Raw genomic sequence first — 57,036 nt, 5'->3', positions numbered from 1 at the left:
TCCCCAGCGAACACCCGGCTGTACCGTAATCAACTGCCGAGGTGCGTCGACCTCGATCGCGCGCATTCGCGAGGTACAGAGCACGAGCGCATCGTCGGGGATCGATCTGGCCGCCACATCATGACCCGTGCCCATGACGGCGAGTGGCGCGCGTGTGGTGCGCGCATATTCGAGCACCCGGCGAACATCGGATACATCCTGGCAGCACGCAATCAACGCCGGACGCCGATCCACACCTTTCCAGGCTGTGCGCATGCGATCGTAGTCATCGTGCTCCGGGGCGATGAGCGCGCCCCGGAAGCCAAGGCGCGCTAGCGAAGTGGCAGGCATCGATCGTCGCCTCATGAAACGTTCGGCATCCGAACAGGGCTCAGATGAAAGAATGCGACCTTCCAGCATGCCGGCTGTCGAACCCAAACGGTCGAGCAATAAATGCGGTTCGATGATCGAGGCCCCGCGGGGCGATCAAGCGCGTGGCTGACGATCACGAGATGCTTGGCGCGGCGGATCATATGAAATCCGCTCAAAGTGGGATCGCCGGCAACGCCAGCGGCTGGCTCGAAGCGCAGGCCCGCATCGATGTGGGGTGTCCCGGACAAGAGCAGCGTCTCGAGCGTGCCGCGATCGTCGTTGAGTAACGCGCAGATGAAGCGATGCTGTTGTGCGTACAACGCCGCTTCGGTCGTGCTGTCGGCCATCGTCTGTTCGGCAAACCTGGACGCGGCTTCCGGCGTCGCGATGCAATCCCACATGTATGTCGGATCAGCGAAGTTATTCGCGAAAGCATCGGCGATCGGCTGGTGCTGCTGAGCGCGCTCCATGAGCCGCTGCACGTGCGGCTCGGGCCCAGCGAGGAATGAATTGGTCCATTCCGTGGTGTTTGCCGTCAATACCGCGGCACGCGCCTCCCATCGATTTGCGAAGGTCTCATCGAAATGCTCCGCTTCGAGAATCAACCGCCCAAGCTCAAATGCACAGCATGACGCAAGGTTCGCACCCTGCCCGGTTAGTGGATCGTTGACGACGAGCGCGTCGCCGACGGCGACGACGACCGCACCCGACTGCAAGCGTGCCCATGCGCGACGCACGCAAGGGACGATCGCTCCTTGCAACAGATCGAGCGGGCGCACCAGTTCGAAATGCGCGGCATCGATTCGCGCGGCGATCTCAGGGGAGTAATCGCGAACCAGCGCCAGTATCGGCTCGATCACGCGGCCCGGATCGCCGTTCGTATAATCGGCGCGCACGACGCTATCCCATGGACCGTTCGGAATCGCTTCGAACGTCAAGCCCGTCACCGGGCCCGAGAACGTCAGCACGGGCGTCTGAAAGATCTCGCCGCAGCCCGCCACGACCTCGAAATGCAGGCCGATCGGATCGGGCTGCGCAACGCCGTTGAAATACCCGGCGAGAATGCGACGCTGCGGCTCGTGATAAGGCGATCGCTCAACGATGCGCTCGAAGACATTGGAGAGCCCGGCGCGCCCCGTGCTGACGACTACGAGGTCATGCCGCGCGGCGATCGCGTCGAGCGCAGTCGCATCCACCGCACCGATTTTGACCGTGGCGCCACGACGCTCCACTTCTTCGAGCAGCCGCGGCAGATAGAGACGAAAATCGACGAACGTGGCCGGCTCGAACAGATCACCGCGAAAAGCAACCGGATCGCGATCCCCATCCCGCACGCGCACATGCGCGCAATGCATCGCATAATCCTGCGCAGGCCAGAATGCTACACCGAGTTCCGCTTCGCGACGCTGTGTGGGTCCAAACCGGGCGACGTTATTCGGCAAACGGGCACTGCGCTGCTCATCGGGCGTGGCAGCCGCATAGACTGTCACGTCGAACCCTTCGCGCTGCAGCAGCAACGCGAGGTGCAGCCCCGCGATACCCGCTCCGACAACACCAATAGAAGCCATTGTGCTCATCTCCTGACCAAACACCGATATGCGTCGCTCAGCCGCTCGCAGAGGCGCTTATCCGCGGGCAGCGTGGCATCGTCGATCTGACGAACGGGCAATACCTCCATTGCCGTACCCGTCAAAAAGACCTCTTGCGACGCGAGCAAGTCGCGCACCGTCATCGGCTGTTCGCGAACGGCGATGCCTTCCCCGCGCGCCAATCCAATGATCGTGCGCCGCGTGATGCCGTCGAGGCAGTGGACCGCAGGCGGTGTTACAAGCACACCGTCGCATACAGCGAACAGATTGGCACCGGTCGCTTCTGCAACGCAGCCCTCATGATCGAGGAACAACGCATCATCGAACCCTGCGCGCCGCGCGGCATGCAGACCGAGCGTAGCAACCGCATAGTGGCAAGCCGCTTTCGCGTTGAGCGGGGCTGCCGCCGGCGAAGGTTTTCGCCATTTACTCACCGTGATCCGAATGCCTTCGGTACGCTGTTCAGGCGTGATGACATCGGTCCAAGGAATGACGGCGATCGCGAGATGCACGGTTGTCGCGGCCGCCGAGATGCCGATTTGCTCTGCGCCTCGCCAGGCGACAGTACGGATATAGGCTTCTTCCAGACGCGAGGTACTGACGAGCTCGCGTGTGGCCGCGTCGATCGCCTCGGCCGGAAACGGCAACGCCATTTCGAACACGGTTGCCGAGCGCTCGAGGCGGGCAATGTGCTCGGCGAGGGCATAGACGCGCCCTCCATAAGCGCGCGCGCCCTCAAAAACGCAGCTTGCGTTGTTCAATCCATGACTGAGCACATGCAGTGTGCCGTCACTGTAGTCGCATTGCCGACCATCGACCCATACTGAAATCGACGCCGGATCGAGAACGAGTGCGCTCATCTTCCATTTCCTGTTTGCAGCAGCGACGCCATGGTCGCTTGCATTGCCGCTTCGGCGAGCGCGCGCAATTGGAGCAACTGCGGGGTCCACTGCGGCTGGTGCGGAAAAACATAGTTCGCCAGCGGACGAAATACGTTTGCACCGAGGCTCGCTTTTACGTTCGGTGCGCCGCGCCCGAGGCTGAATACGCGCACGCCGCGCTCCGCGCCCCAACAATAGACGTCATAGATCGTGCTCGCGTAAAGATTCTGATCGCGCGGCACCCGATCATGATCGATGCCGTGCACGATGAGGCTGATCATTCGCGCGTGATCGTCATGCGCAAGCAGGCACGCTTGCACCGCCTCACCCGTGGCACGCACGGTCTGCAGCGCGATGCCGACCCGCGCCCCGAGCGGCGAGTCGAACAGCATTTCGACGAGAGACGGCGCGAAATGATTTGAACGATGTCCATACTTTGCGAGGTTCTGACGGTGCAGGCGATCGAAGGTCGGAATCCAGGCCTTTGCCGATTCACCCCAGTGGATCGAAAAAGCGTACTCCGCATCCGCCTTGCGAGCCTGCTTGCGCAATCGCCGATAGCGGTCGCCGCCGAGTTGCGCGCGCAGGCTCGCATGCACGTCGCCTTCGGAAATAAAGCGCGACTCCACAAACCAGGGCAACTCGATGAACTTCGCGTCCCTGAGCGTCGCCGCCTTAGCCCGATCGACGACAGGAATCAATGTCACGTCCGCGCGCGCATCGCCCCCTTGCTCGATGAGCGATGGCACCTGATCAGGCACGGGCGCAGCCGTCTGCGGCGCGTAGAAATACCCGCTTGGTACATGCGCCACGCAATCGTCGAGCGCAGTTGTCGATGCACTCAGTCCGTGCGCAACGTTTGCCCAATGAATAATGCGTCCGAGCGCGACATTGGGTTCAGCGCTGCCATAGAGCGCGCAAAAGAGGCGCCGGAATACGATGTCGGCGTCGGCCGCCTCGAACAGCGGGACGCTCGCGCACGAGATCATTCGCATTCCTCAACGATCGGCATGGCTCTCCTGATGCATGAGCGCCTGCCAACCGGTCTGCGCACGCCACCAGACCGTACTGCACGCCATGTGTTCGGGCAACTGCTCGCCACGGTACGCCCCCTTCTGAGAAAGCTCGTAGGCAATAACGTAAGCGTCGGACGTGAGCCACGACACCTGGAAGTTCGATGCGCCCCAGTGCTCGATCTCAGCTGTGGTGATGTTCTCGATCAAATCAGGATGACGCTTGTGGCCGAAGTCGGGATCGACACCAAAACCGTCGGGCGCCATCAGCGCGGTCATGACAGCCTGATCACGTCGATAGATCGCGCTGAGGATCATCAGCTCGCGCTCGACAAGCTCGCGATGCGCCACGCTGGCCGTCATGTGTGCTCCTCGCCCGATGACGCGAGCACGGCGATGCGGGAACAAAGCATCTCGATCATCTGCCATCCCATCTCGAGCTCGTTGGTCAGTTGCGCCAGGTCAACGGAACGATCTTGCGCGAGCAGTTCTCTGCCCATTTGCAAATGGTGCTCATCGAACGCGGCATGGACAGCGAAGTACTTCGAATCGGGAAAAAGCGCCTTCGCTCGGCTGTGGAAGACGAGCGAGCTGCTTTCCAGCACGAAGTGCATAAGTACCGTGCGCGCAGCGGACGTCGAAGCAACCATGCGGTCGACAAACCAAGACGACACGGCGTCGATAATCGGGTCCCAGCGCCGCTTGGCGGTGTCACCGCGTGTGCGCGCGAGTTCCGCGTTGTGCCCGATCTCTTCGGCCAGATGACGCTGAGCGACCGTACACGCGCGTGGATCGGACTCGGCATAGACGCGTGCGCAGGCAATGCGCTGGAACGCATCGGACCATGGCTGCAGAAAGTCGAGCATCCGCGCGCGGACCTCTGCATTTACGTGCGCTGTGCCATCGACGAGATCGAACAGCGGATTGTTCGCGAATCGCTCCATGTGCTCTTGCGCGAGCGCTTCGAACGCTTGCAGTTTGTTGTCCGGTTGAGCGAACTCGACCTGCGGACGCGCGGCGTCATCGTAAAGTGCCGATTCCTCGAACTGGATCGAGAGCGCCCAAAAGCCATCTGGCGACCCGCCGATAAAACCATGGCGAGCGCCAGGCGGAACGGCGACGATGTCACCAGCCCTGATGCCTTGGCTGCCTTGGTCGATATCACCGATCACCGTGCCACATCCTTCGGCAATCACGATCATCGATTTCGTCTCGTGCGTGTGCGTGTCGAGTGCCTCGCCCGATGCGAGCCGAACCCAACTCAGCGAAAGCGGAGCAACGAGCGGCAAAAAGGCCGCGAGCTCGGCATCGCTGCGAAACGATCGCACTTCGCCGAGGGTATGGCGCTGGCCGGCGACCACGACGGAACTCAGGCATGACAATGCGTGTCTGCCAATCACACGCACGGCAGCCGCGCCGGTCAGCGCGCGATCCATCGAATCCGCCGCAGACATTTGCCGCGCCGCAACTGCACTATTCTCAGACAACGCTCTCTCCACAAAACGAACGGCTTGACGCCAATAGCCGACCAAATCGAGGCACGCGAATGCCTGATCCGGAACGCATGGTTTGGAAGAACAATAGCAACGGCGCATGGGGCGGCGGATCACGAATTCGCGTAGCCTGCTGTGCGTAACGGCGTTATCCCTACTGAATGCGTGAGTGAACCCCTACGAACGGGTGAGCAGTCAGCGGTCTTGGTAGATTGGTGAGGGGCACAAATACTATGGGCGGTCTTTTCAGATGGCGTGCGTTACCAGTACGCCTACGCGAGAACTGGCAAAGAGAACGTTGAACGTATGAAGCGGCTCGCCATGGACGGACGTGGATTTAGCAGCTTCATCGCGAGAAATCCTGGTGTCAGAAATGGGTACGAGGAACAGTGACCATAGCGGATGTTGGGGATATCGCGTTCTTGCGTTCGCGGTCACCTTTCGATTCGGTGATACCCTACTGCCGCACAAATTTGACAATAGTCAGTCGCGCGACAGCCGACAAAAACTGAGAGAGAATATGGGCCAAACCTCGCAGCCGGGTTCTATCCGGTATTCAAACAGAATATGGAAGCGATCGGGCTAACGGCGCCGACGAATTTATTCTCGTCGCAAACGAGCGCGCTTCAAACAATCGGTCAACTGGCTGGACTGGTCAAGACGTTCGGCATGAAGGTCACCATTCGCGAACTGATCGGCGCGGGCGATTTAGCCGACAAGCTCGCATATGCAGAGGCGTTGTATGCCGCCTATTACCTGGGCGGGTCCATCGAGAGCCTCGCAGTCGCGGCGGACGCGTTCTACGCCTGCAAAGCAGGCCCGCTCGCAGCGGCGCGTATGCATCAGGCACTATTCGCGCAGGGCATTGCGTTGATTCAACCGATGCACGTTTTCCTTGCGCAACACCCCGAAGTTTTTGACGTATCGTCTCCTCAACGCGCGTTTTACGGAATGCATGCAAGGACGGGGATGGGAGTGAAGTAATGAAAGCAAGGCTCATCGATCGCGGCTTGCTTCTGTTGACCTCACTAGCATTCGTCGGCGGGGTAATGCTTATGTCGCGTTGGCTCGGAAACGAAAACGTTTACTCGCTCATCACGGCGGTAACGATATGTGCGCTTTGGTTCAAGGTCGCGCGTTTGACGAAACTGTTGCGCGAGCATGGCATCGACCCGCGGCAAAAGCCAGCGAAGGACGTCGACGGCGCGGGAAACCATAGTGAATGAAATGAAGGGCCACGTTGTATAAATCAGCTACCGCAGCATCGTCCGCGACAACCTGCTCGCGAAACCCGAGGACCGGCTATGATCAATTCGATGCTGCTCGAAGAAGTCGAATCGTTCGCGCGTCGCGAGCGCGGGTTGTCAAAGAGCAAGGTCATCACGCAGACCACGACGCTTGAAGACGATCTCGGCATTACTGGCATCGAGGGCGAAATGTTCATGGAAGCCTTCTTCGCCCACTTCAAGGTTGAAGAAGGCGACTTCTCGTCGGGGCGCTACTTCATGGACGAGGGTTCCGGTCTGCTGCTCATGCTCGTGACGGCACTGTCCAGGAAGCGGCGCAAGGCGCTCGATCGCACTCCTATCACGGTCAGCATGCTCGTCACCGCTGCCGGCCTTGGCAGGTGGGATTCAGAGAAAGTGGAGAAGGCCCCCACTGACAAATAGACAACGACGACCGAAGCAAGGCTCCGAATTCCGGCATGCCTTCTTAAAGCGTGATGTCTCCGTAAGAGAGGGGATGTGTCCGCCGGAAATGGAAAAGGAGTTACAGACTCACATCTGTAACTCCTTGACATTCCTGGTCGGGGCGAGAGGATTTGAACCTCCGACCACCTGCACCCCATGCAGGTACGCTACCAGGCTGCGCTACGCCCCGAAAGCGTTCGAGTATAACAGACGTTTTGACCGATTAGAACCACTCACATACGTTAACGACGCAACAACTCGATCACACTGCGCAGCTCGTTACGAAGCCTTTCAACGTCGACCATTGATGCATTCGACGCAGCAGCGACAGAAGCACTCGCCGCCCCCTGCTGCCCCTCATCCTGCTCATCTTCGATCACCGCACCGCGCGCATCGAGCCGGTTACGCGCGCCATTGATCGTGAAGCCTTGTTCGTAAAGCAATTCGCGAATGCGGCGAATCAACAATACTTCGTGATGTTGATAATAGCGGCGGTTGCCGCGCCGCTTCACCGGACGCAACTGCGTGAACTCCTGCTCCCAATAACGAAGCACATGGGGCTTGACGCCGCATAGTTCGCTGACTTCACCGATCGTGAAGTAGCGCTTCGCCGGAATCGGAGGCAAGACGACTTTCTCGACCGTCGTTGTCATCGTCAGTTAACCGTCGTGGTAAAGGGACGCAAAGGACGCAAATGCACACGCATTGGAACACGCATTGCGCCGCGCGTTCTTTCAGGCTTTAACGCGGAAAAGTCGGCTCGACACCGTTTTCAACCAGCGCCTTCAATTTCTGACTGGCATGAAACGTCACGACACGGCGCGCGGCAATCGGTATCGCCTCGCCCGTTTTCGGATTCCGGCCGGGCCGCTGCGGCTTGTCCCGCAATTGGAAATTACCGAAGCCCGACAGCTTCACGCTGTCACCGCTTTCCAGTGCATCGCGAATCGCGTCGAAAAACGCCTCAACCATATCCTTGGCCTCGCGCTTGTTGAGCCCGACATTGTCGAACAGCAACTCGGCCAGTTCGGCTTTGGTGAGCGTAGGCGTTTCGGACGAGGCGCTCGCGGGCGGAGTCGGAATTTCGCGAATCATGGCGCCACGCTGCGCCGAAAGAAGGGCTTCGAAATCACTCGAGTTCATTTCATTCATATCTAAAAACAGCGGCCATCCGATGCTGGCGCCATACGCCAGCATCTATCCGAAGCTGTTCGTGCTTATCCCCGCAACCGCGCACCGTAGACTCGAGCCAGACGGTCCACCAAGGCCTTGACGGCCGCGTCGACCGTCTCGTCCTGCAGCGTGCCGCCAGTATCTTGCAGGGTCACGCGGAAGGCAAGGCTTTTCTCGTGCGCAGCCAGGCCGCCGGAAGTATTTGATTTTGCACGAAATTCATCGAAGAGCGCAACCCTTTGAACAAACTTGCATGGCCCCTCGCCGAGCGCCTTTTGCATCTCGTCCAACAGGGCCTGCACTTCGATTTTTTGATCGACCACCACGGCAATATCGCGTCGCACCGGCGGAAATTTCGATACATCGAAAAGCGCCGGCAGCGTACGCGCCATCAACGCCTGGGCGTCGAGCTCGAAGACAATAGGCGCGTGCGGCAAATCGTATTTCTGCATCCAACGCGGATGCAGCTCGCCGATCCAACCCAACTCACGCCCACCGTGCTCGATGCGCGCGCTGCGCCCAGGATGCAGCGCCGGGTGCTCGGCTTTTACGAAGCGCACCGTCAGCGGGGCGAAAAGCGCCTCTACATCCCCCTTCACATCAAAAAAATCGACCATGCGCGTCGGCGCGCCCCATTGCTCTTCCAATGCGGAACCGTATGCGAGCCCGCCGATGCGCGTCGGCTGCGCATAGCCTTCGACCGTGAATTCACCCGCCGCCAACGACGCGTCGCGTACAAACACACGGCCCGCCTCAAAAATGCGGACGCGTTCCGCACGTCGATTGAGGTTGTGACGCAAAACGCTTACGAGCGAGCCCGCAAGCGTCGTGCGCATCACCGACATCTGGCTTGCGATCGGGTTGATCAGCCGCACGGGATTATCGTTGCCGGCGAAATCACGCTCCCAAGCTTCGTCGACAAAGCTGAAGTTGACCGTCTCCGCATAATCGCGTGCAGCAAGCGCGTGACGAATCGCGTGAATCGAGCGCTGCGTCTCGTTCGTCGCGCGCATCTCGTTGGCAGCGATTGGCGGCCGTGCCGGAATCCGCTCGAACCCATAGATGCGCGCGACTTCCTCGATGAGGTCCTCTTCGATTTCGATATCGAAGCGGTACGGCGGCGGTGTCACCGTGAACGCGTCGCCGTCGAATTCGAACGCGAGGCCAAGTCGGGTGAAGATCCGGGCCATCTCGTCCGCATGAACCGGCACGCCGATGATCCGCTGCGCGCGTGCCACGCGCATCGTCACGGCTTCGCGTTTGGGCACGTTGACCGACTGATCGTCGACCGGCCCGGTCTTGCCGCCGCAGATATCGAGGATCAACTGCGTGACGCGCTCGAGATGCTCAGCCGTGGTCGAGTAGTCGACGCCGCGCTCGAAACGATGGGCCGCATCGGTCGAAAAACTATATTTGCGAGCGCGCCCACGAATGCTGTCGGGCCACCAGAACGCGGCCTCCAGATAAATGCTCGTCGTATCGAGCGTCACCGCGGTACTGTCGCCGCCCATGATGCCGGCAAGGCTTTCGACCTGGCGGTCGTCAGCGATCACGCCAACCGTTTCGTCGAGCTCGACCGTATTGCCGTTCAACAACTTGAGCGTTTCGCCGCGGCGGCCCCAGCGCACTTCCATGCCGCCGTGGATCTTGTCGAGGTCGAAGACATGCGTCGGCCGCCCAATCTCGAGCATCACATAGTTCGAAATATCGACGAGCGCGGAAATGCTTCTTTGCCCCGAACGTTCGAGACGCTCGACTATCCACTGCGGCGACTTCGCACGTGCGTTGACGCCGCGAATGACACGCCCCGAAAAACGGCCGCACAGTTCGGGCGCGACAATCTTGACCGGCAATATCTCGTCGAGCGTAACCGCCACGGGTGCAATGGCCAACGGCTTCAATTCAGCACCGGTGATAGCGGCCGTCTCGCGCGCCACGCCGAAGACCGACAAGCAATCGGCTTTGTTCGGCGTCAGCTTGATTTCGAAAATCTTGTCGTCGAGCTTCAGCGTTTGCCGGATATCCTCACCCACCGGCGTGTCCGCCGGCAGAATCAGCAACCCGCTGTGATCTTCCGAAAGCTTGAGCTCGCGCGCCGAGCACAGCATGCCTTCGCTTTGCACGCCACGCAGCTTCGACAGTTTGATCTCGAACGGCGCACCGCCCTCCTCGACCGGCGGCAACTGCGCCCCGACGAGCGCGACGGGCACCTTGATGCCCGGCGCCACGTTCGGCGCGCCGCAGACGATATTGAGCACGGCCCCCGTGCCCGCATCGACCTGACAAACGTTGAGCTTGTCGGCATCCGGATGTTTGACGACCTCGAGCACACGGCCGACGACAATCTTCGATGTCGCAGGCGCGGCCGCGCGCAACGATTCGACTTCGAGACCGGCCATCGTCAGCGCGTGCGCCAGTTCGTCCGTTGTCAGTTGCGGATCGACGAAGGTGCGAAGCCAGGATTCAGGGAATTGCATGAGTGTCTAGGTTCGAATGAGTGAGGTCCAAGTCCGGCGCAATATCAGCGGCAACGGCAACGACAGCGCACGCCTTACGCGAATTGCCGCAAAAAGCGCAGATCGTTCTCGAAAAACAGTCGCAGATCCTGCACGCCGTAGCGCAGCATCGCGAGCCGCTCGAGACCACTGCCGAACGCGAAGCCGATATAGCGCTCCGGGTCGAGCCCCATGTTTCGGACGACGTTCGGATGGACTTGCCCGGAGCCTGATATCTCCAGCCATTTTCCGGCGTTCTTGCCTTCTTCGAACCGCATGTCGATTTCGGCGGAGGGCTCGGTGAACGGGAAATACGATGGACGAAACCGCACCGAGATATCGTCGCGCTCAAAGAACTTCTTCAGGAAATCGGTATAGACGCCCTTTAAATCGGCGAAGCTGATGTGCTCGTCGATCCAGAGCCCTTCGACCTGATTGAACATCGGTGAATGCGTTGCATCGCTGTCGACGCGGTAGGTACGTCCCGGCACGATGACCTTGATGGGCGGCTTGTGATTGCGCGCGTAACGCACCTGCATCGGGCTCGTATGCGTACGCAACAATAATGCGCGACCACTCGCATCGGTGCCGTCGATATAAAACGTGTCTTGCATCGAACGCGCCGGATGATTCTCGGGGCTGTTCAATGCGGTGAAGTTGTACCAGTCCGTTTCGATTTCGGGGCCGTCCGCCACGTCGAAACCGATCGAACCAAAAATCTGTTCCACGCGCTCCCACGTACGCATCACCGGATGCAGACTGCCGCAACCCGTACCGCGCCCCGGCAGCGTGACGTCGACTGCCTCGGCAGCCAGGCGCTGATCGAGCAGCGCTTGCGCCAGTGCCTCGCGACGTGCGGCGAGCGCGGCCTCCACCTGCTGCTTGGCCACGTTGATGCGGGCACCCTCGATTTTGCGAGCCTCGGGATCAAGCTTGCCGAGCCCCTTGAGCAACTCGGTCAATGCGCCCGCCTTGCCAAGAAAGCGCGCCTTCTCGTTTTCGAGCGTGACACTGTCGGCAGCGCCGTCAAACGCTTTTCTCGCTTCGGCAACAATCTGGTCCAGATCCATTGATCCCATCATTTCAATGTCGATGAATATTATGAAAAACGCTCGACCAACAAAAACGGGGGCTCGGTGAGGAGCCCCCGTTTTTGTTGCGGCGACAACCAGCTCACGCCAGTGTCACCGCCACGAACCACGCAGTGCTAATTTCGCAATTAGGCTGCAACGGCGGCTTTCACCTGCTTCACGATCGCGGCAAAAGCGGCCTTGTCGAACACGGCCATATCGGCCAGCACCTTGCGGTCGAGTTCGATCGACGCCTTTTTCAGGCCATTGATGAACACGCTATATGTCATGTCGTGCTGACGCACCGCTGCATTGATACGCGTGATCCAAAGTGCACGGAACACACGCTTCTTGTTGCGGCGGTCGCGATAGGCATACTGACCCGCACGCATAACCGCTTGCTTAGCGATGCGGTAGACGTTATTGCGACGGCCGCGATAGCCCTTCGCAAGGTTGATGATCTTCTTGTGGCGGGCACGTGCTGTAACCCCACGTTTGACTCGAGGCATGTTTCGCTCCTATGAGTTGTCGGTTGAGGGTTAAGCGAACGGCAGCATAGCGCGCACGGAGTCCATATTGGTCTCGTGCACAGCCGTGGAACCACGCAGATGACGCTTGTTCTTCGTCGTCTTTTTGGTGAGGATGTGACGCTTGAAGGCTTGACCGCGCTTGACGGTACCGCCCGGACGCACCACAAAGCGCTTCGCAGCGCTTTTCTTGGTTTTCATCTTAGGCATGACAACTCCATTATTTGATGGCGATGGGTGTGCGGTCGGCCAAAAGCCCAACACCGCCCTTCGAAACCCAGTCCACTTGTTTGCGGCGCAACTCGAAAGCCGCCGCATTTTTCAAGACAAGCGCCCTACCAGCCGTGCGCCTGTCCGAAACCTGCACATCGGCCGAAGCTAAAGCTGCCTCGACCGCGTTACGCGTTACTTCTTCTTTTTCGGTGCGAGCACCATGATCATCTGACGCCCTTCCATCTTCGGCATCTGCTCGACCTGGCCAACCTCGTCGAGGTCGCCGCGCAAGCGCTCGAGCATTCGCATGCCGATTTCCTGGTGCGCCATTTCCCGGCCGCGGAAGCGCAACGTAATTTTCGTCTTGTCGCCGTCATCGAGGAAACGAATGAGGTTGCGCAGTTTGACGTGATAGTCACCGTCATCGGTTCCCGGCCGGAACTTCACTTCCTTGACCTGGATGACCTTCTGCTTGAGCTTGGCCTCATGCTGCTTTTTCGCTTCCTGGTACTTGAACTTGCCGTAGTCCATCAGACGGCAAACGGGCGGGTCCGCCTGTGGGGCGATTTCCACGAGGTCCACGTCCTGCTGTTCCGACATGCGGAAAGCATCAGCCAGTTTTACGATGCCGAGCGGTTCGTTCTCGACTCCAACGAGACGCACCTCGGGTGCATTGATTTCACCGTTGATGCGATGCGACTTATCAGTAGCGATGTTCCGTTTCCTCTAAAAATTAAAAAAACGAGCCGCGCTGCCAAGTGGTTCACTTGAAGGCCTGGACGTCCTGATGCAGGCGCTCAACGAAGGCGTCGACGGGCATCACACCCATATCCACACCGCCACGGGCACGCACGGCTACCGTTTGCGAATCACGCTCTTTATCGCCGACCACCAGCAGATACGGCACTTTTTCGAGCGTATGCTCGCGTATTTTATAGCTAATTTTCTCGTTGCGCAAATCGGCCTCAATTCTAAGCCCTTGTTTTTGCAACGATTGGCATACCGCCTGCGCATACTCGGCCTGGCTTTCGGCGATATTCATGACCACGGCCTGCATCGGCGCAAGCCAGGCGGGCATCGCGCCAGCATGGTGCTCGATCAGAATGCCGATAAAACGCTCCATGGACCCGACGATCGCCCGGTGCAGCATAATCGGCCGGCGGCGGCTGTTATCTTCGGCGACATATTCGGCACCAAGCCGCTCCGGCAACACCATATCGAGCTGGAGCGTGCCGCACTGCCACGAGCGGCCGAGTGCGTCCTTGATGTGATATTCGACCTTCGGCCCGTAAAAGGCGCCCTCGCCGTCAAGCTCTTCCCATTGCACGCCGCACGCCGTCAGTGCCTCGCGCAGGCCGGCTTCGGCGCGGTCCCAGATTTCGTCGGTGCCCGCGCGCTGCTCGGGCCGCAGCGACAACTTGATGTCGATGTGCTCGAACCCGAAGTCGCGATAGACGCTCATCGCCAGCGTGTTGAACTTGATCGATTCCTCGATGAATTGCGCTTCGGTACAGAAAATATGCCCATCGTCTTGCACGAAGCCACGCACGCGCATCAGGCCATGTAGCGCGCCCGACGCCTCGTTGCGATGGCATGACCCGAATTCCGCGTAACGCAGCGGCAAATCGCGATACGAACGCAAGCCGTGCTTGAACACTTGCACGTGACCGGGACAGTTCATCGGCTTGATCGCGTAATCGCGCTTTTCCGATTCGGTCGTGAACATGTTCTCGCGATAATTCTGCCAGTGGCCCGACGCCTCCCAGAGGGACCGGTCCATGATCATCGGCGTCTTGACCTCGAGATAACCGTCGGCATTCACACGTCGACGCATGTACTGCTCGATCTGCTGCCAGAGCGTCCAGCCCAACGGGTGCCAAAACACCATGCCAGGCGATTCGTCCTGGATATGAAAGAGGTCGAGTTGACGGCCGAGCTTGCGGTGGTCGCGCTTTTCCGCCTCTTCCAGCATGTGCAGGTAGGCGTCCTGATCGTCTTTCCTGGCCCATGCCGTGCCGTAGATGCGCTGCAACTGCTCGTTTTTCGAATCGCCGCGCCAATAGGCACCCGCGACCTTCATCAGCTTGAACACCTTGAGCTTGCCCGTCGACGGCACGTGGGGGCCGCGGCACAGGTCCGTGAAACCGCCATGCGAGTAGAGCTTGATTTCATCGCTCGCGGGGATCGATTCGATGATCTCGGCCTTGTACTTTTCGCCAATGTCCTTGAAGTAGGCCACCGCTTCGTCGCGCGACACCACGCGGCGCGAAACGGCCTCGTCTTTTTTCACCAACTCTTGCATGCGCTTTTCGATCTTCTCGAGATCTTCGGGCGTGAAAGGCCGAGAATAAGCGAAGTCGTAGTAAAAGCCGTTGTCGATCACCGGCCCGATCGTCACTTGCGCTTCGGGATAAAGATCCTTCACCGCGTAGGCGAGCAAGTGGGCCGTCGAATGGCGAATGATATCGAGGCCGTCTGCGTCCTTATCGGTGACGATTGCAAGCGACGCGTCGCGCTCGATCAGCGTCGAGGTATCGACGAGTTCGCCGTCGAGCTTGCCGCCGAGCGCCGCCTTCGCAAGCCCCGGGCCGATGGATGCAGCGACTTCGGCCACCGTGACCGGATGATCGTATTGTCGAACCGAACCGTCAGGCAGGCGTATCGAAACCATTTCATTCTCCGATTGCCGCATCGATGGCGACCGACGCGATGACAGCAAGAAAAAGTACCAGCCGGATGCAAGCGATACAGGCAGACCAAGGCAAAAAAAATGCGGCCCCGCTTTCGAGGGGCCGCATTCACTTTCACAAACCGCAGATGCTGAAACAGGCGAAAGAGGTCCTCGACTAGCGTCGTTCCGAAGTGGTTTCGGTCAACGTTCGCGGTGTCATAACCGTATTCGCCTTTGCTTTTGCGTGAAAACCCGGCGGACCGGATTCTCGTATTCGTTGGTAGGCTCGATTGGACTCGAACCAACGACCCCCACCATGTCAAGGTGGTGCTCTAACCAGCTGAGCTACGAGCCTAAGGAAGCAGCGATTGTAGGGTGTCGCCTAACACTTGGCAAGCACTTTTATGCTTTTGCATGGGACTTGCTTATCGCCGCGCGCAACCCGCTACGTTTTACGCGCGGCGCGCACCACGCCGCCCACTTCGCCCAGCAGTGCGCACGCACGCTGCACCTGCGCCGCGTTCGATACTTCCACCGTGAACTGCATGAAGGCCGTCTGCCGATGGCTCGTCGTCTTGACGCCGACAACGTTCACCTTTTCACGCGCGAACACTTCGGAGATATCGCGCAACAGCCCTTGCCGGTCCTGCGCTTCGATCGTCAGATCCACCGGATAGACCGAAGCGCCACGTCCGCCCAACACCTCGGCCGACCACGCCGTTTGCAGCACGCGCTCGGGCGCGCGCGCGGCCATGCGCTGAAACATCAGGCAATCGTTGCGGTGAATCGACACGCCCTTGCCGCGCGTCACGAAACCGCTGATTTCGTCGGGCGGCGCCGGGCGACAGCATCGGGCAAGCTGCGTGAGCAGCGCATCGACGCCTACCACGAGCACGCCCGCCGAGGCCCCGCGCGCCACGCTCGCGCCACTGCCGCGCTTTTCGAACTGCGCAGGGACTTCCGGCTGCGGCTCGGGCGGCGGCGCATCGGATAGCGCCTGCTCGATCGCGCGCACGCTGAGTTCGTCCTTGCCGACGAGCGCGAAGAAATCTTCGGGCGATTTGAAGCCGAGCTTCGCCGCCAGTTGATCGAGGTTGACCGAGGTCTTGCCCTCGCGCTGCAATGTCTTTTCGACGATCGCACGGCCATTCGCCACGATTTCTTGCAGCTCGACCGCATTGAACCAGGCGCGCACCTTCTGGCGCGCGCGGGCGCTGTGCAAATAACCAAGCTGTGGATTGAGCCAGTCGCGCGACGGGCCACCCTCTCTCACCGCGACGATTTCGACCGTCTGGCCGTTCGCCAGCCGCGTGTTCAGCGGCACCATCGCACCGTCCACACGCGCGCCGCGGCAACGATGGCCAAGCTCGCTATGCAGGTGATAGGCGAAATCGACCGGCGTGGCGCCCTGCGGCAACGCAATCACGCGCGCCTGCGGCGTCAGTACGTAGATGTGATCGTCGTCGAGCGTCGCTTGCCGCAATTGCTCCCATGGCTTGCTCGCGCCCTGCTCGCCTTCCACCTCGTCCTTCCACGCAAGCAGCTGGCGCAGCCAAGCGATCTTTTCATCGTATTTCTCGCTCGCGCTGATTTGTCCGCTGTAGGCGCGCGTGCCGGCTTCCTTGTATCGCCAGTGCGCGGCCACACCGTACTCGGCGAAGCGATGCATCTCCTGCGTGCGAATCTGCACTTCGAATGCACGGCCATCGTCACCGATCACCACCGTATGCAGCGACTTGTAACCGTTCGGCTTCGGCCGCGAGATGTAGTCGTCGAATTCCTTCGGCACCGGCTGCCAAAGATTGTGGACGATGCCGAGTACCGTATAGCAATCCTTGATGTCGGGCACGATCACGCGAAACGCTCGCACGTCGTAAAGCTCGGCGAAGTCGAGCGCCTTGCCGCGCATCTTGCGCCAGATACTGTAGATGTGCTTCGGCCGGCCGCTGACCTCGGCGCGGATATGCGCGGCCGCAAGTTCTCGCTGCAGCCGTTCGATCGCCTCGGCGACGTAGCTCTCGCGCTCGATCCGCTTTTCGTCGAGCAGTTTCGCGATGCGCTTGTAGGTGTCCGGGTCTTCGAAGCGAAACGCCAGATCTTCGAGTTCCCACTTGAGCTGCCAGATGCCGAGTCGGTTGGCGAGCGGCGCGTAAATGTCGAGCGTCTCGCGCGCCACGTCGAGGCCCGGCGATGTTTTCGTGGCCGCGTAGTAGCGCAGCGACTGCACCCGCGAAGCGAGGCGGATCAGCACGACGCGGATATCCTGCGCGAACGCGAGCAACATCTTGCGCAGCGCTTCGATCTGCGCGCGACGCTCCGCCTGTGCATCGCGCCCCGTGTCGGGCAGCGCGCTGTGAGCCACGCGCAAGCTCACCGTGCCGAGCCGCAGCAGCTTGCGCACGTCGCCAACCAGATGCGCCACCTCGTCGCCGAAGCGCTCGGTAATGCGACGCTCCGGGTCATCGAGATGCGGAGCTAGCGCGAAAAGCGCGGCTGCGATTACGGCAGGCGGGTCGATATTGAGCGTGCGCATGATCGACGCCGTGCCCTCGGCGTGCTCGACGAGCAACTCGCCCGTCGGCAGGCGCGCGCCGCCCGCGTGCTCGCGCACGAAGTCGAGCGCGCTCTGGTAAGACGGCAACACCGCGGCATCGTTTTCGACCATCATCTTTCAGCGCTTAACCCGCGAGCCTCGAACGTCGGTCAGTCCTTTTGCGCGGCGACGACGACCACTTCGACCAGACATGCGGGGTTGGCAAGCTTCGCCTCGACGGTCGCGCGCGGCGGCGTGGCGCCCGGCGCGACCCATTCGTCCCATACCGCATTCATGCCAGGAAAGTTGGCCATGTCGGACAAGTAGATCTGGACCGACAGCAGGTGCGTCTTGTCGCTGCCCGCCTCGGCGAGCAAGCGGTCGATGTGGCCAAGCACTTCGCGCGTCTGCCCGGCGATGTCCTGCGTCGGGTCTTCCGCGATCTGGCCTGCCAGATAAACGGTGCCGTTATGAATCGCGATTTCGGAAAGGCGCTTGCCGACGTGGTAGCGAGTGACTGCCATTTGAAAAGTCCTGTTCGATGAGGGATGGATCGGGTCGCGGCGCGCGGCGGCGAATACCAGCCGCGTCCGTACCGCTTAGCAAGACCGCTATTATGACGCGTCGTCGTCGCCGACGAAGAAACGGCGTGCAAGTGCAATTTGCGCCGGATCGAGAAAGGCCGGCGCATGGCCGACACCCGCGATCTCGATGCTCGATACGTCGCGCCCGCGCGCCACCATCTGCGCGAGCGTGCCGCGCGAGAGCAAATCGGACAACGCACCGCGCACGACGAGCACCGGGCATGTGATCGCCTCGAAAAGGTGCCAAAGCATCGCCTCCCCAGCGGCGTTTGCCTCGGGGCTCGATGCGCGAAATGGCGTGGCAATCGCTGGGTCGTAGCGAAACTCCCACGCGCCGTCCTCGCGCTGGCGCAAGAGCGGTGCGTTGATCTCGCGCCATTCGTCGAGTGTGAGCGGCCCGAACGAGGCAGCGAGCAACGCGGCCTGATCGATACCTTCTTCGAGCGTGGCAAACCGCGCGGGCTGGCCCACGTAGCCGCCGATACGGCCAAGCGCCTCCGGTTCGAGATGCGGGCCGACGTCGTTGATCAACAGCTTGCGCACCGGCGTTCCCGGCAGCCCGGCCAGCGACATGCCGATGAGCCCGCCCATCGACGTGCCGAACCAATCCACCGTTTCGACGTCGAGCCGCGCGATCAGCGTGACCATATCGGCGATGTATTGCGGCACGACGTAGCGGCTCGCATCCGGCAGCCAGTCGGACAGCCCGCGCCCCGCCACATCGGGACAGACCACGCGATAGACATCGGCCAGCGCGGCGGCCACGCGATCGAAATCGCGCCCCGAACGCGTGAGCCCATGCACACAAACGAGCACGCGGGGATTGTCCGGGTCGCCCCATTCGGTGTAGGCCATGCGATGCAGGCCCGCCGAATTGGCGCATTGCACGTAACGCTGGCGGGCGCCGGCCGGTGCGAATGCGTTTGCGGAGGCGACGATATCGGGCTGCGTGCTCATGAAATGGTCCTCGGATGAAGTGCCGCGTCTCACCATTTGCAAAGAAGCGCGCGTCAACCGAAGACGCGAGACGCGAGGGCAACGTTGCTGATTGTAGCCGTAGCGTCTCGCTGAGGTGCGTCAGCCGTCAGCCGTACGTGGTCAGTGAATGGCGCTGACGTCGAGCGGCGCGCCCGTCTTGGCCTTGATCTCGTCGATGCTGACGCCATCAGCGAGTTCGACGAGCTTGAGTCCTTGCTCGGTGACGTCGATGACGCCCAGGTCTGTAATGATCCGATCGATGACGCCCACACCGGTCAGCGGCAGCGTACAGCTTTCGAGAATCTTGTGCTGATCGCCCTTCGCGACATGCTCCATCAACACGACCACGCGTTTGACGCCCGCGACGAGATCCATCGCGCCGCCCATGCCCTTGATCATCTTGCCCGGAATCATCCAGTTGGCGAGATCGCCATGCTGGCTGACCTGCATCGCGCCGAGAATGGCGAGGTTGATATGCCCGCCACGAATCATCGCAAACGAGTCGGCCGACGAGAAGATCGACGAGCCCGGCAGCGTGGTGATCGTCTGCTTGCCCGCGTTGATCAGATCGGCATCAACTTCGTCCTCGGTCGGCGAGGGCCCGATACCGAGCAAGCCGTTCTCCGATTGGAGCCAGACTTCGATGCCGGCGGGCACGTAGTTCGCGACGAGCGTCGGTAAGCCGATGCCGAGATTCACATAGAAGCCGTCTTGCAGTTCCAGCGCCGCCCGGGCAGCCATCTGTTCACGAGTCCATGCCATGTCAGTCTCCCTTCGCGCGCACGACGCGTTGTTCGATGCGTTTTTCCGGGTGTGCGTTGAGCACGATGCGCTGCACGAAGATGCCCGGCGTATGAATCGCATCGGGATCGAGCGCGCCCACCTCCACGATTTCCTCGACCTCGACTACCGTGATACGGCCGGCCATTGCGCACATCGGATTGAAGTTGCGCGCCGTCCGGCGAAACACGAGATTGCCGGACTTGTCAGCCTTCCATGCCTTGACGAGCGCCACATCAGCCGTCAGCGAATGCTCGAGCACGTAGAAGTTTTCGCCGAACTGACGCGTTTCCTTGCCGTCGGCGATGATCGTGCCGTAGCCGGTATTGGTATAAAACGCCGGAATGCCGGCGCCGCCCGCGCGCAACTTCTCAGCTAGCGTGCCTTGCGGCGTGAATTCGAGTTCGAGCTCGCCCGCCAGATACTGACGCTCGAACTCCTTGTTCTCGCCGACGTACGACGAGATCATTTTTTTGATCTGCCGCGTCTCGAGCAGCAGGCCCAGACCGAAGCCGTCGATACCAGCGTTGTTGCTGATGCAGGTCAGCCCTTTCACGCCCGTGTCGCGCAATGCCGCGATCAGCGCTTCGGGGATGCCGCACAGGCCGAAGCCGCCGACAGCGAATGTCTGCCCGTCCTTCACGATGCCTTCGAGGGCAGCGGACGCGCTTGGATAAACCTTGTTCATCTCATGTCCCTTCCACGATTGGAATTGGCGAAAATCGGATGTGATCGGCGCATGCGTCGCGCGAACAAGCAACGCTCGTTCATTCTAGTTCGTCCCTTTCGCGATCGGCAAAAGGGTAAGATGGCCGGCGCTTGCGGCACAATACGCAAAAATACATAAGTGAAAGGCCGGCCAGCCTTTCGCGGCAGGACTTTCGCCGACTATGTCCCAAATCGACTACCAAACTGCTTTTCAACTCGCACCGATCGGACTCGTGCTTTCGCGCGATCGCATCATGGAGGACTGTAACGAGGCGTTCGCGCGTATTTTTCGCTGCGAGCGCACCGCGATGATCGGCCAATCGTTTCGCGTGCTTTACCCGTCGCCCGACGAGTTCGAGCGAATCGGCGAGCGCATCGCGCCGATCATGACGGCGCACGGCAGCTATGCCGACGAGCGCATCATGAAACGCGCCGACGGCGAGCTCTTCTGGTGCCATGTGACGGGGCGGGCGCTGGAACGCCTCGCACCGCTCGCAGCCGGCGTGTGGACATTCGAGGACTTGAGCGCGACGCGGCGTGTTGCCGTGCAGTTGACGCCGCGCGAACGTGAAGTTGCCGCGCAGTTGGCCACCGGTAAAACGAGCAAGCAGATCGGCCGCGCGCTCGACATCAGCTCGCGCACGGTCGATATCTACCGCGCGCGGCTGATGCGCAAGTACGGCACGGGCAACGCCACCGAATTGCTGCAGCGTCTGCTCGGGCACTGACAGACACGCGCGGGCGAACGCCGTTAGCGCACGTTATCGAGACTCGCCTGTTCGATCAGTTCGCGCAACCGCTCGGGCAACGGCACCGACTTGCCGGCCGCGTAGTCGACCCAAACGCAACGCGCATTGCCGCGCGCATACAGGGTTGTCGGGTCGTCCGCGCGCACGAGTTCAAAGCCGGTGTCGAAACTGCTGCGTCCCGGTTTTCCAACCGACATGCGCCCGATGATCTCGCCCGGGTAATGAAGCTGCCGCAAGAAATCCATCGATGCGTTGACGAGCACGGGGCCCTGCCCGTCATCGACGCGGCCCACGAGGTCGAGTTGCTCGAACCAGCTGATCCGCACCTGCTCCATATAGCGGAAATAAACGGTGTTGTTCACGTGGCCAAAAGCGTCCATGTCGCCCCAACGAATTGGCATGGACATCTCGAACACGGGCCGGTAATCGTTCATCGTCATCGTATTTTCCGTCACGCGAGCGCGAAGCCGTCGTCCGCGGCAATGACCGCGCCGTTCAGGAACTGCGATTCATCAGCGGCGAGCAGCAGCAACAATCCGTCGAGGTCTTCGGGTTGCCCCACGCGCCGCCGCGGCAGCATCGACAGAAGCTTCTGCCCTTGCTCTGTCGACCAGTGGTGATGGTTGATCTCGGTGTCGATATAACCGGGGCAAATCGCATTGACGTTGATGCCGTGGCGCCCCCATTCGAGCGCCATTGCCCGCGTCATCTGCACGACCGCCGCCTTGCTCATCGAATAAAGCCCGATTTGCGGCAACACCCGCAGCCCCGCGATCGACGCGATATTGATGATTCTGAAAGGCGGCTTCGGATTGCCGGAGCCCGAACGCATGATCATCCGTTTCGCAACTTCTTGCGCCACGAAAAATGCGCCGCGCGTATTCGTGTCGAACACATATTCGAAATCGGCCGGCGTGACTTCCGAGAGCTTTTGCGTCGTCGAAACACCCGAATTGTTGACGAGAATGTCGATGGTGCCCGCCTCTGTCTCAGCGTGCGCCACGGCGGATTTGATGCTCTGATAGTCGGTCACGTCGAGCGAAACAACGTGCGCCGCGCCGCCCGAAGCCTCGATTTCCGCACGCAACTCCTTGAGACGCTCAACTCGGCGGCTGGCCAGCACCACTTTTGCGCCCGCCTGCGCCAGTACCTGCGCGAAACGCTTGCCGAGCCCGCTGGACGCACCCGTCACAAGCGCCACTTTGCCTTCCAGATTGATCGAACGGCCCATCGTCGTCCCTTATCGATGAAGTTGTGGGTACGCCGTGATGCGAACGGCAACAGATGCGGCACTCTATCATATAAATAGAACGATCGTGCTAATCTGTGCCCGTGCGGTTGCAGCGCTACCAGCGTTCGCTGACAATACGAACCCGAAAAAGCATTCTAACGGCAGAGGAGCCTCAATGACCCCCGAACGTCTGATCGAGCAATACGGCCCGCGCGAGTCGATGGAATATGACGTCGTGATCGTCGGCGGCGGCCCGGCCGGTCTTTCCGCCGCGATTCGCCTCAAGCAGCTCGCGCAGGAAAAGGGGGTCGAGCTCGGCGTGTGCGTGCTCGAGAAAGGGTCGGAAATCGGTGCGCATATTCTGTCAGGCGCGGTCATGGACCCGCGCGCGCTGACAGAGCTGATCCCAGATTGGAAAGAAAAAGGCGCGCCGCTCACGGTGCCGGTCACCGAAGACCGCTTTCTCTTCTTGTCCGAAAAAGGCGCCGTCAAAACGCCGAACTGGGCGCTGCCCGAGAACTTCAAAAACCACGGTAACTATGTGGTGAGCTTGGCGAATGTGGCTCGCTGGCTGGGTCAGCAGGCCGAAGCGCTCGGCGTCGAAATCTTTCCTGGCTTCGCTGCCGCCGAAGTGCTCTATCGCGACGACGGCTCCGTCAAAGGCGTCGCCACCGGCAACATGGGCATCGGCCGCGACGGCGAGCCCACCGAGAATTTCCAGCTCGGCATGGAACTGCACGCGAAGTACACCCTTTTTTGCGAAGGAGCGCGTGGCAACCTCGGGCGGCAGCTGATGGAAAAATTCCAGCTCGCCAAGAACGCCGATCCGCAGGTCTACGGCATCGGCATCAAGGAGTTGTGGGAAGTCGACCCGGCCAAGCATCAGCCCGGCCTCGTCGTGCATACCGCCGGCTGGCCACTCGACACGCAAACGTACGGCGGCTCGTTCCTGTACCACGCCGACAATAATCAGGTGGTTGTCGGCTTCGTCGTCGGGCTCGGGTACACGAACCCGTATCTGTCACCGTTCGAGGAGTTTCAGCGCTACAAGACCCATCCGTCGATCCGCGCGTTCCTCGAAGGCGGCAAGCGCGTCTCTTACGGCGCTCGCGCCATTACGGCTGGGGGGCTCATGTCGCTGCCGAAGCTGACTTTTGCGGGTGGCGCGCTCGTGGGTGACGACGCGGGCTTTCTCAATGCATCACGCATCAAGGGAAGTCATGCGGCGATCAAAAGCGGCATGCTGGCCGCCGACGCCGCATTCGAGGCGGTGCAGGCGGGGCGCAGCGGTGACGAGCTAAGTGCGTATCCGACGGCATTCAAGCACTCGTGGCTGCACGAGGAACTGCATCGAGCGCGCAACTTCAAGCAGTGGATGAGCAAGGGCCTCTATCTCGGCACGTTGATGGTCGGCATCGAGCAGAAGCTCTTCGGCGGCAAGGTGCCCTGGACGCTCCATCATCAGCACCGCGACCACGAGATGCTCGAACCGGCATCGAAGTGCAAGCCGATTGCCTATCCGAAACCCGACGGCAAACTCACGTTCGATCGGCTTTCGTCAGTTTTTCTGTCGAATACGAATCACGAGGAAAACCAGCCGGCGCACTTGACGCTCAAAGATGCGTCCGTGCCTGTGAACGTCAATCTGAGCACCTATGCGGGCCCCGAAGCCCGCTACTGCCCTGCCGCCGTTTATGAGTTCGTGAAAAACGAGGATGGTACGGACAGGCTCGTGATCAATGCCCAGAACTGCGTGCATTGCAAGACCTGCGACATCAAGGACCCGACGCAAAATATCGTCTGGGTCACGCCCGAAGGCGGCGGCGGGCCGAACTACGCCAATATGTAGATCGAAAGACTGCGGCGCACGGAAGCCATCATTCCGGCGCGCGCGCAGCGATTTTCGGCGTGGTTACGATCACGTCGCCGCACTGCGCGCGATGCCGCATGGCATGGTCGATCAAAACGAGCGCCAGCATCGCTTCGGCGATCGGTGTGGCGCGGATGCCCACACACGGATCATGGCGCCCGAATGTCTCGACAATGACCGGCTGGCCCGCCTGGTCAATCGAGCGGCGCGGTGTACGAATGCTCGACGTCGGCTTAATGGCGATCGACACCGTGATGTCCTGGCCCGTCGAAATGCCGCCGAGTATGCCCCCCGCGTGATTGCCCACGAAGCCCCCCGGCGTCAGCTCGTCGCCATGCTCCGAGCCGCGCTGCGCAACGCTTGCAAAGCCGGCCCCGATTTCGACGCCCTTCACCGCATTGATGCCCATCATCGCATGCGCGATGTCGGCATCGAGACGGTCGAACAGCGGCTCGCCAAGGCCAACGGGGACGCCGCTCGCCACCACATTGATTCGTGCGCCGATCGAATCGCCTTCCTTGCGCAGCGCATCCATATAGCTCTCGAGCTGCGGCACGATATCGGCATTCGGCACGAAAAACGGATTGTCATGCACGTGCGCCCAGTCGACAAACGGAACGTCGATTTCGCCGAGGGCGCTCATGTAACCGCGTACTTCGATGCCAAAACGCTCGCGTAGCCACTTCTTCGCCACAGCACCGGCAGCGACGGTCGCGGCTGTCAGTCGCGCCGACGAGCGCCCGCCGCCGCGATAATCGCGAACACCGAATTTCTGCCAATACGTGTAGTCGGCATGACCGGGGCGAAACGTCGCGGCGATATTGCCGTAGTCCTTGCTGCGCTGGTCGGTGTTGCGGATCAGCAATGCGATTGGCGCGCCCGTCGTCACCCCTTCGAACACACCGGACAGGATCTCCACCTTGTCGTCTTCCTGGCGTTGCGTGACGTGACGCGAAGTGCCCGGCTTGCGGCGATCGAGTTCGATTTGAATGTCGGACTCGACCAGCGCCATACCGGGAGGACAACCGTCGACGACACAACCGATCGCCGGACCGTGCGATTCGCCGAATGTCGTGACGGTGAAGAGCGTACCGAGAGTGTTGCCGGACATGGACGTGGCCTTACGAAAGAAATGCGGGAAGACCGTTATTATGCCCTGCCCGCCGGCTGCCGCCTCAGGCCTTATGCCGTATGCATCGATCGATGCATACGCTTTGTGCCCGCGCTACTTACGCGGGCCCCGCAATTCCGTGACGATGCGCTGCAACGTTTCGGGCGTAGCCTCGGACGGTTGCAACGGTTCGGCCACGGCAAGCGTCAGACGGGTCATCACGCCCTTATGCAATGGACGTGGCCAACGCGCGTCGCTGTGCCGCGAGAAAACGCTGCCCCAAAGCCCCCGCAGCGCCATGGGTATGACCGGCGCCGGCGTGCGTTCGATGATGCGCGCCACCCCGTGACGAAACGCGTTGATTTCGCCCGTTGCCGTCAGCTTTCCCTCGGGGAAAATGCAGACGATTTCGCCGTCGCCAAGCGCACGGGCACAGGCCTCGTACGCTCGCTCCAATATCGCCGGGTCTTCGTGAGCGGGCGCGATCGGAATGGCTTTGGCATGGCGAAAGACCCAGCCTGCAAATGCCGTTTTGAAAATGCGGTGGTCCATCACGAAGCGAATAGGCCGCGGGCTCTCCGCCATGATGACGAGCGCATCGACATAGCTGACGTGGTTGCAAACGAGCACCGCCGCGCCCGCTTCGGGAATGCGCTCCGCATGCACCAGCCGAACCCGATAAAAAGTGTGTACGAGCACCCAGGCGACGAAGCGCAGCAAAAACTCCGGCACGAGCGAGTAGATATAAGCAGCGACGACGATATTGAGCAACGCCGTGGTAAGAAAAATACCGGGGATGCTGACGCCGGCCGAAGTCAATGCCACTGCCATCAGTGCCGACACGATCATGAATAGCGCATTGAGAATATTGTTCGCGGCGATAATGCGCGCGCGATGCGTCGGCTGGCTCCTGCTTTGAATGAGCGCATAAAGCGGCACGCTGTAAAAACCGCCGAACATTGCGAGCAAGAATAAATCGGCCAGAATGCGCCAATGGGCGGGGACCCTGAGGAATTGCGCGACATTCAGCAGAGGTCCGACAGACGGCACTCCATGGCTCGCGAAGTAAAGATCGATCGCAAAGACGCTGATGCCGATGGAACCCAGCGGCACGAGCCCCACTTCGACGCGCCGCTTCGAGAGCCGCTCGCACAGCAGCGAGCCGCCGCCGATGCCGAGCGAAAATGTCGCAAGCAAGACCGTGACGACATCCGCGTTGGCCGACAATACGTCTTTGGCAAAGCTGAAAAACGATGTGAGAAACGTGGCTCCGACGAACCAGAGCCACGAGATACCGAGCAGGCTCAGAAATACCGTGCGGTCTTGGCGCGCGAGCGCGAGATTGCGGATGGTTTCGGTCACCGGATTCCAATTGATCCGCAGCCCCGGCTGAGAGGCGGGCGAAACCGGCACGGCGCTTGATGCGAGGCGGCCGACTAACGCCACCGTCACGCACACACAGGCCAAGATCATCGTTCCGTGCGCTTCGAAACCTGCTGCCGCTCCGCCGATGATCGTACCAATCAAAATTGCGACGAAGGTGCCCATTTCGACCAGGCCATTGCCGCCCACGAGCTCGCGCTCGCCGAGATGCTGCGGCAAATACGCATACTTGACGGGGCCGAACAGCGTGGAATGCATCCCCATCAAAAATGTGCAGAGATAGAGCAACGGCGCGTGGTGCAGCACAAAACCCGCTGCGCCGACGAGCATGACGGCGATCTCGAACGTCTTGACGAAACGCGTAAGCCTCGCTTTATCGTATTTGTCTGCAATCTGCCCGGAAGTTGCTGAAAATAAGACGAACGGCAGAATAAAAAGAGCGGAGATTAGATAGGCAGCCGTTTTTGCGTCGACCCCGGAAAAGCGCGTAATTTCATAGGTCACGAGCGACGTAAAGCCGACTTTAAAAACATTGTCGTTAAGCGCGCCAAGAAACTGCGTCCAAAAAAACGGCGCGAAGCGCCGCTCCCTAAGGAGTCCGAATTGGGAGTGGTCATCACGCCGCGCCCGGCGCGCTTTGGTCGTAATCGGCAACGAGTGGTCGCTCATGTGGACGGGACGACCCCGCGAAACGCGGGCGTCGCCTTGAAAGTGGAAACCGAAACGGCCGCCAAGGAACGGCGGCCGGCTTTTGACAACGCGGCGGGCACAGCGACGCACTGGCACCGCTTACGTATTGCGTGCGGGGGAGGCAGGAAAACGCAATTCGTAGCTATGGCACTCAGCAGCTCGGCGCGACAGCACTAACGTTCAGCGCAGCTCGCGCGATTCGCCTTCTTCGGGCCAATCCCGGATATATGCTTTGAGCATACGATTTTCGAAGCCCTGCTCTTCCACGACCGCTTTCGCCACGTCGTAAAACGAGATGACGCCCATCAACGTGCGTTTTTCCATGACCGGCAGATAGCGGACATGATGTTCGAGCATCATGCGGCGCACCTCGTCGACGTCCGTTTCCGGCGTACAGGTAAGCGGATGATCGTCCATCACTTTGCGGATCGTGGCCTCGCCGACGCTGCCGCCATTAGCCTTGAGCGTCAGGATGATCTCGCGAAACGTGAGCATGCCAACGAGATCGCCATACTCCATCACGACGAGCGAGCCGATGTCGCGCTCGGCCATGGTATTGACCGCTTCGCCAACCAATGTGTCGGGTGTCACCGTATATAACGTGTTGCCCTTGACCTTCAGGATATCGCTGACTCTCATGGCTACCCCCTCCAGTTAATGCTTGACTTGGTCGAACGATCCTAGCGGAAAGCCCCCTAAAAGGAAAGCTGAGCGCCCGTTTTTAGGCCATTCGGACAGTGCGGATGCGTACCGTATTGCGCGCCGAATGATACGATGGCCGGCACGCCAACCCTCGCCGGATCGAATGCGCGTCCGGCCGCCGCCATGCCAATCAACCGCTTCGATACCCTCGCGCTGCACGCCGGCGCTGCCCCCGACCCCACGACAGGCGCACGCGTCACGCCGATCTACCAGAGCGTCGCGTTCGCGTTCCGCGATACCGATCACGCCGCGGCGCTTTTCAATATGGAACGCGCCGGCCATGTGTACTCGCGCATTTCCAACCCGACCGTCGCGGTCTTCGAGGAGCGTGTCGCGGCGCTCGAGAACGGCGCCGGCGCAATCGGCACCGCGAGCGGCCAGGCCGCGCTGCACTTAGCCATTGCGACGCTGATGGGCGCCGGCGCGCATATCGTCGCGTCCAACGCGCTTTACGGCGGCTCGCATAACCTGCTGCATTACACGCTGCGGCGCTTCGGCATCGAGACGACCTTCGTCAATCCGCGCGACATCGACGCCTGGCGGGCGGCCCTAAGGCCGAACACGCGGCTTTTGTTCGGCGAAACGCTGGGGAATCCGGGCCTCGACGTGCTCGACATCGCAGCGCTTGCGCAGATCGCGCACGGCCACCGGGTGCCGCTGCTGGTCGATTCGACCTTTACGACGCCGTATCTGCTGAGGCCGTTCGAGCACGGCGCCGATTTCGTTTATCACTCGGCGACCAAATTCCTCGGCGGCCACGGGACGACGATCGGCGGCGTGCTCGTCGACGCCGGCACGTTTGATTTTGCCGCCTCCGGGCGTTTTCCCGAGTTCACCGAACCCTACGACGGCTTCCATGGCATGGTGTTCGCCGAGGAAAGCACGGTCGCGCCGTTCCTGCTGCGTGCGCGCCGCGAAGGGCTTCGTGATTTTGGCGCCTCGCTGCACCCGCAAGCCGCCTGGCAATTGCTCCAGGGCATCGAAACGCTGCCGCTACGCATGGACCGGCATGTGGCCAACACACGCAAGGTCGTCGAATTCCTTGCCGCTCACCCGGCCGTCGACTCGGTTGCCTATCCCGAGCTGGCCTCGCACCCGGACCACGTGCTAGCGCAACGTATGCTGCCGCGCGGCGCGGGCGCCGTGGTTAGCTTCGATTTGCGCGGCGACCGGGCAACTGGCCGGCAGTTCATCGAAGCGCTGACGCTGTTCTCGCATCTCGCGAACGTGGGCGATGTGCGCTCGCTCGTGATCCACCCTGCGTCAACGACACACTTTCGGATGGACGCCGCCGCGCTTGCAGCCGCCGGGATCAGCGAAGGCACGATTCGCCTTTCAATCGGGCTCGAGGACCCTGACGACCTCATCGACGACCTCAAGCAAGCCCTCAAGACGGCCACCAAGGCCACCAGCAAGACAGCAACGGCGCCTGGTGCGAAGACCGGCACGGGCGGCGCCTCGGCAAAGGAGTCCGCATGATCGTTGACGTCCTCGGCAAACCCGCGTTCGCCTATACCGGCGGCAGACGCTTCGACGCTGCCCAGCCGACCGCTGTCTTCATTCACGGGGCTCAGCACGACCACAGCGTCTGGGCGCTTCAAAGCCGGTACTTCGCGCATCACGGCTTCAATGTGCTGGCGCCCGATCTGCCGGGCCACTGCCGTAGCGCTGGCCCGGCATGCGTAAGCATTGGCGCGCTGGCGGACTGGCTCGCCGCGTTGCTCGACGCCGTCGGCGCGACGACGGTTTTCGTCGCGGGCCACAGCATGGGCTCGCTGGTCGCGCTCGATTTCGCGGCGCGCTACCCAGCGAGGGCCGCGCGGCTGGCGCTCGTTGGGACCGCCGTGCCGATGCGCGTATCGGATGCGCTACTCGACGCCGCCCTCAACCGCGAGGACGAGGCCATTGCGCTCGTCAACCGCTGGTCGCATGCGACGCTTGCCGCGAAACCCTCCTGCCCGGGTCCGGGCGCTTGGCTGCACGGCATGAACCAACGCCTGATGGAGCGCGTGGCGGCAACCGGCGAACCGCACCTGTTTCACACCGACTTCGCGGCATGCAACGGCTATATGGAGGGCCTCGAGCGCGCCGCCGACGTGCGCTGCCCGGTGCGCCTGGTGCTCGGCGCAAAAGACATGATGACGCCGCCTCGCGCCGCCCGCGCGCTCGCCGACGCCTTCACCGCCGCAGGCGTGCCGGCCGACACCATTACGCTCGACGCCGGTCACGCAATAATGTCCGAGCAGCCCGACGCGACGCTCGATGCGCTATACGACTTCGCCCGTCCGCTTACCGCGTTGTCCTCGGCCTGAGCCTCAACACAACCTTGACGATATCGAGCAGCCGGCGCGCCCGCCACTCGGCCGAACGGCCAGGTTGCAGCGGTGCCGCCATCGCGGGAGAATGACTTCGCACGGCCGAGCTGGATCAAGCTCCGTGCAAACGGAGGTGACTATGGCTCACGGCGCTCCTACGGCTCGCTTTACGAGCTTCACGCAGTTCTATCCCTTTTATCTGGGAGAACATCGCAACGCGGTCTGTCGCAGGTTGCACTTCATCGGCTCGCTTGGCGTGATCGGCTGCGTGGCCATGGCCGTCGCCACGGGCAATGGGTGGTGGCTCCCAGGCGCTGTCGTGTGCGGATATGGGTTCGCGTGGGTCGGACATCTTTTCTTCGAGAAAAACCGGCCGGCTACGTTTCGATATCCGCTTTACAGCCTGATGGGCGATTGGGTCATGTTCAAGGACATTTGTATCGGCAAGATCAAGCTCTGAGCACGGCCAACGTCACGTCGCATGATGCGGCGCGGTGGCCGGCGGCGTCGCGCCCTGGCCAGCGAATGTGCTGCGCGCATGGCGCGCCGCCAGCAGCGTGGCAAGCGATATCTCGAGCCGGTCGTTGTTCAGCGAACTCAACAAGGCATCGGCATCCACGCGCGTCGACTCGAGCCTCAGCTGATATTCGAGTTCGGTGCGATCGATGACGAAGGCCTCGAAGAGCCGAGCCACCGTAATATGAGCAGGGTTAGCCACCAAGGCATAGCGCGGCATGCCATCCCGCTCCCCATCGTCATGCAGACGCGCAACCCACCCGTCGCGGCTCAGCTTGCCGACGATCCGGCTGGCGGTATCGAGATCGCAGCGCAGCGAGCGGCTCAGTTCCATCACCGTTTGCCCCGTCTTGCCCGACTCGCGCACCTCGCTCAAGCGCGCCAGCATTTCAAGCGCGTCGAGCAAATCTCCGCCCGCGTAGGCCCGACGGTGAAACTGCCCAGCGCGGATGGCCGGCAGCGCCGATGCAATCGTCGCGCCCGCGAGCGAAATAAACCAGCTCAGGTACACCCACAGCAGAAACATCGGCACCGTCGCGAAGGCGCCGTACACAGCGGTGTAGGTCGGAATGCGCCGGACGTAGTAGCCAAAGCCGCGTTTCGCGAATTCAAACGCCACCGCCGCGCAGAGTCCGCCTACCACGGCATCGCGCCACTGGACCGTGCAATTGGGCAAATAGACGTAAAGCATCGTGAAAGCGAGCGTCGTGAGCGGCAATGCGGCACCGGTCAATGCCCATTCGAACAGCGGCGACACATATCCGCCCATCAGTGGGCTCGTCTGTGTAAAGAGATGCGAGGTGATCGACAAGCTCACACCGATCAACAACGGCCCCAGCGTGATGATGGCCCAATAAACGAGCACCCGCTGGGCAAACGGACGCGGTTTCGGCACCCGCCAGATCAGATTGAACGCCGCCTCCACGGTCATCATCGTCATGACCGACGTGACGAAAAGCACGATCATCCCGGCCGTCGTCAGCCCCTTCGCCTTCGACGCAAACTCGTTCAGATATCGAAATATCTGGCTGTTGATCTGGTCCGGCATCAGATGCTCAGCCAGGAACGTCTGCAGCGAGGCCTGGAACGTCGAGAAAATCGGGAACGCCGTGAACAGCGCGAACGCGACCGTGGCAAGCGGGACGATCGCCAGCATCGTCGTAAAAGTAAGACTGCCCGCCACATGCGCGATGCGGTCTTCGCCGCTGCGCTTGGCCGCAAAACGCGCCAGACGCTTGACCGTATCCAGATCGAAACCCCACTTCGTCAACAAGAAACCTCCGCACATCGAAACGTTGAGCCAGGGCGGACGCGCCGCCCGACTGCTTTCATGCCCCTATAATAGGCCGCTCACAAAAGAGCCTCATGAAAGACATTCTCGTACTCTATTACAGCCGCCACGGCGCCACGCGCGAACTGGCACTCGCGATCGGACAAGGCATCGACAGCGTCGCGGGCATGCAAGCGCGCATTCGCACGGTACCGGCTGTGTCCGCTGTCACGGAGACCGTGGAGCCGGCGGTTCCGGCCGACGGTCCGCCCTACGCCGAACCGCGCGACCTCGAAGAGTGTGTCGGGCTCGCCCTCGGCTCGCCGACGCGCTTCGGCAACATGGCTGCATCGCTCAAATATTTTCTCGACGGCACGACACCTCAGTGGCTAAGCGGCGCCCTTGCCGGCAAACCCGCTTGCGTCTTCACGTCGACCGGCAGCCTGCACGGTGGACAAGAAACGACGCTGCTTTCCATGATGTTGCCGCTGTTGCATCACGGCATGCTACTCGTTGGCATTCCGTATACCGAAAGCGCGCTGTCCGCGACGCAAAGTGGCGGCACGCCTTACGGTGCATCGCATGTTGCCGGCGCGGGTGCACGCGAATCAGCGCTCTCGTCGGACGAGAAAACGCTTGCCATCTACCTCGGCGCCCGTCTGGCGCGAACGGCGTCGCGGCTGGCGAGTCACCCGGGTCCCCCATGAGCGCGCGCCACGATCAGCCGCCAGGCTTGCCGGCAACCGCAACGGAGGGTGCCGTCGCGCGCGGCGTCTATGCCGTCGGCGCGGCAGTGGCGCTCGTCGCATTGATCGTGCTTGCCTTTGCCTGGGAGCGCTGGCTCGCGCCGTTACGCCCCGGTGGTTCAGCGCTGGTGCTCAAGGCGGTGCCGCTTGCGGCCGCGTTGTCGGGCGTCGCGCGGCGGCGACTCTACACCTTGCAATGGGCATCGATGCTGGTTTTGCTTTACCTCGCCGAAGGCATCGTGCGCGGTATGAGCGATGCGGGCCTTAGCGCACAACTGGGGTGGCTGCAAACCGCGCTTGCACTCGTCTTTCTGACTTGTGCGCTCGCCTACGTCGCGCCGTTCAAGCGGGCCGCCCGGGCGGCGGCAAACCAAACGAGTGACCGACCATGATGACCGACTCAGCCACCCCGTCAGACTTCATCGCCGCGTGTCATACGGTTATCGGCGCCGCGCATGTGCTGACGGATGCGCATGATACCGCCCCCTATCTGACCGACTGGCGTCACCGCTATACCGGCGCGGCCTGCGCGGTTCTGAAACCCGCGACGACCGACGAGGTCGCGCAACTCGTGCGCATTGCACTCGCTCACCGCATCGCATTGGTGCCGCAGGGCGGAAACACCGGCCTTGCGGGCGGCGCCACACCCGACGCAACAGGCCGTCAGGCCGTGCTCAGTCTCGGGCGGCTCAACCGCGTTCGCGCTCTCGATATCCACAACAATACGATTACCGTCGAGGCCGGTGTCGTGTTGGCCGAAGTGCAGGCGCGTGCGCGCGATGCGGACCGGCTCTTTCCGCTCAGTCTCGCGGCCGAGGGCAGCTGCACCATCGGCGGCAATCTGGCGACCAACGCCGGCGGCACGGGCGTGCTGCGCTACGGCAATGCGCGCGAGTTGTGCCTCGGCCTCGAAGTCGTCACGCCGCAAGGCGAGATCTGGGACGGCCTGCGCGGACTGCGCAAGGACAACACCGGGTACGATTTGCGCGATCTTTACATCGGCGCCGAGGGCACGCTTGGCATCATCACCGCTGCCGTAATGAAGCTGCATCCACTGCCCGCCGCGCGAGTAACCGCGCTCGCAGCGCTTGCCTCGCCGCACGCGGCCCTGGATTTCCTCGCGCTCGCGCAGCGTTGCGCGGGCTCGTTGCTGACAGGCTTCGAATTGATGTCCGATTTCTGTCTGCAACTCGTGTCCAACCATTTCCCGCAGTTGCGCTACCCATTCGACGAACGGCACGCACAGATCGTGCTGCTCGAGCTGTCTGACGCCGAAAGCGACGAACATGCACGTGCGCTGTTCGAGCGCATGATGGAAACCGCGCTTGACGAGGGGCTGCTGGAGGACGCCGTGGTCGCCGAGAGCCTGGCTCAGTCTCGCGCATTCTGGGATCTGCGTGAGCACATTCCGCTAGCCCAGGCCGAAGAGGGCTTGAACGTCAAACATGACATCGCCGTGCCCATCTCGCGCATCGGCACGTTCATCGACGAGACCGACGCGGCCATCGCGGCCGCTGTGCCGGGCGCACGCATGGTGACGTTTGGCCATCTCGGCGACGGCAATCTGCATTACAACGTCCAGGCCCCGGACGACGGCGACGCCAAAGCGTTCCTGGCGCAATATCAAACGGCGCTCAATCGGATCGTGTACGAGAGCGTGCATCGCCACCACGGCACAATCAGTGCCGAGCACGGCCTTGGGCAACTGAAGGTCGATGAAGCGGCGCGCTACAAGTCGCCGACCGAACTCGCCCTCATGCGGGCTGTAAAAAACGCGCTCGATCCGCTCGGTCTGATGAATCCTGGCAAGGTACTACGCTAAAGCGAGGTGTCCCGTGAAAGTTCGTGTCCTCTCCGATCTGCATCTCGAATGCGACGAACCTGGTGCGATCGCACACGCCGATGCGGATCTCGTCGTGCTCGCCGGCGACATTCATAACCATGCCGCAGGCGTGCATTGGGCCGCGCAAACGTTCGATCCCGACACGCCGGTCGTCTACGTGCCGGGCAATCACGAGTATTACGATGGCGAGTTCGGCGCGCTGGAGACGGCCATGCGCGACGCAGCCGCGAGCGTCGAAAACGTTCATTACCTCAACTGTGGCTCGCTCGTCGATCCCGCGGGCCATTGGCGCGTGCTCGGCACAACGCTCTGGACTGACTTCGAGCTGTTTGGCGCCGACGAGACCATTCATGCGGACTCGATCGCCGCAGCGGAAAAAGCCATGCTGGACTTTCGTGGACCGATTCAAGTGGCCTGGTCTGCCGATACCTCGACCGGTCACGGCCCCGCACGCAATTTCACGGTAGCCGATACCCTGGCACTACATCGCCAGGCACGCACGTGGCTCGCCGCGGAAATCGCCAAACCGTTTGCCGGCAAGACGATCGTCGTCACGCATCACGCGCCCCACCGCAACAGTCTGGCGGCCTACTATGCGAACGATCTCGCTTCGGCCGGGTTCATCAGCCATCTGCCGGCGCTCGTTCGCCCGCCCGTGGCGCTATGGATTCACGGCCATACGCATACCGCGTTCGACTATACGGTCGACGGTACGCGTGTCGTCTGCAACCCGCGCGGCTATACCAGTTTGCGTAAGGGGCGCCCCGAAAATCCCGAATTCGCCTGGGATAAGGTGGTCGAAATCTAAGAGCGGTATGACTACGGCGTCGCGGCAGGCTCGTGTATTGCCGGCAGCGGAACGCGAACGTCGATTGTCGTGCCGCGCCCCGGCGAGGTTTCAATACTAAGTTGGCCGGCGACCAGATACGCACGCTCCCGTAGCCCAGCCAAGCCGAACGAATCCGGTTTGCGTCGCGCGGATAAGTCGAAGCCGATGCCGTTGTCGGAGATTCGCAATGCGATTTGCGCCTCTTCTCGAATCACGCTGATTTCCACGTGCGACGCCTGCGCGTGCCGGGCGACATTCGCCAGCGCCTCCTGAACGATGCGGTACGCAGTGGACGCATACGGCTCATCGAGATCGAACTCGTCCGGTTCCAGCACGAGCGCGCAATCGATTCCATAGCGTTGACTGAAAGACTGGACGAGCCACTGGACGGCGGCCGCTAACCCGAGGTCATCGAGCATCGCCGGCCGCAGATCGGCCGCAATGCGCCGCGTCGATGCAACGGCTTCGTCGGCAAGCCCTCGCATGTCCGCCAAATGCGGGTCGGGCACACTGCTCGCAGCCGATAGTTTCTCGGCGAACCGATCGAGCTCCAGGCGCAGCGTGGCCAGCGTTTGCGCGAGCCCATCATGAAGTTCGCGCGCAATCCGGCGCTTTTCCTGCTCGCGGGCCGATGAACTGATCGCCGCGAGCTCCCGTAATTCCTCCTGCGAGCGCAAGACCGCCTGCTCGGCGCGCTTGCGCTCGGCCACCTCGCGCGTTAGGTCGTGATTCGAAGCGGCCAGTGCGGCCGTGCGGGCCAGCACACGCTGTTCGAGCAGCGCCTTGGCCTCGTTGAGCTCCGCCGTGCGCTGCTGCACGAGGCGGCGTTCGGCCTGTTCGCTTTCGAAGGCGCCCACGATGCGAGCGTAAAGTCGCACGTTCTCGAACGTCAATACGATCAGTACCGAACTCGCTGCAAGTAGCCCGTAAATGCGGCCGGCATAAAACCCGAGGTCGAAGCGGCGGTGATTGAGCGCCGCCGAAAGCGCGATATCGAAGAGCCACGCGCACAGCACGACCATGAGCCATAGGTCCAGCACCGAACGCGGTCGACGGCACGCCACGGCTACGAGCGCGGCTAGCGTCAACACAACCACTGTGACGATCGCGGCGATGTAGACGTTCGTGTACAACTCGTGATCGAGGATCGGCGGCAAGCGCTCATGGCCCGCGGTGGTCAAGGCCACCACCACGCCGACCGCGACCAGAATCGCAAGGCCGCACTTGGCGACCGGCGCGAACAACCCACCCGTCCGACTTGCCATCGACGGTGCCAGGTCCGGCGTAAGCCGCGCATAGGCCATCACGGCTAGCGGAAAACCGGCGTGCCAGAACATGTAAAGCCAGGCTGTCGTCTGCGGGCCGGCGCCGAGCAGTCCGTTCGGCGCAAAGAGACCCGGGAACGTCAGCATATGCGCGATCGCGGCCAGCGCCGTCAGCATGTAGCCGCTTGCCAAAGCCAGCAGCGCCCGCGAACGAAGAATGTTGTACTGGCCGATCAAGAGCGCCGCTGTCAGCACGTCGCTAATGATCAGCGCGGACTCGTAGATCGGAATGAATGCCCACGCTTTCGCCAACTGCACTTTCGCGAACGGCACCGCCACGATGAAGAAGGCGACCGATGCCAGCACTGCAGCAAGCGCGAGCTGCTTGTCGCGCCGTTCGGGCGGCAAAGTCGAGAGAAACAGCCGTGCTTGGTCTGGCGACTGGCCCACATCGGTCTCCCCGCATACGATGGCGCTCTGCCAGATGGACGCGCGCCGACTCGTATTATGAGACCGGATCGACGCGTCGCATAGCGGGGTTAGAAAACGAGGACGCAAGGCCCCAGGCGCCGCGATGGCGGCGTACCACGAGCGCGCGCAGACACAGCCGCCGATCGGCAGCGGTGTCGGTTATTGCCCGCCAGTATCGTTTTGCCCTGCCGAACGCCCGGCTTGATACTGACGGCGAACCTGGTTGAGCGCCGCCAGTGCGCGTCGATCCGACTGGAACGGATAGGGAGCGCCGAGCGCGTGGGCGACCGCCAGCCCCGACAGCAGCGCGCCTTCGTGGGTCGGAAGTCCCGCGGCATGCCCCCCGCAAAACCAAGTCCGGCGGACCCCTTGTACCGGCGGGAACCGCTCGTTGACATGCTTGGCCCATGCGGTCGAATAGACGATGTGCTCCATCGACAATCTCTGCACGATGCATTGTGGGTCGATGGCGCCTAAAGGCGCATCCCATGTGACGAACGACGGATGCGCGCCGCTCAGATCCAGCGTGCAATGCGCGGCGTCGCCGCCGTCGGTGTCAGCTAACGCGCGGTAATTGAACAACGCCCAAGGACCGGATTCGCGCGCAGCGAGACGCGTGTCGGTATGAACGGTGACATCGAGCGTCTCTGTTCGCGCCGCATCCAATATCGCGCATTCATCGGCGCTCGCGTCGTCAAGCAGTTGCCGCGCCGTGACAGCATTGACAGCAAGAATCGCGATATCGAAACCCTGCTCGCGCCCCAGCGCGTCTTGAACCACGACGCCCGCCGCCGAGCGAGCGATCTTCGCCACCGGCTCGTCGAAGCGAAACTCGCATTCGCAGCGCGTTTTGAGCGCCTGAAGGTAGGCCGCCGCTCCCCCACGAACGCGAAAACAAGTGGTGGGCGCGAAGAACGACAAGAACCGCGAAAACCCGGCGCCGACCAACCGCGCCGGAATATCGAAGCGCGCCGCACGATTGACGAGCAATATGCCGATCAGCGGAAGAAGGCACGCATGACGAAAAGCATCGGAATAACCGCGTTCGTCGAGGTAATTGGCAAGGCTGATATCGCCCGGCAGCATCGCGATCACAGGTGCGTCCCGGCTAAAACGTATGGCTTCTTCGTTCACCGCCCGCCAAAACGGCGTATCGTGCTCGAAGCTCGACCACGCGCCATACGGGCCCGCGTACGATACGGACACCGCTATCGGATCGGCACTGACGTCGAGTGTGCGGAGCAACGCACTGAAAACCGGGTATTGCCAGTCGTCGAACAACAGAAATCCGGCCTCTACCGCGCACGCCTGCCCAATTGGTGCGGCACCTGCCAGCGTGGGCAAGGGCACGCTGAGCGCATGCCCGCCCGCGCGCTCTGAGCGTTCGAACACGACGACGTCATGTCCACGCCCAAGCGCCCAGGCCGCGCCTAGCCCGGCGACACCCGCGCCGATGATCGCAATGCGCATGGCGGCCTCCTTACCTCGCGTGCCGCGCGCCGCTCAAGCGCCGTAGCGTCACGCGGTAAAGCGTCAGCGAACCGAGCTGGAAGCCGTAGGCGAACATACGCAAATAGCGCTCGTATCGCCGCACGGTTTCCTCCCCGACGACGGCTAACGCGCGCTCCCGATTGCGCCGGAGCGCATCGAACCAGCACCGCGCGGTTCGCGCATAGTGCTCCCGATCGATGCGAACCCTTTCGATCTCGAACGTCGACTCCGACGCGAGCGCAATATCAGCAAGCCGAGGCAGGTCCGATTCGGGAAATATCTCCTGCGCGATGAACAGATCACTCGGCATCTGACCGCGCGGCACGTCGCCCCAGCCGATCGTCTGCAACGACAGCCGTCCATCCGGGGCGAGCCATTGATGACAACGCGAGAAAAAGCGCCGATAGTTCTCAACTTTCGTATCCGGTGTATCCGACAGGCGCGCAAAGTGCTCGAATGCCCCGATCGAAATGATGCCGTCGAACGGCTCGTCTGGCTCGTACTCGGCCCAGTGCTTCACCTGCACTTCGATGCGCGGGTCGGCGAAGCGGGCCAGATCGTCGGCTTGCGCGCCGCTCAGCGTCAGGCCGATTGATCGGCCCACGCCCCATGCCTCGACACTGCGGCGCAAGACCGCGCCCCAGCCGCAACCGATGTCGAGCATCCGACGCGCGTCTTGCAGCCGCGCCTCTTGGAGGTGATAGTCGATCTTGCGCAACTGGGCTGCTTCGAGCCCGTCGTCCGGCACGCTGTCGTCCCACAGCGCGCAGGAATACGAAAGCGTCGGATCGAGCCACAAGCGGAAAAAATCGTTGCCCGCATCGTAGTGATGCCGGATCGCTTCCGCGGAAGCACCCGGCGCGACCACTTCCTCGACCGTGCTCATACCAGCGGCTCCACCGAACCGCCAACACGTGCTCCGTCCACCTCCGCAGGACCCGATGCAAGGTATGCGGCGAGATCCTCGATGCTGGGGTATTCATAGAACAGGTTGGGATCGAGCGGCCGTCCCAGACGGTCCTCCAGGTCCGCGACGATGCCAACCGCCGATGCTGAATCGACACCATAGTCGAGAAACGGCTTGCTCGGATCGATGGATTCGACGGAGAGCGCCATTTCGGTTGCCAGGCGTTGCGCCAGCCATTGTTCGATGTCTCCTTGCGCCATGATGATGCTCATGTTTGATGCTCCTCTGAAAAGCTCGGGGTTGAACGACTCAAAGTAAAACCGGCAGCGACCGCAATCCTCGCCAATGCACCTTCGCAAACCATTGAACGTGCTCCGATGCCAACCTCACGTCGGGACACTTTGCGATCAACATGCGTAATACCGATTCGATCTGTATGCGGGCGATCTGCTCGCCGATACAAAAATGCACTCCTTGTCCGAACGCAAGATGCTGATTGGCATTGGGCCGATCGACAGCCAGGACGTCAGGTTCGGCGAATACTTCTGGGTCCCGATTGGCCGCGCCCAGGAATGCCATCACCATCTGCCCTTTGCGAATCGTCTTCCCGCCGAGTTCGACGTCGGCCACGGCGGCACGCGTGACGACCATACCCGGGGAATCGAATCGCAACAGTTCGTTGATCCCGTTTTTCAACAGACCGGAATCGTCGCAAAGCCGCACGAACTGCTCGCGGTGCTGCAATAGCGCGTAGAGCCCGTTGCCGATCAGATTGATCGTCGTCGCACTGCCGGCAAGAACAATCGACGCCCACAATGCGAACGCCTCGTCCTCGGTGACAGCCCCTTCCCGTATGGCCTGCGCGAGCGTCGATGTGAGATTGCCGTCGTCGGGCACCTCGTCTCGCCGGGCGTCGAACACAGCGCGCATCTCGATCGTCGCCGCGTCCGCCGCGCGCAGCACCTCGGTGCCTGCCAGCGGCTCGATCGCCATGTTGTACGCCACGGCCCAACGATGCAGTGCCTGCTCTTCGCCAGGCGCTATGCCCAAGACTTCGCGGAGCATGCGCGTGGCAAGCGGCTGAGCGAGATCGGCGATGATGTCGAGCGGCTGCGATGGATGGCGCATTGCGGCGCCAATCAGTCCCGCTGCCGCGTCGTCGACGATGGGCCGCAACCGATGAAACAGCGACTGGGCGAAAGTAGGCTTGATCGCTGCGCGCAGTCGCGCGTGTTCGCTTCCTTCGGTGAACGCAAGAATGCCCTTCTCGGTACGAACGTAGGCACTCTCGGTTTGCGCTTGCTTCCGATACGCGGCATAGCCATCCCACTGCGTGACATGATCGGCGCTGAAATGGTCTCGATCGCGCAACAGCTCGACGGTGTCGTCATACCGTGTCAGAAGCCACATACCGAAGAAGCTCCAATGCACAGGGTCCTCGCGCCTCAAGCGATGCAACAACGCATAAGGATTCTGGTAATACGATTGCGTGAACGGATTGAAGCGCCAATTGACCTCGGTCTGTTCCGCGGTTTGCACAGTGCTCAAGATGGGCTCCTTGCTGGTTGAAAGCGGGCACGCAATTGCGCCACCCGCGCGTCAAATTGGAGCGGCTCCGGAACATCGTCGCGCACGCGAATGCCGGCGAGAAACGTTTGGACGCCACTCGGATGGGCTACTGCCGCCGCCTGTGGAAGTTGGACGTAAGAAAGCTTCGTCCACTGCAGTGCCTTGATGCAGGTTTCCTGCTCGTCGAGCATCATGGCCTCGAACATGCAGGTGCTCGCACCCGCATCGATAAGACGCGTGCGCATCACGACAGTCTCGTGCGCGCGCGCCGGCCCAAGGTAGGCCACCTGATGCCCTTGCACGACCCAGGTCTGCCGAGTCCGTTTCATTTCGGCATAAAAGTCGAGTCCGTAGTACCGCAGCAAATGTTCGGCGCGCGCATCCATCATGTAGTCGAGGTAGCGCGTGTTATAGAGCAAGCCGAATGCGTCGCAGTCTTTGAACGCGATAAGCGTGGTGCTTTTCGGTTCGCGCTCCAAAGCGGTGTGTGCGGCGACGCTCGGCGTGGGCTCACCGATCCATTCCCGATATGCGTTGTTGGTCATCATCGCTATCGGCTCTGTTCGGAGCCGAGATTAGAAGTGGAAGAAGAAGGGATGCGCCGCGCTCGAAGCCATTCGGGATCGATTCGACCGGCCTCGCTCACCCAATCGAGCTTTTCGAGCGCAGCGATAATCCATCCGCCGAGGTCGAAATGCCACCAGTGGGTGCCGAGAATGGCAGCACTCGGGCAGGCGTGATGGCGGTTGTGGTACCCCTGACCGAACGTCGGAATGACCAGCAGCCAGTTGTCGCGGCTGCGATCGTCCCCGACCGTTTCGAGCGAACGTCGGCCAATCGGTACATGCGTCAGTGAATTGAGTGCAAACGAAAACTGACTCGTCAGAAAGACGCGCACGAACCCGCCCCAAAGCAACCCTATGAGCGCGCCCTCCCATGAACGGCTCAGCACGCCGCCGACGATCGTCGGGATCGCGAAGCCAAGCATCACCCAACGAAAGTAGTGCTTGTTGATGCGCAAGATGGCTGGCTCGCGTTGCAGGTCGCGTGGGAAGTTCTCGACGAGCGCGGGGCCGGTGCAGTCCGCGCGAAACATCCACCCGATATGCGCGTGAACGAGCCCCTTCGCCACCCCCCACGCGCCTTTGCCTGCCAAGTTCGGAGAATGCGGATCCCCGGGCCGGTCGGTCAAACCGTGGTGGCGTCGGTGAACGGCAACCCACCAGATCACCGGACCTTCGAACGCCATGGAACCGAGTATCGCAAGCGCGAGACGAAGCTTGGGGCGAGCGACGAATGCGCGATGGGTGAGCATCCTGTGATATCCCACTTCCAGGCCGACAATGGCCGCCGCATACATGAGCACGAGTAACGACAGTCCTAGTGCTCCTGGCGGCAAACCATTTATCCAAAGCACGATGGCCGCGATCGTGCCGGCCAGTGGCATGAGCGTCACAATAAAGGCAAGCCTGAGCCGTTGCCGGTCCAGTCGACGCTTGAAATGCGATGCTGACGATTGCATGAATACTCTCCTGTCCGACGATGGATGATCAATGCTCGGCCGCCGCAGCCGATAACGTTTCGGGGAAAGCCGGCGCCGCGTCGATCCGATCTACCGCGAGCACGTCAAGCACCTCGAGGAGGAACCGTCGCCGGCATTCGTACCGCTGGATTTTTCCGCTCGATGTCCGGGGCATGCTGCCGGCGCGCACGAGCGCGATTGCATGCGGCTGCAAATCGTGTTGCTGCGCAATCGCGCGCCTTATTCGCGTGGCGAGTGCAGCAAGATCGAGATGCCGCGCAGCCGCGCGTTCCACTTCGTGCACAACGACAAGCCGTTCTTCGTCACGCACATCCACCGAAAATGCCGCACCACCTCCGGGTACCAGCGCAACGTCGGTCTGCACCATCGTCAGTTCGATGTCCTCCGGCGCGTGATTGCGTCCTCTGATAACGACGAGGTCCTTGAGACGCCCCCACACGAAAAGGTCATCTCCGTGCATGAACCCAAGATCTCCGGTACGCAGGAAGGGACCCGCCGCGAGGTCGTCCATGTACGCATCAAAGCCGCTCGCACTCTCCTGCGCGCGGTTCCAGTAGCCACGCGCGACACTCGGCCCAGCGATCCAGATCTCGCCGACCGTGCCGGCGGCGCAGCGCTGCCGAGTCTGTGGATCAACAATCTCGATGGCATGGCCCGCTGGCGCGCAGCCGCATCCGACCAGCGTTTGGGTATCGCTCGACGCCCGCGCCGCTGCGACGGCGCGGCGCAGTTCGAGTAGACGTCGGTCCACGTGAACCTGCACCAGACGGCCTTTCTTCCCGCCCGCCGCCAACAGCGTCGACTCGGCCATGCCGTAGCAGGGATAGAACGCTTCGCGCCGGAATCCGCTCGGCTCGAACGCACGTGCGAACCGCTCGAGCGTGTCGGCGCGCACAGGCTCGGCGCCGCAAAACGCGAGGTCCCAGCCACTGAGGTCGAGTTGCGCGCGTTGTTCAGGCGTCGTTTTCCGCACACAGAGGTCATAGGCGAAGTTCGGCCCGCCGCTCGTCGTCGCACCGAAGCGCATGATCATGCGCAACCATCTAATCGGCCGCTGCAGAAACGACATGGGCGGCATCAGGACGCAACATATGCCGAGGTAAAGCGGTTGCAGGACGTTGCCGATCAGCCCCATGTCATGAAAAAGCGGCAACCAGCCTGCTCCAACCGTGTTCGAGGAGTTTTCAAAAGCTCGCTCGATCGCGCTCAAGTTATGTAATAGATTGGCATGTGATATCACCACCCCTTTCGGCGAATTTGTCGAACCCGACGTATATTGCAGAAAAGCAACCGAATCCCCATTTATAGATGGCTCACTCCATTTACTGGCAATAAAATTCGGTATTTCTTCAATGCACATCCATTTAAGCGACTGCAGTAATCCTTCGCCATTTGCACGCTCGCGCATATTGCCCATGAATTCCGCGGTCGTAAGAATCAATGAAGCATCCGCATTCGCGGCAATCGATTGAATGCGCGCGAGCGACTGGTTCGGCCGCGGCGCATTACAGGGGACTGCGATTGCGGCGGCATAAAGGCAACCGCAAAACGCCTCTATGAATTCGAGGCCGGATGGAAAAATCAGTAAAACGCGACGCCCCGTCATGCCGGCCGCTTGCAGCCAGGCCGCTATGGCGCGCGCGCGGAGGTCCAGTGCGGCGAAGCTCAACCGGCCGGACTCGACTTCGCCGTCCACTGAGAATACGAAGGCAGTATCGTCCGGCTGCGTGTGCGACCGATGGCGAAGCACGCGGACAAAATCAGGCCACCCGCAATCCAAACTAGCAAGGAATGCGCTCATCAACATAACCTTTTTTCTGTAGTTACATCAAAAATATTTTTTATATTCAAGCGTAAAAATTTTCATTCTTTCACTAAAAAACTACGAGATCTTTCGATTACGCGAAATGCATATCGAGTTTCTTCCGCCCAATGCGGCGTGCATGAAAACGTGAGGCCATGCTACATCGCTGCCGTTTGAACCCCCATTTTAATGTCACGTATGTCGTCTGATTAATTTTTCAAAGTAACTACGATTTTAGAGAGAATGTCTTATTCGCTTATTCGCTATTTTTATTTATCTCGTATATTTCCGTTCCACCGTAGACATGCGCTTTTCAAGGAGAGAGGTATGGCAACACCGCAGCAGTCCGCCGCTTCGCAGCCGCTCTCGGATGCGCCTTCGAACATGCTTCGCCCGGTGCTGGGCGCACTCGGGATTCTGGCGCTCGGGACATTTGCCGTCGGCACCGACGCGTTCGTCATTGCAGGTTTGATTCCGATGATGGCGGCGGACCTGAAAAGCTCCGTGGTGCAAACAGGGCAGTTGGTTACGCTTTTTGCCGTCGCTTATGCGATCAGCTCGCCGCTCGTCGCGGCGCTAACGGCGCGATGGCGCCGGCGCACGTTGCTCATTAGCGCGCAATCGGTATTCGTTTTGGGTACCGCCATGCAGGCGATGGGCCACGACCTGCGGATGGTTGCAGCGGGGCGCGTCATTGCCGCCGTTGGTGCGGCCGGATACACGGCCGCGGCTGCGTCGCTAGCAGGCGCGCTCGTCGCGCCCGCGCTGCGTGGCCGAGCGCTGGCCGTAGTGCTCGGCGGCATGACGTTGGCAACCGTATTCGGCGTACCGATTGGCCTCATTGCCGGCAACGCGTTCGGCTGGCGTGCGACGCTTTGGGGCGTGGCGGCACTCGGCGCATGCGCGGCCGCCGCAACGTTCGCGGTACCGTCGCCTCCGGTTGCCGTTGCCGGCTTGCGCACGCGTCTGGCCGTGCTCGCGCGCCCGAATATTTTGCCAGTGCTGTCGGTGACCGTCGCCACGCTTGCCGGCGGGTTTACGATGTACACGTACTTGCCCGTGCTACTCGCCCCAGTGATTACATCGGGCGCTTCGTTATCGTTGATGCTGCTGGTGTTCGGGGTTGCGGGTGCGATTGGCAACGCTTTCGCCGGACACTGGACCGATCGAATCGGGCCGCTGCCCGTATTGAGGCTTTCGACCGCGGCCATTGCAATTGTGGCGTTGTCAATGCCATTTGCGCGGCATCATCTTGCAGCGGCGCTCGTCGCACTCGTCGTTTGGCCGTGCGCCGGCTGGGCGACGGGCGTGCCGCAGCAATGGCGCCTGATGGCGCTCGCGCCTGATGCCGCGCCGGTCGCGCTAGGGTGGAACGCCTCGGCGAACTATGTCGGGATTGCGCTCGGCGGCGCGCTGGGTGGGATTGTGCTTCACTCGGCGTCGGCCGCATGGCTTGGGCCGGTTTCCGCCGTTTGCTTGCTGATTGCGTTATTGCTGACGAACTGGAGGCAGGCACCTGCGCGTGCCGCGCATGATGCTCGATAGGAGGCCCTCACACAGAGACAGAAGGCGACAAACTGTGGAAAATATTTCGTGGTCGGAGCGATAGGATTCGAACCTACGACCCTCTGATCCCAAATCAGATGCGCTACCAGGCTGCGCTACGCTCCGACGAATCCGAGATTCTAGCGGCTGATGACCAGCGTGGTCAACGAAAGCCTGCGGATTACCAAGCGAAATGTCGAACCGGCATCGAATTTGCGCACTTTGATGGGTCCTGACGAGGGTGTTGACATGAACCTGATCCTTTGGCGTCATGCAGAAGCTGAGGAATTTGCATCGACGGACCTCGCCCGCCAATTGACTTCGCGCGGGCGCAAGCAAGCTCAGGCAGCGGCCAAATGGCTGCGGCATCGCCTGCCGAGCGACACGCTTATGCTGGCGAGCCCCGCCGCCCGCACCGTTCAGACAGTCGAGGCGCTGACCGATCAGTACCGCATCGTCAAGGAGATCGCCCCCGGCGCGAACGCGGGCGATCTGCTAGCCGCCGTCGACTGGCCGACCGGTGTCGCCCGTCATGTTCTCGTCGTGGGCCACCAGCCCACGCTCGGCCTCGTCGCCTCGCAGCTCGTCGCCGGCACGCCCAAGGCCTGGAGCATCAAAAAAGGGGGCGTCTGGTGGCTCGAGTACCGCGAACAGCAGGATGAAGCGCAAGCGGTAATTCGAGCCGTCATCTCGCCCGATCTCGCCTAGAATTGTCCTGCCTCGATTTAAACTGACGAATACATGAAGCCGATATGTCGCGCATACGACATGTCATCGCATTTGCACGCGTTTGCCATGTAAACGTCACGGCTGGTTACTACATTGGCAAAAACGCAGCATCCCTCTTCTCACAGGACCATTTATGCGAGACCTGCCGACGCCCACCCTGCCCCTCGCTTCGATCCCGCTCGATGCTCGTCGCCGCCTTCCTCAGGCGGAGGAAACGATAACAGCGCAACATCGTCTCCAGGTGGCCTGGGCCCGGACAGACGAGGAGTTGCGCGAAGCGCAGCGGCTGCGCTATCGCGTGTTCGCCGACGAAATGGGCGCACGCGTCGCCGGTCCTGCCGGCTTGGACGTCGATGCATTCGATTTGTACTGCGACCATCTACTCGTGCGCGATCTCGATACGCTGAAAGTGGTCGGCACCTACCGCGTCCTTCCTCCGCATCAGGCCTCGCGGGTCGGCCGCCTGTATGCCGAAGGCGAATTCGATCTTTCGCGGCTCGCCCATCTGCGCTCGAAAATGGTGGAAGTCGGCCGCTCGTGCGTGCATGCCGATTACCGCAGCGGTTCGGTCATCATGTCGCTTTGGGGCGGTCTGGGCGCGTATATGATGCAAAACGGCTACGAGACCATGCTCGGCTGCGCGAGCGTGCCCATGGCGGATGGCGGCCATTTTGCGGCCAATCTTTATCAATCTCTGCGCGACAATGCGCTGACGCGCCCTGAGTATCGTGCTTTCCCCCATACGCCGTTACCGGTCGAAGAGTTGAGCACGGGCGCGCACGTCTTGCCGCCTCCGCTCGTGAAAGGCTATCTGCGGCTCGGCGCGAAAATCTGCGGTGCGCCGGCTTGGGACCCTGACTTCAACTGCGCCGACTTCCTCACGCTCTTTCGCTTGGCCGACATCAATGCGCGTTATGCCCGGCATTTCCTGGGCGAAGGGCCAACGCGCTGACGAAACGCTCGGCCAACGCTAAAGCTGACACCACCCGCTACGCCGCAACGGCGCGTAGCGGACGCTCACTTCAATCGTCCGTATAGACGACTCGATAGCGGATGCCAACCTTCTCCCACTCCGCCGCCTCCTGAATCAGGCTGTAATCGGTCAATGGGTTGTTCGCGACCCACTGATTCGGCAGGCGCACCTCATAGCCACTGCCCGTCTTGGCGACTCGAATGCCGGGCAACCCCACGTCCGTACGTCGACGGCATAACAGCGCCGCGAGCCGCAAGCAAAAGAGCAGCGGCCATTCGACATCGCGCGCCTGCGATAACTTGCCGAGCTTGCCTGCATGGCCGAGCACAAGCGCGGCAAGCCGGGCCTGATCGGTACGTGAAAACCCCGGCATGTCGGCATTGCTCGCGATATAGGACGAATGCTTGTGATATGCGCTATGCGAAATCGACAGCCCGATCTCGTGCAGCGCGGCCGCCCAGCCGAGGAACATGCGGTCTTCATCGGCACGCTCGCGATCGGGCTCGCCGAGCTGATCGTAAAACGCCGTCCCGAGTTCGCGGATACGGTCGGCCTGCGCACGGTCGACGCCATAGCGGCGCGTGAACCCTTCGACCGTCACCGCGCGCATATCCTGATGCTGTGTGCGGCCAAGCAGGTCATACAGCACGCCCAGTCGCAGCGCACCGTCGGTTGTGTCGACATAATCGATGCCAAGCTCTTCGAACACGGCCAGCATGATCGACAGCCCGCCCGCGAGCACCGGCACGCGGTCCCCCTTCAATGCGATCAGCTTGAGCCGGTTGACATTCTCAGCCTTGATGAGCGCGCGCTTGAGCCGCTCGAGCCCGGTTCGCGAAATGCCGTGCGAAACGCCGGGGTCGTTGAACCCGTTCGCTTCGACGAGTTCGGCAAGCGCGCGCGCCGTTCCCGATGACCCGATTGCCTGGTCCCAACCGGCTTGCTTGTATTCGCGCGAAATGATTTGAATTTCACGCTTCGCCGCCAACTCGGCCTGCCGCATCGTGTATTCGTCGACGTTGCCCGCGGGAAAGAACTGACGGCTGTGGCTCACGCAGCCGATGTAAAGGCTCTCCATCACGAGCGGCGTGTAATGCGTGCCGATGATGAATTCGGTCGAGCCGCCGCCGATATCGACAACCAGCCGCTTGCCCGCTATCGCCGGCACCGAGTGCGCCGCGCCCGCGTAAATGAGTCGCGCCTCCTCGCGCCCGGCGATGACCTCGATCGGAAAGCCAAGTGCATGCTCGGCTTCAACCAGGAATTCTCCCGCGTTCTTGGCGATGCGCAGCGTGTTCGTCGCGACCGCGCGCACGTGTTCGGGGTGGAAGTCGCGCAGCCGTTCGCCAAAGCGCTTCAACGCGTTCCAGCCGCGCTCTTGCGAGGCGCGATCGAGCAGCTTGTCGGCGGATAACCCAGCCGCCAACCGCACAGGTTCGCGAAGCGCGTCGACTTGATAAATCTGACTGCCGGCGGGGGTTTCCTCGACGCGGCCGACAATCAGCCGGAAGCTGTTCGAACCTAGATCGACGGAGGCGAGCAAATGCGGGGAACTGAGCATGGGCGAAATCGATTCCATTCGCGTGGAGGCCTTGCCTCGCCGGTTGGGCATAGCCGGGGACGCCGAGCGGTTTAAAGTCGTCATTTTACGCACATAGCGTAGGGGCCTCGGTTCAGCCGGTTACGGGAGCGGCCGTTCGTCATCTTGCACTGCGTCGCGTCGATCTGTGTCAGTCTGTCTCAAATTAGACCAAAAACCCGTAGAATTCATGACAGTACTTCCGTCTTTTTAATCGCAGCGACACAGAATTGTGAGAATTTCCGAGCGACCGTTTCTATCTGCGTCTGACCCTTCACATTCCTCTCTTCCGATGTCGGTGCGTTATCCCCTGCTCAATCGCGAACTCGGCATCCTGGGTTTCAACGAGCGCGTGCTCGCTCAAGCCGCAGACCCTTCGATGCCGCTGCTCGAGCGTCTGCGTTTTATCTGCATCACCAGCAGCAACCTCGATGAGTTCTTCGAGGTTCGCATGGCGGGACTGCAAGAGCAGATGCGCGACAACCCCGGCTCGCTCGCACCCGACGGCATGTCATTGCAGCACGTCTATACGCTCGTCGTCGAGCGCGCGCAAAAGCTCGTGCATCGTCAATATCAGATGCTGCACGAGACCGTGCTGCCCGCGCTCGAACAGGAAGGCATCTACTTTCACAGCAGCGAGGCCTGGAGCGACGCGCAGACGCAATGGGCGCGCCGCTATTTCAACGACGAACTGGTGCCCGTACTCACGCCGATCGGCCTCGACCCGGCTCATCCGTTTCCGCGTGTACTCAACAAGAGCTTGAACTTCGTCGTCGAGCTCGAAGGCAAGGACGCGTTCGGCCGCCAAGCCGTCATGGGAATCGTGCAAGCCCCGCGGGCGCTGCCGCGTCTCGTGCGGATGCCGCAAGAACTGTCCGGCTTCGCCCACGGCTTTGTGCTGCTGAGTTCGTTCATGCAGCGCTTTGTCACCGAACTGTTTCCGAACCTCGTCGTACGCAGTTGCAATCAATTTCGGATTACCCGTAACAGCGAGCTCTTCGTCGACGAGGACGAAATCACGAATCTGCGCGTCGCGTTGCAAGGCGAGCTGCCCGCGCGCCATCTCGGCAACGCCGTGCGCCTCGAAGTCTCGGCCGATACGCCCGCGCATCTCGTGCAGCGCCTGCTCGACGAAAGCGAGCTCAACGAAAAGGACTGCTACCGTGTAGACGGCCCAGTCAATCTCGTGCGCCTGATGCAACTGCCGGAGTTAGTCGACAGGCCCGATCTCAAGTTCGTACCGCACCTGCCGGTCACGCCCGGGCGCCTTGCCAACACCACCAATTTTTTCGAAACGATCGATCAGGGCGATGTCTTGCTGCATCACCCCTACGAGAGCTTCCAGCCCGTGCTCGAATTGCTGTTGCAGGCCGCGCAAGATCCGAATGTGATGGCGATCAAGCAGACCATCTACCGCACCGGCACCGATTCGCCGCTGATGGATGCGCTGATGCAAGCCGCCTGCAACGGCAAGGAAGTCACCGTCGTCGTCGAGCTACTGGCGCGGTTCGACGAAGAAACGAACATCAACTGGGCCGCGCAACTCGAGGCAGTGGGTGCGCATGTGGTCTATGGCGTCGTGGGCCACAAATGCCACGCAAAGATGATGCTGATCGTGCGGCGCGTGACGGAAAACGGCAAGTCGGTGCTCAAGCGCTACGCGCACCTTGGCACCGGCAATTATCATCCGCGTACCGCACGGCTTTATAGCGACTTCGGGCTCATGACATCCGACCAGATGGTATGCGAAGACGTGCATCACGTGTTTCAGCAACTGACGGGCATCGGCGGCGAACTCAAGCTGCACGAGCTCTGGCAATCGCCGTTCACGCTGCACCCGAACCTCGTCACGGCCATTCGTGCCGAGGCGCAACAGGCGCGCGCGGGCAAGAGAGCGCGCATCGTCGCGAAGATGAACGCGTTACTCGAGCCGACGGTGATTGCCGAGCTTTACGAAGCTTCGCAAGCGGGCGTCAAGGTCGATTTGATCGTGCGCGGCGTGTGCTCGCTGCAACCGGGCGTACCGGGCCTGTCCGAAAACATCACCGTGCGTTCGATCGTCGGACGCTTTCTCGAACATCACCGCATCTTTTACTTTTTCTCGAATGGCGACGAGAAAGTCTATTTGTCGAGCGCCGACTGGATGGACCGCAACTTCTTCCGACGCGTCGAAGTCGCCTTTCCAATCAAGGATCGCCGCCTCAAGCGGCGCGTCATCAGGGAAGGGCTGTCCGCCTTTCTCGGCGACAATCAATCAGCGTGGGTCATGCAAAGCGACGGCCATTACCGCCGCTCGCGGCCTGGCAAGACTTCGCGCAACGCACAGGTCAACTTGCTCGCGAAGTTCGGCTGCCAGCGCTAGCAGCAACGGTAAATCAACAGACAAACCAGCCAAAAATCAGGCGTGCACGGCCTGATGCCTTGCCGTACGTTGCACGGCAAAGCGAACCGTGAACGTACTGCCGCGCCCTTCTTCGCTCTTCACTTCGAGCACGGCATCATGCCGCTGCAGCACATGTTTGACGATGGCGAGGCCCAACCCCGTCCCGCCCGTGTCGCGCGAGCGGCTACGATCGACGCGATAAAAGCGCTCCGTCAGCCGCGGAATATCGGTGGCCGGAATGCCAAAACCGGTATCGGTAACCGCGAACACCGCGGCACCGGCGAACTGACGCCATTGCACGGTGATCGACCCACCCTCGGGCGTGTAGTGAATCGCATTCGTCACCAAGTTACCGAGTGCGCTGACAATCTCCGTTTTGACACCGGTGACGGTCAAGCCCTCGTCGAGGTCGAATGTGATTTGATGATGTCCGCCCGAAAGCGTCGTTGCGTCGTCGCGCAATTGGCGCAGCACCGCGTGCATGTCGATCGGCTGATCGCTGGGCGGCGTCGCATCGCCTTCGAGCTTCGCGAGCACCAGCAGATCATCGACGATATTGCGCATGCGCGACGCCTGCTGCTCCATTAGATCGAGATAACGCGCGCGCTCGGTTTCGCCAAGCGGCAATTCGCGCATCGTTTCGAGAAAACCGGAGAGCACCGTCAGCGGCGTTTTCAATTCATGTGAAACATTGGCGACGAAATCGCGCCGCATCGAATCGGTGCGTTCGAGTTCGGTGATATCAGCCGACAACACGAGCTTGCGATTTTCGCCGTACGGAAAGACCTGCACCGACAGCACATTCTGGCGCTTTTCGCCCATGCCGCGCATGATGAGCATTTCGTCGTACTGATGCGAATTCAAATAGCGCACGAATGCGGGATGCCGCACGAGATGGGTGATGTGCTGGCGCAGATCGCGCTTGGCGTCGAGGCCGAAGTGTTCTTCGGCGATGGCATTGCACCACTCGATTTGATCGTGATCGTCGAGCATCGCGACGCCGTTCGGCGACGCCTGGATCGCCTGAATGAAACGCGAGTGCTGCTGCTCGACTTGACGCACCTGCGCGTGCCAACGCTTGGCAAGCTTGTGCAACCGGTAGTAGATCTCGCCCCAGACACCCGGCGCGCTCGGCACCTGGCCGTACACCGGTGCATCGAGCAGCCGCCACAGCCGTTCAGTGTGGTACGTGCTGAAAAGCCCCTGCGCGACGAGCGCGATCAGCGCAAACGCCATTGCCGCCTTCACGCCGGCAACCGCGCCGATGCCAACGCTGGCAATCGCCAATAGCGCGAACGCCACGACCCAGCGCGCCCAGATGATATTCATGCCGCTCACAAACCCCAGGGGCGATAAAGAAAACGTCGGCGAACGGACTTAGGCGCTCTTTGCGAGCCGATAGCCGCTGCCACGGACCGTTTCGATCATAGCATCGCAGCCGGCCGGCTTGAGCGCGGCACGCAGGCGCTTGATATGCACATCGACGGTGCGCTCCTCGACGAATACATGATCGCCCCACACCTGATCGAGCAACTGCGTGCGACTGTGCACACGCTCCGGATGCGTCATGAAAAAGTGCAGCAGCCGGAATTCGGTGGGGCCGAGGTCGAGCTTGATTTCGCTGCCCGCCGCGTGCGCTGCAACGCGATGGGTGGCCGGATCGAGCTTCAAGCCGTTGATGGCAACGACGTCTTCGGTCAGCTGCGGCGCGCGACGGCGCAACACAGCCTTGATGCGCGCCATCAGTTCCTTCGGCGAGAACGGCTTGGTGACGTAGTCGTCCGCGCCGATCTCGAGACCGAGCACCTTGTCCTGCTCGTCGGAACGCGCGGTCAACATGATGATCGGGATGTGCTTCGTGCGTTCGTTGTTGCGCAGATCGCGCGCGAACGCGATACCCGATTTGCCCGGCAGCATCCAGTCGAGCAAGACCAGATCTGGCAGCACGTCGCTGATCAGCGACTGAGCCTGCTCCGCGTTGTAAGCGCGAATCGGGCAATGGCCCGCGTGCTGCAGATTGATCGAGATCAGCTCGGAAATTGCGGGCTCATCTTCGATGATGAGAATGCTGCTCGGCATTGCCACCTCTTGATCCGATTAACTAAGCGCTTCGCGTTCGAGCGCGTCGCGCGACTTATGCCGTACGTCCGTGCCCTTCACGATGTAAATGATGAATTCCGCGATGTTCTTCGCATGATCGCCAATGCGCTCGATCGCCTTGGCGATAAAAAGATACTCGAGGCCCGCTGAGATCGTGCGTGGGTCTTCCATCATGTACGTCACGAGCTTGCGCACGAATGCACGGAACTCTTCGTCGATGGCCTTATCGTCACGCACGATTTGCGCCGCTGCAACGGTATCGAGCCGCGCGAACGCGTCTAGCGCACGGCGCAGGATCGTCACGGCCATGTCGCCCGAGAGCTTGATCTCCGCAATGTTGACGGTGCGCGATGCACCGTCTTCCGTCAGCCGCTTCACGCGCTTCGCAATTTTCTCGGCTTCGTCGCCGGCACGTTCGAGGTTCGTGATCGTCTTCGTAATGGCAAGCAGCAAGCGCAAATCGCGTGCAGCCGGCTGGCGGCGCGCGATGATGTTGCTGCACTCCTCGTCGATCACGACTTCCATCGTGTTGACCGTCTCTTCGGCGGCGATGACCTGATCGGCGATCTGCGTGTCGAACGCATTGAGCGCCTGCATCGCGCGCGTGATCTGCGCCTCGACGAGGCCGCCCATTTCCAACACCTTGGACGACACCAGATTGAGATCGGCGTCGAACTGGCTGGACAAGTGCTTATCGGACATATCGGGCTCCTCTCGATTCATCAGCCGAAACGGCCGGTGATGTAGTCCTCGGTTTCTTTGCGGACCGGCTTGATAAAAATCTTCTCGGTGTCGCCGAATTCAATCAGCTCACCGAGATACATATACCCCGTGTAATCGGAGCAACGCGCCGCTTGCTGCATGTTGTGCGTCACGATGACGACCGTATAGTCATTTTTGAGCTCGGCAATCAGCTCTTCCACGCGCCCCGTCGAAATCGGATCGAGTGCCGAGCATGGCTCGTCGAGCAGCAGCACTTCAGGACGAATGGCGATGCCGCGCGCAATGCAAAGGCGCTGCTGCTGGCCACCCGACAAACCGTAGCCGCTTTGCCCGAGCTTGTCCTTCACCTCGTTCCACAGCGCCGCTTTGGTGAGCGCCCATTCGACACGATCGTCCATCTCTGAGCGCGAGAGTGTCTCGAACATTTTTACGCCGAACGCGATGTTGTCATAAATCGACATCGGAAACGGCGTCGGCTTTTGAAACACCATGCCGACCCGCGCACGCAACAGCGAGATATCGCGCTTGCTCGTGAGCAGATTCTCGCCGTCCATCACGATTTCGCCCTCGGCCCGCTGCTCGGGATAAAGCGCAAACATCTTGTTGAACGTGCGCAAGAGCGTCGACTTACCGCAACCCGACGGGCCGATGAACGCCGTCACCTTGCCTTCGGGAATCTGCATGTTCACGTTCTTGAGCGCGTGATACTTGCCGTAGAAGAAGTTCAGGTTCTTCACTTCGATCTTCGGCCGTGCCGGCGAAAGCGGTGCGTCGGCCGGCGCGGGATCGAAGCCGGCCGGCGCCGCCGGCCGTTCGATGGGGTTCAGATGACTCTCTGCCATATTCATAGGTGCGCTCCGCCGTTACTTCTTGCCGAACATCGCACGCGCGAGGATATTCAATCCGAGCACGCCCAGCGTAATCAGGAATACACCGGCCCACGCGAGCGACTGCCATTGCGGGAACGGACTCATTGCGAATTTGAAAATCGTAAACGGCAGGTTAGCGATCGGCTGCCCCATATCGACCGAGAAAAACTGGTTCGACAAAGCCGTAAAGAGCAACGGTGCCGTTTCACCCGCCACGCGAGCGACCGCGAGCAATATCCCCGTCATCACGCCGGCAATCGACGCCTTGAGCGTCACGGACATGATCATGCGCCATTTGGGCACGCCCAGCGCAAATGCGGCTTCGCGCAACGCGTTGGGTACGAGCCGCAGCATGTTCTCGGTCGTACGTATGACGATCGGAATTTCGAGCAGCGCGAGCGCAATTGCGCCGGCCCAGCCGGAAAACCGACCCATCTTCGCAACGACGAGCGCATAGACGAACAGCCCGACGACGATCGACGGCGCGGAAAGCAAGATGTCGTTGATGAATCGCGTCGTACGCGCGAGCCACCCCTGCTGGCCATACTCGGCGAGGTAGACGCCCGCGAGCACGCCGATCGGCGCACCAACCGCCGTGGCGATTCCCACCAGCATCAAGCTGCCGACGATCGCATTGGCAAGGCCGCCGCCGTCGGTATTGGGCGGCGGGGTCGATTGCGTAAAGAGCTGCAGCGACAAACCACCGACACCGAGGCTCAACGTCGTATAGAGAATCCAGACTAGCCAGAGCAGGCCAAACGCCATCGCCGCGAGCGATAGCGTGAGTGCGAGCGCGTTGACGCGACGGCGGCGACGCTGCAGACGGCCGCGCGTCGCTTGCAAGACCTCGGGGCTCGCCGAGCCCGGCACGTGTAGAGCGGGTCGGGTCATTTAGCCCCCTCGCCTTTTTCAAGGCGCAGCAGCATGAATTTGGACACTGCCAGCACCACGAATGTGATGACAAACAGAATGAGACCGAGCTCCATCAGCGCGGCGGTGTGCAGGCCAGGCGTCGCTTCGGCAAATTCGTTCGCGAGCGCCGAGGTAATGCTGTTGCCAGGGGCGAACAGCGAGACACCC

At 61.4% G+C, this 57,036-nt stretch carries 55 protein-coding genes and 3 tRNA genes (2 of these 58 only partly in view); 15 read left to right on the top strand and 43 right to left on the bottom strand.

The features are described from left to right. The 6 genes in view from ACSQ20_RS06200 to ACSQ20_RS06175 are tightly spaced (at most 11 nt apart) and all read right to left on the bottom strand, a layout consistent with a single transcriptional unit that may run on beyond the window. A protein-coding gene (locus ACSQ20_RS06200; RefSeq protein WP_436018285.1) for an FAD-binding oxidoreductase crosses the window boundary here: on the bottom strand, positions 1-330 show its start. 1,017 nt of this gene lie to the left of the window's left edge; only the first 330 of its 1,347 coding nucleotides appear in the window; it begins with the start codon at positions 328-330; the stop codon falls past the left edge of the window. A gap of 11 nt (positions 331-341) precedes the next feature. After that, a complete protein-coding gene (locus ACSQ20_RS06195; RefSeq protein WP_436018284.1) occupies positions 342-1,919 on the bottom strand; it encodes a styrene monooxygenase/indole monooxygenase family protein in 1,578 nt (525 codons plus the stop codon). Between the two features lie 5 nt (positions 1,920-1,924). After that, complete coding sequence (locus ACSQ20_RS06190) at positions 1,925-2,800, bottom strand: aminotransferase class IV (protein WP_436018283.1); 876 nt, start codon at positions 2,798-2,800, stop codon at positions 1,925-1,927. Beyond that, positions 2,797-3,816, bottom strand: coding sequence for a GNAT family N-acetyltransferase (locus tag ACSQ20_RS06185; RefSeq protein ID WP_436018282.1), 1,020 nt, complete (start codon positions 3,814-3,816; stop codon positions 2,797-2,799). Before ACSQ20_RS06185 ends, ACSQ20_RS06190 begins: the two co-directional genes overlap by 4 nt. 3 nt (positions 3,817-3,819) lie before the next feature. Next, entirely contained in the window at positions 3,820-4,197 is a 378-nt protein-coding gene (locus tag ACSQ20_RS06180) for a hypothetical protein (RefSeq protein WP_436018281.1), read from the bottom strand. Continuing rightward, positions 4,194-5,288 (bottom strand): cupin domain-containing protein, encoded by a 1,095-nt coding sequence (locus tag ACSQ20_RS06175; protein WP_436018280.1) that lies wholly within the window; start codon positions 5,286-5,288, stop codon positions 4,194-4,196. The genes ACSQ20_RS06180 and ACSQ20_RS06175 overlap by 4 nt, the downstream gene beginning before the upstream one ends. A gap of 606 nt (positions 5,289-5,894) precedes the next feature. Here ACSQ20_RS06175 and ACSQ20_RS06170 point away from each other — a divergent pair. Together ACSQ20_RS06170 and ACSQ20_RS06165 are read left to right on the top strand one after the other, a co-directional pair. Beyond that, positions 5,895-6,311 carry a hypothetical protein gene (locus tag ACSQ20_RS06170; protein WP_436018279.1) on the top strand — a complete coding sequence of 139 codons (417 nt, stop codon included), beginning with the start codon at positions 5,895-5,897 and terminating at the stop codon, positions 6,309-6,311. 320 nt (positions 6,312-6,631) lie between these two features. Further along, positions 6,632-6,997, top strand: coding sequence for a DUF1493 family protein (locus ACSQ20_RS06165; RefSeq protein ID WP_436018278.1), 366 nt, complete (start codon positions 6,632-6,634; stop codon positions 6,995-6,997). Positions 6,998-7,131: 134 nt separating this feature from the next. Here the strand turns inward: ACSQ20_RS06165 and ACSQ20_RS06160 are convergent. From ACSQ20_RS06160 to ACSQ20_RS06090, 15 genes are all read right to left on the bottom strand, one after another. Next, positions 7,132-7,208 (bottom strand) — tRNA-Pro (locus tag ACSQ20_RS06160). Positions 7,209-7,260: 52 nt separating this feature from the next. Next, positions 7,261-7,671, bottom strand: a complete 411-nt coding sequence (locus ACSQ20_RS06155; protein WP_436018277.1) for a MerR family transcriptional regulator — start codon at positions 7,669-7,671, stop codon at positions 7,261-7,263. Positions 7,672-7,759: 88 nt separating this feature from the next. Then, complete coding sequence (locus tag ACSQ20_RS06150) at positions 7,760-8,170, bottom strand: integration host factor subunit alpha (protein ID WP_436018276.1); 411 nt, start codon at positions 8,168-8,170, stop codon at positions 7,760-7,762. A gap of 65 nt (positions 8,171-8,235) precedes the next feature. Next, entirely contained in the window at positions 8,236-10,668 is a 2,433-nt protein-coding gene (pheT, locus tag ACSQ20_RS06145; RefSeq protein WP_436018275.1) for a phenylalanine--tRNA ligase subunit beta, read from the bottom strand. 74 nt (positions 10,669-10,742) lie between these two features. Beyond that, positions 10,743-11,756, bottom strand: coding sequence for a phenylalanine--tRNA ligase subunit alpha (gene pheS / locus ACSQ20_RS06140; protein WP_436022943.1), 1,014 nt, complete (start codon positions 11,754-11,756; stop codon positions 10,743-10,745). Between the two features lie 149 nt (positions 11,757-11,905). After that, a complete protein-coding gene (rplT, locus tag ACSQ20_RS06135; protein WP_004192938.1) occupies positions 11,906-12,265 on the bottom strand; it encodes a 50S ribosomal protein L20 in 360 nt (119 codons plus the stop codon). A gap of 30 nt (positions 12,266-12,295) precedes the next feature. Further along, positions 12,296-12,493 (bottom strand): 50S ribosomal protein L35, encoded by a 198-nt coding sequence (rpmI, locus tag ACSQ20_RS06130; protein WP_436018274.1) that lies wholly within the window; start codon positions 12,491-12,493, stop codon positions 12,296-12,298. Positions 12,494-12,688: 195 nt separating this feature from the next. Then, positions 12,689-13,210 carry a translation initiation factor IF-3 gene (gene infC, locus ACSQ20_RS06125; protein WP_436022941.1) on the bottom strand — a complete coding sequence of 174 codons (522 nt, stop codon included), beginning with the start codon at positions 13,208-13,210 and terminating at the stop codon, positions 12,689-12,691. A 49-nt stretch (positions 13,211-13,259) separates the two neighbouring features. Then, a complete protein-coding gene (gene thrS / locus ACSQ20_RS06120; protein ID WP_436018273.1) occupies positions 13,260-15,167 on the bottom strand; it encodes a threonine--tRNA ligase in 1,908 nt (635 codons plus the stop codon). 278 nt (positions 15,168-15,445) lie between these two features. Continuing rightward, positions 15,446-15,522 (bottom strand) — tRNA-Val (locus ACSQ20_RS06115). Positions 15,523-15,612: 90 nt separating this feature from the next. Next, positions 15,613-17,835, bottom strand: a complete 2,223-nt coding sequence (locus tag ACSQ20_RS06110; protein WP_436018272.1) for a RelA/SpoT family protein — start codon at positions 17,833-17,835, stop codon at positions 15,613-15,615. A gap of 35 nt (positions 17,836-17,870) precedes the next feature. Next, positions 17,871-18,224, bottom strand: coding sequence for a RidA family protein (locus ACSQ20_RS06105; protein ID WP_436018271.1), 354 nt, complete (start codon positions 18,222-18,224; stop codon positions 17,871-17,873). Positions 18,225-18,314: 90 nt separating this feature from the next. Beyond that, positions 18,315-19,241, bottom strand: coding sequence for an alpha/beta fold hydrolase (locus ACSQ20_RS06100; protein ID WP_436018270.1), 927 nt, complete (start codon positions 19,239-19,241; stop codon positions 18,315-18,317). A gap of 141 nt (positions 19,242-19,382) precedes the next feature. Beyond that, positions 19,383-20,024 carry a CoA transferase subunit B gene (locus ACSQ20_RS06095; protein WP_436018269.1) on the bottom strand — a complete coding sequence of 214 codons (642 nt, stop codon included), beginning with the start codon at positions 20,022-20,024 and terminating at the stop codon, positions 19,383-19,385. A gap of 1 nt (position 20,025) precedes the next feature. Beyond that, on the bottom strand, positions 20,026-20,730 hold the full coding sequence (locus ACSQ20_RS06090) for a CoA transferase subunit A (protein ID WP_436018268.1): 705 nt from the start codon (positions 20,728-20,730) through the stop codon (positions 20,026-20,028). A 202-nt stretch (positions 20,731-20,932) separates the two neighbouring features. Between ACSQ20_RS06090 and ACSQ20_RS06085 the strand changes: the two genes are divergently transcribed. Further along, positions 20,933-21,478, top strand: a complete 546-nt coding sequence (locus ACSQ20_RS06085) for a LuxR C-terminal-related transcriptional regulator (RefSeq protein ID WP_436018267.1) — start codon at positions 20,933-20,935, stop codon at positions 21,476-21,478. 23 nt (positions 21,479-21,501) lie between these two features. Here the strand turns inward: ACSQ20_RS06085 and ACSQ20_RS06080 are convergent, their stop codons facing one another. Then, positions 21,502-21,933, bottom strand: a complete 432-nt coding sequence (locus ACSQ20_RS06080; RefSeq protein WP_436022939.1) for an acyl-CoA thioesterase — start codon at positions 21,931-21,933, stop codon at positions 21,502-21,504. A 17-nt stretch (positions 21,934-21,950) separates the two neighbouring features. After that, positions 21,951-22,730, bottom strand: a complete 780-nt coding sequence (locus ACSQ20_RS06075; RefSeq protein WP_436018266.1) for an SDR family oxidoreductase — start codon at positions 22,728-22,730, stop codon at positions 21,951-21,953. A gap of 175 nt (positions 22,731-22,905) precedes the next feature. On the opposite strand from ACSQ20_RS06075, the gene ACSQ20_RS06070 reads away from it, so the two are divergent. After that, a complete protein-coding gene (locus tag ACSQ20_RS06070; protein WP_436018265.1) occupies positions 22,906-24,579 on the top strand; it encodes an electron transfer flavoprotein-ubiquinone oxidoreductase in 1,674 nt (557 codons plus the stop codon). Between the two features lie 28 nt (positions 24,580-24,607). Here the strand turns inward: ACSQ20_RS06070 and aroC are convergent, their stop codons facing one another. The 3 genes from aroC to ACSQ20_RS06055 all read right to left on the bottom strand — a co-directional run bounded on the left by aroC (position 24,608) and on the right by ACSQ20_RS06055 (position 28,423). Next, positions 24,608-25,711: a chorismate synthase gene (aroC, locus tag ACSQ20_RS06065; protein WP_436018264.1), complete on the bottom strand. Its 1,104-nt coding sequence runs from the start codon at positions 25,709-25,711 to the stop codon at positions 24,608-24,610. Between the two features lie 114 nt (positions 25,712-25,825). After that, positions 25,826-27,763 (bottom strand): MFS transporter, encoded by a 1,938-nt coding sequence (locus ACSQ20_RS06060; protein ID WP_436018263.1) that lies wholly within the window; start codon positions 27,761-27,763, stop codon positions 25,826-25,828. Positions 27,764-27,964: 201 nt separating this feature from the next. After that, positions 27,965-28,423, bottom strand: coding sequence for a CBS domain-containing protein (locus ACSQ20_RS06055; RefSeq protein WP_436018262.1), 459 nt, complete (start codon positions 28,421-28,423; stop codon positions 27,965-27,967). A gap of 186 nt (positions 28,424-28,609) precedes the next feature. Here ACSQ20_RS06055 and ACSQ20_RS06050 point away from each other — a divergent pair, with 186 nt between their 5' ends. The 3 genes from ACSQ20_RS06050 (at position 28,610) to ACSQ20_RS06040 (ending at position 31,261) form a co-directional block, all read left to right on the top strand. Further along, complete coding sequence (locus ACSQ20_RS06050) at positions 28,610-29,965, top strand: O-acetylhomoserine aminocarboxypropyltransferase (RefSeq protein ID WP_436022937.1); 1,356 nt, start codon at positions 28,610-28,612, stop codon at positions 29,963-29,965. Further along, a complete protein-coding gene (locus ACSQ20_RS06045; protein ID WP_436018261.1) occupies positions 29,962-30,798 on the top strand; it encodes an alpha/beta fold hydrolase in 837 nt (278 codons plus the stop codon). The genes ACSQ20_RS06050 and ACSQ20_RS06045 overlap by 4 nt, the downstream gene beginning before the upstream one ends. 142 nt (positions 30,799-30,940) lie before the next feature. After that, positions 30,941-31,261 (top strand): Mpo1-like protein, encoded by a 321-nt coding sequence (locus ACSQ20_RS06040; protein WP_436018260.1) that lies wholly within the window; start codon positions 30,941-30,943, stop codon positions 31,259-31,261. Between the two features lie 12 nt (positions 31,262-31,273). On the opposite strand, the gene ACSQ20_RS06035 is transcribed toward ACSQ20_RS06040, so the two are convergent. Beyond that, positions 31,274-32,587, bottom strand: coding sequence for a YihY family inner membrane protein (locus ACSQ20_RS06035; protein ID WP_436022935.1), 1,314 nt, complete (start codon positions 32,585-32,587; stop codon positions 31,274-31,276). Between the two features lie 95 nt (positions 32,588-32,682). Between ACSQ20_RS06035 and wrbA the strand changes: the two genes are divergently transcribed. The 4 genes from wrbA to ACSQ20_RS06015 are packed head-to-tail and all read left to right on the top strand — an operon-like array spanning position 32,683 to position 35,984. Beyond that, positions 32,683-33,294, top strand: coding sequence for an NAD(P)H:quinone oxidoreductase (wrbA, locus tag ACSQ20_RS06030; protein WP_436018259.1), 612 nt, complete (start codon positions 32,683-32,685; stop codon positions 33,292-33,294). Then, the gene (locus tag ACSQ20_RS06025) at positions 33,291-33,725 is read left to right on the top strand and encodes a DUF2069 domain-containing protein (RefSeq protein WP_436018258.1); all 435 of its coding nucleotides are present in this window, start codon (positions 33,291-33,293) and stop codon (positions 33,723-33,725) included. The genes wrbA and ACSQ20_RS06025 overlap by 4 nt, the downstream gene beginning before the upstream one ends. After that, positions 33,725-35,155, top strand: coding sequence for an FAD-binding oxidoreductase (locus ACSQ20_RS06020; protein WP_436022933.1), 1,431 nt, complete (start codon positions 33,725-33,727; stop codon positions 35,153-35,155). The genes ACSQ20_RS06025 and ACSQ20_RS06020 overlap by 1 nt, the downstream gene beginning before the upstream one ends. Positions 35,156-35,168: 13 nt before the next feature. Next, the gene (locus ACSQ20_RS06015; protein WP_436018257.1) at positions 35,169-35,984 is read left to right on the top strand and encodes a metallophosphoesterase; all 816 of its coding nucleotides are present in this window, start codon (positions 35,169-35,171) and stop codon (positions 35,982-35,984) included. Between the two features lie 11 nt (positions 35,985-35,995). Here ACSQ20_RS06015 and ACSQ20_RS06010 read toward each other — a convergent pair whose 3' ends face one another. From ACSQ20_RS06010 to ACSQ20_RS05975, 8 genes are all read right to left on the bottom strand, one after another. Further along, positions 35,996-37,720 (bottom strand): sensor histidine kinase, encoded by a 1,725-nt coding sequence (locus ACSQ20_RS06010; RefSeq protein WP_436018256.1) that lies wholly within the window; start codon positions 37,718-37,720, stop codon positions 35,996-35,998. Between the two features lie 180 nt (positions 37,721-37,900). After that, positions 37,901-39,211, bottom strand: a complete 1,311-nt coding sequence (locus ACSQ20_RS06005; RefSeq protein ID WP_436018255.1) for an FAD-dependent oxidoreductase — start codon at positions 39,209-39,211, stop codon at positions 37,901-37,903. 10 nt (positions 39,212-39,221) lie between these two features. Further along, positions 39,222-40,118: a class I SAM-dependent methyltransferase gene (locus ACSQ20_RS06000; RefSeq protein WP_436018254.1), complete on the bottom strand. Its 897-nt coding sequence runs from the start codon at positions 40,116-40,118 to the stop codon at positions 39,222-39,224. Continuing rightward, positions 40,115-40,411 (bottom strand): acyl carrier protein, encoded by a 297-nt coding sequence (locus ACSQ20_RS05995; RefSeq protein ID WP_436018253.1) that lies wholly within the window; start codon positions 40,409-40,411, stop codon positions 40,115-40,117. The genes ACSQ20_RS06000 and ACSQ20_RS05995 overlap by 4 nt, the downstream gene beginning before the upstream one ends. Positions 40,412-40,448: 37 nt before the next feature. Beyond that, positions 40,449-41,678 carry a cytochrome P450 gene (locus ACSQ20_RS05990; protein WP_436022931.1) on the bottom strand — a complete coding sequence of 410 codons (1,230 nt, stop codon included), beginning with the start codon at positions 41,676-41,678 and terminating at the stop codon, positions 40,449-40,451. Between the two features lie 5 nt (positions 41,679-41,683). Further along, positions 41,684-42,256 (bottom strand): acyl-CoA thioesterase, encoded by a 573-nt coding sequence (locus ACSQ20_RS05985; protein ID WP_436018252.1) that lies wholly within the window; start codon positions 42,254-42,256, stop codon positions 41,684-41,686. Between the two features lie 2 nt (positions 42,257-42,258). Next, positions 42,259-43,230, bottom strand: coding sequence for an acyl-CoA desaturase (locus ACSQ20_RS05980; protein ID WP_436018251.1), 972 nt, complete (start codon positions 43,228-43,230; stop codon positions 42,259-42,261). 28 nt (positions 43,231-43,258) lie between these two features. After that, complete coding sequence (locus ACSQ20_RS05975) at positions 43,259-45,052, bottom strand: fatty acyl-AMP ligase (RefSeq protein WP_436018250.1); 1,794 nt, start codon at positions 45,050-45,052, stop codon at positions 43,259-43,261. Positions 45,053-45,382: 330 nt separating this feature from the next. Here ACSQ20_RS05975 and ACSQ20_RS05970 point away from each other — a divergent pair, with 330 nt between their 5' ends. Then, positions 45,383-46,600 carry an MFS transporter gene (locus ACSQ20_RS05970; protein WP_436018249.1) on the top strand — a complete coding sequence of 406 codons (1,218 nt, stop codon included), beginning with the start codon at positions 45,383-45,385 and terminating at the stop codon, positions 46,598-46,600. 49 nt (positions 46,601-46,649) lie between these two features. Here the strand turns inward: ACSQ20_RS05970 and ACSQ20_RS05965 are convergent. Beyond that, a tRNA-Pro gene (locus ACSQ20_RS05965) sits at positions 46,650-46,726 on the bottom strand. Positions 46,727-46,849: 123 nt separating this feature from the next. On the opposite strand from ACSQ20_RS05965, the gene sixA reads away from it, so the two are divergent. Beyond that, complete coding sequence (gene sixA, locus ACSQ20_RS05960; RefSeq protein WP_436018248.1) at positions 46,850-47,308, top strand: phosphohistidine phosphatase SixA; 459 nt, start codon at positions 46,850-46,852, stop codon at positions 47,306-47,308. Positions 47,309-47,462: 154 nt separating this feature from the next. After that, positions 47,463-48,281, top strand: coding sequence for a GNAT family N-acetyltransferase (locus ACSQ20_RS05955; RefSeq protein WP_436018247.1), 819 nt, complete (start codon positions 47,463-47,465; stop codon positions 48,279-48,281). 70 nt (positions 48,282-48,351) lie between these two features. Here ACSQ20_RS05955 and ppx read toward each other — a convergent pair whose 3' ends face one another. Beyond that, positions 48,352-49,914 (bottom strand): exopolyphosphatase, encoded by a 1,563-nt coding sequence (ppx, locus tag ACSQ20_RS05950; RefSeq protein ID WP_436018246.1) that lies wholly within the window; start codon positions 49,912-49,914, stop codon positions 48,352-48,354. A 259-nt stretch (positions 49,915-50,173) separates the two neighbouring features. On the opposite strand from ppx, the gene ppk1 reads away from it, so the two are divergent. After that, on the top strand, positions 50,174-52,243 hold the full coding sequence (ppk1, locus tag ACSQ20_RS05945; protein ID WP_436018245.1) for a polyphosphate kinase 1: 2,070 nt from the start codon (positions 50,174-50,176) through the stop codon (positions 52,241-52,243). Positions 52,244-52,279: 36 nt separating this feature from the next. On the opposite strand, the gene phoR is transcribed toward ppk1, so the two are convergent. The 6 genes in view from phoR to pstC are tightly spaced (at most 48 nt apart) and all read right to left on the bottom strand, a layout consistent with a single transcriptional unit that may run on beyond the window. Further along, positions 52,280-53,593, bottom strand: coding sequence for a phosphate regulon sensor histidine kinase PhoR (gene phoR / locus ACSQ20_RS05940; RefSeq protein ID WP_436018244.1), 1,314 nt, complete (start codon positions 53,591-53,593; stop codon positions 52,280-52,282). 48 nt (positions 53,594-53,641) lie between these two features. Beyond that, entirely contained in the window at positions 53,642-54,343 is a 702-nt protein-coding gene (phoB, locus tag ACSQ20_RS05935; RefSeq protein ID WP_436018243.1) for a phosphate regulon transcriptional regulator PhoB, read from the bottom strand. A gap of 18 nt (positions 54,344-54,361) precedes the next feature. Further along, entirely contained in the window at positions 54,362-55,066 is a 705-nt protein-coding gene (gene phoU / locus ACSQ20_RS05930; RefSeq protein WP_436018242.1) for a phosphate signaling complex protein PhoU, read from the bottom strand. Between the two features lie 20 nt (positions 55,067-55,086). Next, complete coding sequence (gene pstB / locus ACSQ20_RS05925; protein WP_436018241.1) at positions 55,087-55,935, bottom strand: phosphate ABC transporter ATP-binding protein PstB; 849 nt, start codon at positions 55,933-55,935, stop codon at positions 55,087-55,089. A 15-nt stretch (positions 55,936-55,950) separates the two neighbouring features. Beyond that, a complete protein-coding gene (pstA, locus tag ACSQ20_RS05920) occupies positions 55,951-56,847 on the bottom strand; it encodes a phosphate ABC transporter permease PstA (RefSeq protein ID WP_436018240.1) in 897 nt (298 codons plus the stop codon). Next, positions 56,844-57,036: the 3' end of a phosphate ABC transporter permease PstC gene (gene pstC, locus ACSQ20_RS05915; RefSeq protein ID WP_436018239.1), read on the bottom strand. Its footprint extends 791 nt past the window's final position; 193 of the gene's 984 nt are visible here — the last part of the coding sequence; its start codon lies off the right edge, out of view; its stop codon occupies positions 56,844-56,846. Before pstC ends, pstA begins: the two co-directional genes overlap by 4 nt.

It is taken from the genome of Trinickia sp. LjRoot230 (assembly GCF_964253315.1).
Lineage (GTDB): Bacteria > Pseudomonadota > Gammaproteobacteria > Burkholderiales > Burkholderiaceae > Trinickia.
Note: the sequence above shows the minus strand (reverse complement) of the source record. Positions and strands in the feature narration are given on the sequence as shown.

Bases quoted from the DNA above. Each gene is read 5' to 3' on its own strand.
- ACSQ20_RS06070 (WP_436018265.1), top strand. From the start codon at position 22,906: ATGACCCCCGAACGTCTGATCGAGCAATACGGCCCGCGCGAGTCGATG.
- ACSQ20_RS05955 (WP_436018247.1), top strand. From the start codon at position 47,463: ATGCGAGACCTGCCGACGCCCACCCTGCCCCTCGCTTCGATCCCGCTC.
- ACSQ20_RS06110 (WP_436018272.1), bottom strand. From the start codon at position 17,835: ATGATGGTCGAAAACGATGCCGCGGTGTTGCCGTCTTACCAGAGCGCG.
- ACSQ20_RS06185 (WP_436018282.1), bottom strand. From the start codon at position 3,816: ATGCGAATGATCTCGTGCGCGAGCGTCCCGCTGTTCGAGGCGGCCGAC.
- wrbA (WP_436018259.1), top strand. From the start codon at position 32,683: ATGAAAGACATTCTCGTACTCTATTACAGCCGCCACGGCGCCACGCGC.
- ACSQ20_RS06000 (WP_436018254.1), bottom strand. From the start codon at position 40,118: ATGAGCACGGTCGAGGAAGTGGTCGCGCCGGGTGCTTCCGCGGAAGCG.
- ACSQ20_RS06095 (WP_436018269.1), bottom strand. From the start codon at position 20,024: ATGGCATGGACTCGTGAACAGATGGCTGCCCGGGCGGCGCTGGAACTG.
- ACSQ20_RS06175 (WP_436018280.1), bottom strand. From the start codon at position 5,288: ATGTCTGCGGCGGATTCGATGGATCGCGCGCTGACCGGCGCGGCTGCC.
- aroC (WP_436018264.1), bottom strand. From the start codon at position 25,711: ATGTCCGGCAACACTCTCGGTACGCTCTTCACCGTCACGACATTCGGC.
- rpmI (WP_436018274.1), bottom strand. From the start codon at position 12,493: ATGCCTAAGATGAAAACCAAGAAAAGCGCTGCGAAGCGCTTTGTGGTG.
- ACSQ20_RS06080 (WP_436022939.1), bottom strand. From the start codon at position 21,933: ATGAACGATTACCGGCCCGTGTTCGAGATGTCCATGCCAATTCGTTGG.
- phoB (WP_436018243.1), bottom strand. From the start codon at position 54,343: ATGCCGAGCAGCATTCTCATCATCGAAGATGAGCCCGCAATTTCCGAG.
- ACSQ20_RS06180 (WP_436018281.1), bottom strand. From the start codon at position 4,197: ATGACGGCCAGCGTGGCGCATCGCGAGCTTGTCGAGCGCGAGCTGATG.
- rplT (WP_004192938.1), bottom strand. From the start codon at position 12,265: ATGCCTCGAGTCAAACGTGGGGTTACAGCACGTGCCCGCCACAAGAAG.
- phoU (WP_436018242.1), bottom strand. From the start codon at position 55,066: ATGTCCGATAAGCACTTGTCCAGCCAGTTCGACGCCGATCTCAATCTG.
- ACSQ20_RS06050 (WP_436022937.1), top strand. From the start codon at position 28,610: ATGCCAATCAACCGCTTCGATACCCTCGCGCTGCACGCCGGCGCTGCC.
- ACSQ20_RS06090 (WP_436018268.1), bottom strand. From the start codon at position 20,730: ATGAACAAGGTTTATCCAAGCGCGTCCGCTGCCCTCGAAGGCATCGTG.
- ACSQ20_RS05970 (WP_436018249.1), top strand. From the start codon at position 45,383: ATGGCAACACCGCAGCAGTCCGCCGCTTCGCAGCCGCTCTCGGATGCG.
- ppx (WP_436018246.1), bottom strand. From the start codon at position 49,914: ATGCCCAACCGGCGAGGCAAGGCCTCCACGCGAATGGAATCGATTTCG.
- ACSQ20_RS05975 (WP_436018250.1), bottom strand. From the start codon at position 45,052: ATGAGCGCATTCCTTGCTAGTTTGGATTGCGGGTGGCCTGATTTTGTC.
- ACSQ20_RS06025 (WP_436018258.1), top strand. From the start codon at position 33,291: ATGAGCGCGCGCCACGATCAGCCGCCAGGCTTGCCGGCAACCGCAACG.
- ACSQ20_RS06105 (WP_436018271.1), bottom strand. From the start codon at position 18,224: ATGGCAGTCACTCGCTACCACGTCGGCAAGCGCCTTTCCGAAATCGCG.
- ACSQ20_RS06150 (WP_436018276.1), bottom strand. From the start codon at position 8,170: ATGAATGAAATGAACTCGAGTGATTTCGAAGCCCTTCTTTCGGCGCAG.
- ACSQ20_RS05995 (WP_436018253.1), bottom strand. From the start codon at position 40,411: ATGAGCATCATCATGGCGCAAGGAGACATCGAACAATGGCTGGCGCAA.
- ACSQ20_RS06195 (WP_436018284.1), bottom strand. From the start codon at position 1,919: ATGGCTTCTATTGGTGTTGTCGGAGCGGGTATCGCGGGGCTGCACCTC.
- ACSQ20_RS06075 (WP_436018266.1), bottom strand. From the start codon at position 22,730: ATGGGCCGTTCGATCAATCTGGAAGGCAAAGTGGCGCTTGTGACGGGT.
- ACSQ20_RS06055 (WP_436018262.1), bottom strand. From the start codon at position 28,423: ATGAGAGTCAGCGATATCCTGAAGGTCAAGGGCAACACGTTATATACG.
- ACSQ20_RS06060 (WP_436018263.1), bottom strand. From the start codon at position 27,763: ATGAGCGACCACTCGTTGCCGATTACGACCAAAGCGCGCCGGGCGCGG.
- ACSQ20_RS06190 (WP_436018283.1), bottom strand. From the start codon at position 2,800: ATGAGCGCACTCGTTCTCGATCCGGCGTCGATTTCAGTATGGGTCGAT.
- ACSQ20_RS06155 (WP_436018277.1), bottom strand. From the start codon at position 7,671: ATGACAACGACGGTCGAGAAAGTCGTCTTGCCTCCGATTCCGGCGAAG.
- ACSQ20_RS05985 (WP_436018252.1), bottom strand. From the start codon at position 42,256: ATGATGACCAACAACGCATATCGGGAATGGATCGGTGAGCCCACGCCG.
- ACSQ20_RS06005 (WP_436018255.1), bottom strand. From the start codon at position 39,211: ATGCGCATTGCGATCATCGGCGCGGGTGTCGCCGGGCTAGGCGCGGCC.
- phoR (WP_436018244.1), bottom strand. From the start codon at position 53,593: ATGAATATCATCTGGGCGCGCTGGGTCGTGGCGTTCGCGCTATTGGCG.
- ACSQ20_RS06040 (WP_436018260.1), top strand. From the start codon at position 30,941: ATGGCTCACGGCGCTCCTACGGCTCGCTTTACGAGCTTCACGCAGTTC.
- ACSQ20_RS06165 (WP_436018278.1), top strand. From the start codon at position 6,632: ATGATCAATTCGATGCTGCTCGAAGAAGTCGAATCGTTCGCGCGTCGC.
- ACSQ20_RS06020 (WP_436022933.1), top strand. From the start codon at position 33,725: ATGACCGACTCAGCCACCCCGTCAGACTTCATCGCCGCGTGTCATACG.
- pstB (WP_436018241.1), bottom strand. From the start codon at position 55,935: ATGAATATGGCAGAGAGTCATCTGAACCCCATCGAACGGCCGGCGGCG.
- ACSQ20_RS06045 (WP_436018261.1), top strand. From the start codon at position 29,962: ATGATCGTTGACGTCCTCGGCAAACCCGCGTTCGCCTATACCGGCGGC.
- pstA (WP_436018240.1), bottom strand. From the start codon at position 56,847: ATGACCCGACCCGCTCTACACGTGCCGGGCTCGGCGAGCCCCGAGGTC.
- ACSQ20_RS06085 (WP_436018267.1), top strand. From the start codon at position 20,933: ATGTCCCAAATCGACTACCAAACTGCTTTTCAACTCGCACCGATCGGA.
- pheT (WP_436018275.1), bottom strand. From the start codon at position 10,668: ATGCAATTCCCTGAATCCTGGCTTCGCACCTTCGTCGATCCGCAACTG.
- ACSQ20_RS06170 (WP_436018279.1), top strand. From the start codon at position 5,895: ATGGAAGCGATCGGGCTAACGGCGCCGACGAATTTATTCTCGTCGCAA.
- ACSQ20_RS06100 (WP_436018270.1), bottom strand. From the start codon at position 19,241: ATGAGCACGCAGCCCGATATCGTCGCCTCCGCAAACGCATTCGCACCG.
- ACSQ20_RS05980 (WP_436018251.1), bottom strand. From the start codon at position 43,230: ATGCAATCGTCAGCATCGCATTTCAAGCGTCGACTGGACCGGCAACGG.
- ppk1 (WP_436018245.1), top strand. From the start codon at position 50,174: ATGTCGGTGCGTTATCCCCTGCTCAATCGCGAACTCGGCATCCTGGGT.
- thrS (WP_436018273.1), bottom strand. From the start codon at position 15,167: ATGGTTTCGATACGCCTGCCTGACGGTTCGGTTCGACAATACGATCAT.
- pheS (WP_436022943.1), bottom strand. From the start codon at position 11,756: ATGGATCTGGACCAGATTGTTGCCGAAGCGAGAAAAGCGTTTGACGGC.
- sixA (WP_436018248.1), top strand. From the start codon at position 46,850: ATGAACCTGATCCTTTGGCGTCATGCAGAAGCTGAGGAATTTGCATCG.